Origin of the sequence: Actinokineospora bangkokensis (assembly GCF_001940455.1) — a bacterium.
GTDB classification, from domain to species: Bacteria; Actinomycetota; Actinomycetes; order Mycobacteriales; family Pseudonocardiaceae; genus Actinokineospora; species Actinokineospora bangkokensis.
In genome coordinates this window covers 1-55,452 of the sequence record NZ_MKQR01000032.1, presented here as the reverse complement: position 1 = coordinate 55,452, position 55,452 = coordinate 1, and the positions used below count along the sequence as shown (strand labels likewise).

Sequence of the window (55,452 nt, the reverse complement as noted above, 5' to 3'; positions counted from 1 at the left end):
GAAGATGCCCTCGGCGTCGAGCAGTTCCCGGGTGCGGCGCAGCGCGTCGTAGGAGCCCACCGAGTAGCGGCCGGTGAGCACGTCCGGGTCGTAGAGCTCGGGCACGAAGCCCTCGTCGAGGTTGCGCAGGCCGTAGACCAGCTCGCCGTAGCGCGGCTCGGCGGCGATGATCTGCACGTCCGGCTTGTGCTCGCGCAGGTAGCGGCCCACCCCGACCAGGGTTCCGGTGGTGCCCAGGCCCGCCACGAAGTGCGTCACCGAGGGCAAGTCGCGCAGGATCTCCGGGCCGGTGCCGCGGTAGTGCGCGCCCGCGTTGTCCGGGTTCCCGTACTGGTAGAGCATGATCCAGTCCGGGTGCTCCTTGGCCAGCTCCTTGGCCCGGCGCACCGCCTCGTTGGAGCCGCCCGCCGCGGGCGAGTACACGATCCTGGCCCCGTAGGCCTGCAGGAGCACCTTGCGCTCCTCGGAGGTGTTCTCGGGCATCACGCAGACCAGGCCGTAGCCCTTGAGCTTGGCGGCCATGGCCAGCGAGATGCCGGTGTTGCCCGAGGTGGGTTCGAGGATGGTGCTGCCGGGCCGGAGCACGCCGTCGCGCTCGGCGGCCTCGATCATGGCCAGCGCGGGCCGGTCCTTGATCGACCCGGTCGGGTTGCGGTCCTCCAGCTTGGCCCACAGCCGCACCCCCTCCGACGGGGACAGCCGCGGCAGCCCCACCAGGGGGGTGTCGCCGAGCGCGTCGAGCAGGGAGTCGTAGCGGGCCATGCCGGGGGACCTCCTCGGGTCGTCGGCCTCAGGGGGTCGGCATCAGGTGGTCGGCATCAGGGGCGTCAGCGCGCGCCGCCCGCGACCGCGGGCAGGATCGTCACGTTGTCGCCGTCGGCCACCGCGGCCTCCAGGCCACCGGCGAAGCGCACGTCCTCGTCGTTGACGTAGACGTTGACGAACCGGTGCAGCGCGCCGTCCTTGACCAGGCGCTGCTTGATGCCGCCGTGGTTGGCCTCGAGGTCGTCGATCACCTCGGCCAGGGTGGAACCCGCCGCCGGGACGGACTTCTCGCCGCCGGTGTGCGTGCGCAGGATGGTCGGGATGGAGACCGTGACGGCCATGGTGGTCGAACCTCCGGGGTGGGCGTGCTGCTGGGTCCAGTGGTGAAGACGTGCGGGACCGCCCCGGGTATTCCGGGGCGGGGTCGGATCACTCCACGGGAGCGTCCGGTCCGGTGCCTGCGAGGTGGTAGGACTCCACCACCTCGACCTCCTCCTCGGTGATCTCGCCGTCGACGATCCGGTAGGAGCGCACCTCGCGCACCTCGGGGTCGCGGGTGGAGACCAGCACGTAGTGGGCGAACGGCTCGGAGGCGTAGGAGACGTCGGTGCGCGACGGGTAGGCCTCGGTGGCCGTGTGCGAGTGGTAGACGACCACCGGCACCTCGTCGTTGGCGTCCATCTCCCGGTAGAGCCGGAGCAGGTCCGCGGAGTCGAACTCGTAGAAGGTGGGCGAGCGGGCGGCGTTGACCATCGGGATGAACCGCTCCGGGCGGTCCGAGCCGTCGTCGGGTCCCGCGATGACACCGCACGCCTCGTCGGGGTGGTCGCGCAGGGCGTGGGCCACCATCGCGTCCACGAGGTCTCGGCGGATCGTCAGCACGGCGCCCATCCTACTTGCTGGTCGGCGGCGTCCCAGTCGGTGAGAGCGGCGGGCGGCGCCCCTGCTCAGGGCCGCGACGCCCCGCCCCACGCCCCGGCGACCGCGTCGGCGGCGGCACCGCACAACCGGTCCAGCGCCGCAGGCCCGACCGGCGCCGCCGCCTGCCCCGTCGCCGCGGTGAACACCGTGAACGCGCCCAGCCCGCCCGCGCCCGCGGCGCGCACGGCCCCGTCCCGCGCGGAGATCGCCAACCGCCTGCACTGCGCCTTGTCCAGGGGGGCGTCGGTGACCACCACGGCCACGGCGCCCGCAGGCACGGCCTGCACCCGGTGGTCACCGACGGCGACCCAGGAGCCTTCCGGCACCGGCTCCGCCGCCTCGCACGCCAGGTGGCCCGCCTCCGCCGAGGCGACCTCCCCGCCGGGGTCGGTGGCGGCCGGGACGATGGGCACCACCTGCCCCGGGTCGTCCCCGACGCGGAAGCCCCGGTCGCGCTCGCGCAACCAGCGCATCACCCCGTCCGCGGCGGCCAGCCCCGCGGGGCCGCCCGAGCCGACGCACACCGCGTCCACCCTGGCCACCAGGTTCTCCGGCGCCAGCACCTCGACCTCCCGGGTGCCCGCCGGGCCGCCGCGGGCGTCCGCGCCGCCGACGGAGCCCTCGGGCAGCAGCACCACCACCGCGCCGCCGCTGCGTCCGACCAGGACCGTCACGAGGACAGTGCCTGCACCAGGGACTCCTGCACCCAGGTGAGCCAGTGGTAGACGGACAGGTGCGGGCTGCGCGGGTCGTCGTCGGGCAGCTCGTCCGGCATGTCCTCGCTGACCTCGATCGCGGTGCCCAGGGCCAGCCGCACGTCGTTGAGCGCCGAGAGCCACGCGTCGGCCTGCTCCGGGGTCAGCGCCAGGTCACCGCCGTTGGCCGGGCAGGTCTCCAGCACCACCGCCGCCACCCCCACCTTGGCCTCCAGCAGCCGCGGCTCGTGCAGCGAGCGCAGCATCGCCGCGGAGTCCAGGTCCTCCTTCGACGGGTTGTCGTCGTCGAGGCGGTGGAAGTCGGGCAGCAGCCGGGACAGGATCGGGTCGTCGGGGGAGGTCGTCGGGCCGGTGCGGATCCCGGTCAGCTCGGCGAGCTCGTCCTGCGGGGTGTCCTCGACCCTGGCGCGCAGCATGTCGTCGACCTGGGACACCAGGCCGCGCAGCACCGCGGCCTCCTGCCGGTCGATGTGCGCGGTGACGGTGCCCCCGGACCGCTTCCACGGCTTCACGAGGTGTGCTCCATCGTCGCCCACAGCCCCGCGGCGTGCAGCTTCGCGACGTCGCCCTCGACCTTCTCCTTCGAGCCGCTGGACACGATCGCCTTGCCCTCGTGGTGCACGTCGAGCATCAGCTTCGTGGCCTGGTCGCGGGTGTAGCCGAACAGCTTCTGGAACACGTAGGTCACGTAGGACATCAGGTTGACCGGGTCGTTCCACACGACGGTCTGCCACGGCCGGTCCTCGGCGACCACCTCGGCACCGACCGGGCTGGCCTGGGTCTGCTCCATGTCGACTGGCGCGGTCATGGGGTCAATGGTGGCACGTCCGCATTCCCGGGGTCCGGCGGATCTTCATTCGATCGGAGTACAACGTCACAGATCGCTTCCGCCCGGCCCGCCCCCGCGGCGGCCCGCGCCCGCTTAGGCTGCCGTCCATGGCTGCGACCACGGGGCTGAGCACCGCACTGCTGACCGACCACTACGAGCTGACCATGCTGTCCGCGGCGCTGGCCGACGGCACGGCGCAGCGCCGGTGCGCCTTCGAGGTCTTCGCCCGCAGGCTGCCCGACGGCCGCCGCTACGGCGTGGTCGGCGGCACCCGGCGGGTCGTGGCGGCCATCGCGGACTTCCGCTTCGGACCGGCCGAGGTCGAGCACCTGCGGGCCACCGGGGTGGTGGACGAGGACACCCTGCGCTGGTTGGCCGACTACCGCTTCGGCGGGGACGTCGACGGCTACCCGGAGGGCGAGCTGTACTTCCCCGGGTCGCCGGTGCTGACGGTGACCGGCACCTTCGCCGACGCGGTGGTGCTGGAGACGCTGGTGCTGTCCATCCTCAACCACGACAGCGCGGTGCTCTCGGCGGCGGCGCGGATGGCCAGCGCGGCCAACGGCAGGCCGATCATCGAGATGGGCAGCCGCCGCACGCACGAGGCCGCCGCGGTCGCCTCGGCCCGCGCGGCGCACATCGCCGGGTTCGACACCACGTCCAACCTGGAGGCCGGGCGCAGCTGGGGCATCCCGACCGCGGGCACCTGCGCGCACGCGTTCACCCTGCTGCACGACTCGGAGAAGGAGGCGTTCGAGGCGCAGGTGGCCGCCCTGGGCGTGGGCACCACCCTGCTCGTCGACACCTACGACATCACCCGCGGCATCGAGACGGCGGTGTCGGTGGCCGGGCCCCGGCTCGGCGCCATCCGCATCGACTCCGGCGACGTGGGCGTGCTGGCCCGCCAGGCCCGCGAGCAGCTCGACGCCCTGGGCGCCACCGGGACCAGGATCGTGGTCTCCGGCGACCTCGACGAGTACGCCATCGCCGCGCTGCGCGCCGAACCGGTGGACGCCTACGGCGTGGGCACCTCGGTGGTGACCGGCTCGGGCAGCCCCACCGCGGGCATGGTCTACAAGCTGGTGGAGGTCGACGGGCGCCCGGTGGCCAAGCGCTCGTCGCACAAGGAGTCGCGCGGCGGGCGCAAGCTGGCGCTGCGGCGGCACAAGCCCACCGGGACCGCGCTGGAGGAGGTCGTCTACCTGGCCTCGGGCCCGGCCCCCGAGCTGGGCGAGCACGACCGGCTGCTGCAGGTCCCGCTGCTGCGCGGCGGCGACCCGGTCGACGACCTGCCGACCCTGGGCGACAGCCGCGCCCGCGTCCGGCAGGGGTTGGTCAGCCTGCCGTGGGAAGGTCTCAAGCTGTCGGCGGGCGAGCCCGCCATCCCCACCGTCCACCCAGCGCAGGAGCAGGCATGAGCGGCAAGAGGGCCCTGATCGTCGTCGACGTGCAGAACGACTTCTGCGAGGGCGGCTCGCTCGCGGTCGCGGGCGGGGCGGCCGTCGCGGCGGCGATCTCCCGGCACGCGGCGAGCACCCCGTACGACCACGTGGTCGCCACCCGCGACTACCACGTCGACCCGGGCGCGCACTTCAGCGACACCCCCGACTACGTCGACTCGTGGCCGGTGCACTGCGTGGCGGGCACCCCCGGCAGCTCGTTCCACCCGGAGCTGGACGTGTCCGCGGTGGAGGCGGTGTTCTCCAAGGGCGCCTACGCCGCGGCCTACTCCGGCTTCGAGGGCGAGGGCCCCGGCGGCGCGTCGCTGACCGACTGGCTGCGCGCGGCGGGGGTGTCCGAGGTGGACGTCGTCGGCATCGCCACCGACCACTGCGTCCGCGCTACCGCGCTCGACGCCGCCGCGGCGGGCTTCGGGGTCACCGTCCTGCTGGGGTTGACCGCGGGCGTCGCGCCCGCGACGGTGGAGAAGGCGCTCGCCCAGCTCACCGGCGCGGGCGTCACCCTCACCGGCTCCCCCGCCGTCGGCTGAGCCCGGCGGCCGCGGGTCAGAACCCCGCGGCGGCCAGGTGCGGGTCGACGCGCAGGGTGCGGTCGAGCGCGGCGCAGACGCGGGCGGCGGCGTGGCCGTCGCCGAAGGGGTTCGCCGTGCGCGGCACGACCAGCGCGCCGTGCAGCGCGCGGTCGGCCGCGTCGAGGATGCGCGCCGGGCTGGTGCCCACGAGCCAGGCGCAGCCCGCGTCGACGGCCTCGCGGCGCTCGGTGGTGTCGCGGGCGACGAGGACCGGGACGCCGAAGGTGGGCGCCTCCTCCTGGATGCCGCCCGAGTCGGTGATGACCAGCGCGCTGCGGCGCAGCAGCCACACCAGGTCGGGGTAGGCCAGCGGTTCGGTGACCACCACCCTGGGGTGCCCGCCGAGCACCGCCGAGACCTGCGCGCGCACCGCCGGGTTGGGGTGCGCGGGCAGCACCACCCGCACGTCCGGGTGGCGGTGGGCGAGGGTGCGCACGCTGCGCAGCACCTCCTCCAGCGGGGCGCCCCACGACTCGCGGCGGTGCATCGTGACCAGCACCAACCGCTCCCCGGTGGCGCCCGCCGCGCGCAGCAGCGGGTCGACCGGCGGGCGGTCGGCGGTGGCGATCAGGCGCACCGCGTCCACCACCGTGTTGCCGGTGACCACGACCGACCCGGGCGCGACGTTCTCCGCGCGCAGCGCGTCGGCCGCGGCCGGGGTCGGCGCCAGGTGCAGCGCCGCCAACCGCGCGAGCACCTGCCGGTTGGCCTCCTCCGGGAACGGCGAGGCCAGGTCGCCGGTGCGCAGGCCCGCCTCCAGGTGGGCCACCGGCACCCGCCGCCAGAACGCGGCGAGCGCCCCGCACAGCGCCGTGGTGGTGTCGCCCTGGACGAGCACCGCCGCGGGCCGCACCCGCTCCAGCAGCGCGTCCAGCGCGGGCAGCAGCGCCGAGACCAGCTCGGCCTGCCCGCCGCCCGCGCGGCGCACCGGCAGGGTCAGCTCCGCGGTCAGCCCGAACGGCGCCAGGGCCTGCTCGACGACCGGCCCGTGCTGGCCGCTGTGCACCAGCACCGGGGCCAACCGCCGGTGCCCCTGCAACTCCAGCACCACCGGGGCGCACTTGACCGCCTCCGGCCGCGTGCCGACCAGGACCAGCACCCGCTCACGCATCGCGCACCTCACCTCCGGGGCGTGGCCCCCGGGGGGAGCCGGGGGCCACGCCGTCTCACCCAGCGGCCGATCGGCGCCGCCGCGCGGCGCGCAGCAGCAGGACGCCGGTGATGAGCAGCGCGATCCCGAGCGCGATCCACCACCCCACGTCCGCACCGGTCACGGCGAGCGCGGTGCCGCCGCCGACACCCAGGCCCGCTCCCGGTGCCCTGTACACCCGCGGCCCCTCAGGCCGCGGCGGTGCGCCTGCGCACCGCGTGCAGGCCGACCGGCAGCGCGAGCGCCCCCAGCAGGCCCAGGCCGATCCACAGCCCGGCGCCGGAGGCCAGCGGGACCGGGGCGGCGGCCGGTCCGCAGGTGGCGCTGCCGAGCACCAGGTCACCGGTGCCGAGCAGGGGGAGCAGGCGCACGTGCAGCCCGTTGGTGGTGAGGCTGCCGTCGGGGTTGGCGATCTGCTCGTTGAAGGTCAGCGAGACCAGCGCAAGCGGGCCGGGCGGCACCGCGATCACCGTGTTCGGCGCGGGGTTCACCGGGACGTTGACCCCCGCGATGGCCACCCCCGCCAGCGTGGTGCCGCCGGTGATGCCCGCCTGGGTGGCGTCGCAGACGACGTCGATGGCCTGGATGGTGCCGAGGTTGCCCAGCGTCAGGCCGACGCCCGCCAGGGTGGCCTCGGAGTGCACGACGCCGGTGCTGTCGTCGCGCGTGGACGCGCTGCTGACCAGCCCGGCGTTGAGCACGCCGGGGAAGCCCAGCCCGGCCAGCTGCGCGGTGTTGGGCCCGTCGGTGCTGGTGGCCGCCTGCGGCGGGATGGTCACGGCCGGGACGCCCAGCAGCGTCACGGTGCCCGCCGCGACGTAGGCGGAGCCGTCACCGGGCGCCGCGGAGGCGGGCGCGGCGCCCGCCATCAGCACCGCGGCGGTGAGCGCGCCGATGACGGCTCCCCGGCGCGTTTTCTGCGAGATCATCGGGTCCTCCTGGTGGGAGAGGTGGGGCCGGGGCGCGGTGGGCGCGCTCCTGGCTCCCTCGTGTGGGGGTCAACGAGGTAGGTGCGGCGGCGCAACGACAACTCATCTGTTCGTGTGGGATGTCGGGTGTGGACAGTCCGAACTCACCCGTACGGTCACCACTGCTCGGGCCCTGTCACCCGTTTCAGCGATACACCCGCTCCGGGTGGGACACCGATGATGGGTGGGCACGCCACCACCGCGGTGGCGCCGACCATGGGAGGTGCCGTGGCGCTCGCCGACCCGGCCCCCGTCCGGGGGCCGTCGCCACCGCTGGTCCGGCTGCTCGTGCTGGCCCTGGTGGGCCTGGCCGCGGCGCTGGTGGTGGTGAACCGGCAGTACCGGACCGGGGAGATGGCGCTGGCGTCGGTGTTCGTCAGCTGGACCAGCGACCACGGGGTCTACCTGGCCGCCGACCGGCAGGCGCTCTACTTCGGACTCGGCGGTGACCGGCCGTTCGGCCTGGCGATGAGCCCCGAGTGCACCTCGGCGTTCCTGGTGCTGCCGCTGGTGCTGGTCGCCGCGGTGATGATCGCGCTGCGGCCGCGGATCTCGAGCCGGGTGCTGCTGGCGCTGGGCGTCGCCGCGGTGGCGGTGGTCGTGGTCAACCAGCTGCGCATCCTCACCCTGGTGGGCCTGGTGGGCTGGCTGGGCACCGACCGCGGCTACTACTGGGGCCACACGCTGCTGGGGTCGATGGTCAGCGTGCTCGGCGGCGCCGCCGCCCTGGTCCTGTTCGTCCGGCTGGCCACGCGCAAGCCCCGGGAGGCCGGGTGAACCTGTCGCTGCTGCTGGGGTTCACCCAGGCGCTCGCGCTGACGATGAGCGTGGCGTTCCTGTGCTACGTGGGCCTGATCGTGGTGCCCTACCTGCGGCACAAGCACGCGGGCACGGGCGACCCGGACCGGTTCGAGTGGCACTTCCTGGTCCCCTGCCGGGACGAGGAGGCCGTCATCCGGGACACCGTCGTGTACCTGCGGACCACCTTCCCGGTGGCCCACGTGTGGGTGATCGACGACGACTCCGACGACGCCACCGCCCAGGTGGTGCGCGACCTGCGCGGCCCCCGCCACGGCGGCGACCCGCACCTGCACCTGGTCCAGCGCCGCCGCCCGCAGGCCCGCACCGGCAAGGGCGACGCGCTCAACGCCGCCTACCGCGAGCTCAAGGCCTGGATGGGCCGCTACGCCGACACCGACCGCGCCGTGGTGGTCGTGGTCGACGCGGACGGCCGCCCGGCGGCGAACTGCCTGGAGACCTGCGCGGCCGCCCACCTGTTCGGCGACGCCTCGATCGGCGCGGTGCAGGTCGACGTGCGGATGGGCAACCGGGGCACCCCGCCGCCGGAGGGCGGCTTCCTGCGCAGGCAGCTGTCCTCGGCCCTGGTCCGCATGCAGGACCTGGAGTTCCGCGGCGCGATCGCGGCGATCCAGATGTCGCGCGGGCACACCGGCACCATCTCCATGGGCGGCAACGGCCAGTTCACCCGCCTGTCCGCCCTGGACTCCATCGCCACCGGCCCCGGCCCCTGGCGCGGCGCCCTGCTGGAGGACTTCGAACTCGGCGTGCACCTGCTCACCCGCGGCTGGCGCACCGGCTTCACCGTCGACACCCACGTCGACCAGGAGGCGCTCTACAGCATGCGCCGCTTCCTGGCCCAGCGCACCCGCTGGGGCCAGGGCACCATGCAGTGCGGCCGCTACGTCCGCCGCATCTGGGACTCCGCCCACCTGACCACCCTCGGCGCGGCCGAGATGATGTACTACCTCGCCCAGCCCTGGATGCAGCTGCTGGGCACCCTCATCTACCCGATCCCGTTCCTGCTGCTGTTCTTCCGCACCGCCCAAGCCCCCACCGAGGTCTGGACCTGGTTCACCGGCGGCGCCTGGATCCTCTTCGCCGTCTACGGCTCCTTCGGCCTGCTCCCCTTCGTCATCTGGGGCCCCATCTACCGCGCCCGCTGCGAACCCCAGGTCGGCTTCGCCAAAGCGGTCCTCTACGGCCTCACCTACGCCGTCTACATCTACACCTTCTACATCACCTCCTGGCGCGCGGCGATCCGCCTGCTGCGCGGCCACAACGGCTGGACCAAGACCCGCCGCAACACCGAACGCCAGAACCTCCACGTCGTCGCCCTCGACCACTGACCCCCGGACGACGACCGCCGCTGGGCCCGGTGTGATCGGGTGCCCAGCGGCGGTCGAGCAGGCGGTCGAGGGGTCAGTCCCCGGAGTCGGGCGTGCAGGTGACGGTGGCGAGGGTGATGGTGCCGCTGCCCTGGCCGCCCTGGGGGAAGAACTGGATGCGCAGGGCGCTGACGGTGGCGGAGCCGTCGCCGGGTTCGGGGGTGACGACCGAGTTGGCCGTGACGAGCGCCAGGGGCGGGTCGGTGGGGGTGGCGCCGGGGATCTTGGTGGAGAAGTTCTGGGGGATGGTGGTGGGCAGGTCGAGGCCGGTGACGCCGCCGAGGGTGATGGAGGAGCGGGAACCGTTCGGGGTGGTGGAGCAGGTGGCCGAGTAGGAGGACACGCGGATGGCGGGGCCGCCGTAGGGCTTGAGGGCGTCGAGCTTGAAGGTGCGGCCGGTGGCGGTGGCCCTGGACTCGCCGGTGGCGGGGTCGGTGGCGCAGGTGGTGCTGCCGGAGCCGTAGACGACGGACTGGTTGTCCGAGGCGGCGCCGGGGGTGGTGGCGGAGGTGGGGCCGCCCGCCGCGCAGGGGGCGAGGGGGCCGAGGTCGACCGCGTCGATGCCGAAGAGGGCCATCCCGCCCCCGACCGTGGCGCTGCTGTCGGTGGCCTGCGGAGCCGCCCCCGCGGAGCCGGTGAGCCGCGAGAGGGCCGCGGCGGTGCCTGCCACCGGCGAGGAACCCGCGGCGCCGCCTGCGGGCTGCGGGGACGCTGACGCCGTGGTGGGGACCACCGCCAGGGCGGTCGCGGCCAGCAGGGTCGTCACAGCGCGGCGTGCCATTCCGATCACTCCTCTGTTCGGGTCAACGACCCCAGTGCACCCGGCGCACCGGGGGGCCGCCAGGCGAAGCAACGGGTGCAACCCGGACGGGGGACGTGACCGCGCGGCGGGTTTGTCGGACCCCACCGGTACCGTCTGCGCTGTGCCGGACTCCCTGCCTCCCCTCCGCGAGCTGCTGGCCACGGCGGTCGCCGCCGTGGGTGGCGCGGAGCGGCCTGGGCAGACGACGATGGCCGAGGCCGTGCAGGACGCCATCCGCACCGGGGACCACCTGGCCGTGCAGGCGGGCACCGGCACCGGCAAGTCGCTGGCCTACCTGGTGCCCGCGATCCGGCACGCGGTGGAGAAGGGCACCACGGTGGTCATCTCGACCGCGACCATCGCCCTGCAGCGCCAGCTGGTCGACCGCGACCTGCCCCGGGTGGCCAAGGCGCTGGCCAAGCCGCTCAAGCGGACGCCGAGCTTCGCCATCCTCAAGGGCAGGCGCAACTACCTGTGCCTGCACAAGCTCGACGGCGGCCCGGCCGACGACCCCGACGACCAGGCGCTGTTCGACCCGTTCGCGATCTCCCGGATGGGGCGGGAGGTCACCCGGCTTCGGGAGTGGGCCAGCGACACCGAGGCGGGCGACCGCGACGAGCTGGTGCCGGGGGTGTCCGAGCAGGCGTGGCGGCAGGTGTCGGTGTCGGCGCGCGAGTGCCTGGGGGTGTCCCGCTGCCCGGTGGGCACCGACTGCTTCGCCGAGCGGGCCAGGGCCGAGGCGGGCCGGGCCGACGTGGTGGTCACCAACCACGCGCTGCTGGCCATCGACGCCCTGGGCACCGCCCAGGTGCTGCCCGAGCACGACGTGGTGGTCGTCGACGAGGCGCACGACCTGGTCGACCGGGTGACCTCCGCGGCGACCGGCGAGCTGTCCGCCGCCGCGGTCGCGGTGGCCGCCCGGCGCACCGGCAGGCTCGTCGAGGAGGACCTGGCCGACCGGCTCGCCGAGGCGGGCGACGGGCTGGCCATGCTGCTCGAGGACGTCGCGGTGGGCAGGCTGGACGCGCTGCCCGAACCGCTGAAGGTCACGCTGACCGCGCTGCGCGACGCCGCCCAGCACTGCACCACGGCCATCGGCCCGGAGAAGCGCGGCACCGAGGCCGACGAGGCCAGCCAGCGCAAGCAGGCGCTCGCCGCGCTGGAGGACGTGCACGACACCGCCGTGCGGGTGCTGGAGGCGTTCGAGGCCGACACCGCCCACCAGCGCGACGTGGTGTGGGTGACCGGGGACTTCGGCTCGCAGAACCCGCGCCCGCCGACGCTGCGGGTGGCGCCGCTGAACGTGGCCGGGCTGCTGCGGGAGAAGCTGTTCGGCGAGCACACCACCGTGCTCACCTCCGCCACCCTCACCCTGGGCGGGTCGTTCGACGCGCTCGCCCGGCAGTGGGGGCTGCCGGTGCGCCAGAGCAGCGGCGCGCGCGCCGAGGGCGCCGCGCTGGACAAGGAACCGCCCTCCGACGACGGCGCGGTCCACTGGACCGGGATGGACGTCGGCTCCCCGTTCGACCACGGGAAGTCCGGCATCCTGTACGTGGCCAAGCACCTGCCCCCACCGGGGCGCGACGGCCTGCCCCCGGCCTACCTCGACGAGCTGCGCGAGCTGGTCGAGGCCGCGGGCGGGCGGACCCTGGGGCTGTTCTCCTCGATGCGCGCGGCCAAGCAGGCCGCCGCGCAGCTGCGGGAGGGCGCGGCCTCGGAGATCCTGTGCCAGGGCGAGGACTCGACGTCGCTGCTGGTGAAGAAGTTCGCCGAGAACCCGGCGACCTGCCTGTTCGGCACCCTGTCGCTGTGGCAGGGGGTGGACGTGCCCGGCCCGTCGCTGTCGCTGGTGGTGATGGACCGGATCCCGTTCCCCCGACCGGACGACCCGCTGGCCTCGGCGCGGCAGCGCGCGGTGGAGGCCCGCGGCGGCAACGGGTTCCTCACGGTCGCGGCCACCCACGCCGCGCTGCTGCTGGCGCAGGGCGCGGGCAGGCTGCTGCGGTCGATGGACGACCGCGGCGTGGTGGCGGTGCTGGACCCCCGGTTGGCCACCGCCCGCTACGGCGGGTTCCTGCGGGCGTCGCTGCCGCCGTTCTGGTCGACCACCGACCCCGCCGTGGTGCGGGGCGCGCTGAGCAGGCTCGCCGCGGCGGCGGGCTGAGCGCGGCGCGGGACGAGACGATTCACGGAGGACGCGTGTCCAGCAACCCCGGTGATGCGGGCATCACCGTCGACGACCAGGGCGTGCGCAGGCAGCTCGCCGACGGGAGCGTGGAGTCGGTGGACTGGGCCGAGTTGGCCGAGGTCGCCATCCGCACCACCCCGGAGGGGCCGTGGAAGGAGGACGTGTTCTTCCTGCTCATGCGCGAGGGCGGCGGCGGGTGCGCGGTGCCCGCCGGGCACCCCAGCGCCGACGAGCTGATGTCGCGGTTGCAGTCGCTGCCGGGGTTCGACAACGACGCGTTCGTGGAGAGCATGACGACCGTCGAGGACGGCCTGTTCGTGGTCTGGCAGCGCGGCGAGGCCTCGGACTAGGGCGTCCGCCACCAGAGGGGCGGCGCCAGATCCCGTTCGTCGCCGTGCCGGGTTGCCTCGGGCGGGACAGGCGCCCGTGAGCGGCCGATTCGCCGAACCGGGGACCTAGCGCGTCGCGTTGTGGACCCGGCGCAGGCTGAACCCGAACCACACCATGCCGATGCCGCGCAGCAGCAGGGCGATGCCCAGGAACAGCGCCAGGGTGAGGATGGTCAGGCCGGGCAGCACCAGCGCCAGCACGCCCGCGACGGCGGTCAGCACGCCCAGGGCCAGCCACAGCCCCCACATCGGCAAGCGCTTGCGCGCCCGGATCGCGGCCGCGACCTGCACGACGCCGCCGAGCAGGAACCCGACGCCGACGAAGGTGGCCAGCGCCAGCAGCGTCAGCCCCGGCCAGACCAGGGCGAGCACGCCGACCAGCAGCCACAGCCCGCCCAGCACGTAGGCGGGCCAGCCCTGGTGGTGGCGGCCCGCGGTGGCCAGTTCGGCGGCGCCGTCGAAGATCAGCCCGATCGCCACCAGGACCGCGAGCGCGCCCGCCGCGGTGGCCAGGTTGCCGATGAGCAGCACGCCGAGGACGGCGACGAGGAAGCCCAGCAGGACCGGGACCCACCACCGGGCGGTCAGCCGGTGCAGGGCCTGCGCCCCGGGGGTGATGGTGAACGCCGCGCTCATCGCGATCTCCCTGCCTCGCCCCAAGATGGTCACCCCCAGGATGGTCGCGCTCGGGCGGGCGCGCTCGGCGAAACCCCCCGACCGGGTGGCGCGGGCGAGCACTGGCCGGGGCGCCGGTGAGGGCAGAGGATGGCGGCATGCCCCCGCTCACCGCCCCGACGGGAACCACCGCATGAGCCCCTACTTCGCCGCGTCCCCCGACGCCCTGGTCGACGACGCCCTGGCCGGGTTCGCCCTGGCCCACGCCGACCTGGTGCGGCTGGTGCCCGACCCCGGGTACGTCACCGCCGTCGCCCCCGCGCCCACCCGGGTGGTCGGCCTGGTCTCCGGCGGCGGGTCCGGCCACGAGCCGCTGCACGCCGGGTTCGTCGGCGCCGGGCTGCTCGACGCCGCCTGCCCCGGCCGGGTGTTCGCCTCCCCGCACAACCGCCAGGTCTACGCGGCGTCGAAGGCGGTGGCGGGCCCCGGCGGGGTGCTGCACGTGGTGAAGAACTACACCGGCGACAAGATCAACTTCGCCATCGCGGCCGAGCGCCTGCAGCACGACGGCATCCGCTGCGCCCGGGTCCTGGTCGACGACGACGTGGCCACCGACTCCGCCGACATCGCCGTCGGCCGCCGCGGCACCGGCGCCACCGCGGTGCTGGAGAAGCTGCTCGGCGCCGCCGCCGACACCGGTGCCGACCTCGACGCCCTGGTCGCCCTGGGCGAGCGGGTGGTGGCGGGCAGCCGCAGCATCGCCGTGGCCTCCGCCGCGCACACCTCCCCCGCCACCGGCGCCCCCGCCTTCGACCTCCCGGCGGGCGAGGTCGAGTACGGCGTGGGCATCCACGGCGAGCGCTCCGGCCGCACCCGCCCGCTGGGCGAGGTGGCCGACCTGGTGCGCGACATGACCGGGGAACTCCTCGGCTCGCTCGGCCTGGCGCCGGGCGAGCGGGTGATCGCCCTGGTCAACGGCCTGGGCCGGACGACGCCGATGGAGCTCTACGGGATCCACCGGCACTTCGCCGCGGCGCTGGCGGACCGGGGCGTGGTGCTGGAGCGGGTGCTGGTCGGCTCCGTGGTGACCGCCCTGGACATGCGCGGCTTCTCCCTGTCCGCCACCCGCACCGACGACGGGCTCACCGCGCTCTGGGACGCCCCCGCCACCGCCCCCGCCTGGAAGGCCTGAGCATGACCGACACCACCGCGGCGACCTGGCTGCGCGCCTTCGCCACCGCCGTCCTCGACGCCGAGGACCGGCTCACCGCCTTGGACCAGGCCGCCGGGGACGGCGACTTCGGCGCCAACATCGCGGGCGCGGTCCGCTTCACCCTGGCCGACCTCGACGCGCTGGCCGCGGGCGCCGCCGAGGACGAGGTGATCTCCGCGGCCGCGAGCGCGTTCCTGGACCGGGTCGGCGGCACCAGCGGCCCCCTGTTCGGCCTGCTCTTCCAGGAGTTCGCCGCCGCCACCCGCCAGGCGGGCGGCTTCACCACCGCGGCCCTCGCGGCGGGCGCGTCCGCCGGGTTGGCGGCCATCCAGCGCGTCGGGGAGGCCGAGGTGGGGGACAAGACCCTCGTCGACGCCCTCTCCCCCGCCGCCGACGCCCTGTCCGCCCTGCCGGACGACACCCCCTTGGCCGAGGCGTTCGCCGCCGCCGCGCGGGCGGCCGACGAGGGCGCCCGGTCAACGGCGGACGTCCGGGCCCGCCGGGGCCGGGCCAGCTACGTCGGCGACCACGCGATCGGCGTCGTCGACCCCGGCGCGGTCACCGTCGGCCTGCTGTTCGCCGCGGGCACCTGAGCCAGGGCCGCCTGCGTCAGGGGCGGCGGGCCAGGACCGTGACGGTGCCGGGGGCGACCTCGGTGAAGCCCGCGTCCCGGACGACGGCGAGCCCGTGGGCGCGCCAGGCCTCGTCCGGGGCGGCGGCGGGGTTCACCGCCGCCCAGTCGGCCGCGCTGGGCGTGCGCACCGCGGTGCGGAACCCGCTCGCCGCCCAGGCGTCGAGGCGGGCCTGGTCGCCCTCGGCGTGCAGGAGGGCGGCCAGGAGCATGGTGCCGTGGCCGACCTGGGCGGCGGCCTTGCCCGCCGTCATCGGCACGGTGGGGTTGAGCCACAGCAGCGGGGCGCCCTCGGGCACCGGGCCGGGGGTGGAGGCGGGCAGTTCGCTGCCGGAGATCTGCAACCGGCTGACCTCCTTGGGGGTCTCCACGACCCGGTAGGGGATCAGCGCCCGCGCCTGGGCCCCGTCCACCTCGACGGTCACCCCGGGCAGGTCCTGCACGGCCGCCCAGTGGGCGCCGCGGGCCCGGCGGGACACCTTGCGGATGCGCCCGGACACCCAGTCGCTCAGCTCCGGGTACCACTCCTGCGACGCCTCCGGCGCCAGGCAGACGGCGATCGCGGCCGCGGCGGCGGCCTCCAGCAGGGCCGTGCGGTCGGGCTGCGGGTCGCGCTCGATGCGCAGGACGACCGGCATCGCGCGGACCCGCTCGGGGTCCTCGTCGGAGGTGTCGTGCGCGGCCGCGGCCGGGCGGGTGAGCCAGGAGGCGTACCGCTCGGCCAGCGGGTCCAGGATCGCGGTCACAGCCGCTCCGGGGCCAGGCCGTCGGCCAGGTCGGCGGCCTCCACCTCGGCGCGGGTGACGCCCAGGACGAACAGGACGACGTCGAGGTAGGGGTGCGACAGGGCGGTGTCGGCCACCTCGCGCAGGGCGGGCTTGGCGTTGAAGGCCACGCCCAGGCCCGCGGTGGCGAGCATGTCGATGTCGTTGGCGCCGTCGCCGACGGCGACGCACTGGGCCAGCGGCACCCCGTACTGGTCGGCGAAGCGGCGCAGGGCGGTGGCCTTGCCCGCCCGGTCGACGACCTCGCCGAGCACGCGGCCGGTGAGGGTGCCGTCGACGACCTCCAGCTCGTTCGCGGCGTGGAAGTCCAGGCCCAGCTCGTCCACCAGGCGCTCGATGACGTAGTCGAACCCGCCGGAGACCACCCCGCAGCGGAAGCCCAGCCGCTTGAGGGTGCGGATGGTGGTGCGCGCGCCCGGGGTCAGCGCCAGGTCGGCGGCCACCTCGTCGAGCACCGCGGCGGGCAGGCCCTTGAGCAGCGCGACCCGCTGGTGCAGCGACTCGGTGAAGTCGATCTCGCCGCGCATCGCCGCGTCGGTGATGTCCTTGACCCGGTCCTCGCACCCGGCCTTGGCGGCCAGCATCTCGATGACCTCGCCCTGCACCAGGGTGGAGTCCACGTCGAAGACGATCAGCCGCTTGGCCCGCCTGGCCAGCAGGTCGCGCTCGACGGCGATGTCCAGGCCCACCCGCCCGGACAGGTCGGCCAGCGCGGCGCGCAGCGCGGCGTCGGCGGCGTCGGTGTCCTGGGCGACCGAGACCCGCAGCTCCAGGCCGGTGACCGGGTAGTCGGCCACCCGGCGGATGGTGTCGATGTTGGCGCCCTGGGCCGCCAGCGCCCTGGCCACCTCGGAGAAGGCCCTGGCGGTGACCGGCTTGCCCAGCAGCACCACCACGTGCGTCGGCTCGCCGCTCACCGACGGGTCGACGCCCACCTCCACCACCACGCCCATGCCGACCGAGGCCATCGCCTGCTCGACGTACTCCTGCAGGCCCTCGGCGTCGTGGTCGGCGGCGACCTGCACGCCCAGCACCAGCTGACCGCGGATGACGACCTGCTCGACGTCGAGGACCTCGACGCCGTGGCGCACCAGCACGGCGAACAGCACCGAGGAGACCCCGGGCTTGTCCGGTCCGGTGACGGTGATCAGGACGGGGGTGCTCACGTTCGGGCGCTCCTGGGTGCTCGCCGGGGCCGCGGCGACGGCCCCGGACGCGGGACTGCGGGTGGCCCGGGCACCTGCGGCACCTGGTCCACCCGCAGCTCGCTGTCGGGGACGGTCGGGATCACCCTGCTCAGTTGGGGAGCGTGGGGTCGCCCTTGGAGATCTCGTCGGGGTTCATCTTCTCGGCGAGCACCTCCGACGGGGCGGGCCGGTGCTTGGCCGAGCCGACGCCGATGTACTTGTCGTGGTGCATCTGCTCGACCATGTGCGGGTAGTGCAGGTCGAACGCCGGGCGCTCGGAGCGGATCCGGGGCAGCTCGGTGAAGTTGTGCCGCGGCGGCGGGGAGCTGGTGGCCCACTCCAGGGAGTTGCCGTAGCCCCACGGGTCGTCGGCGTTGACCAGCTCGCCGTAGCGGTAGGAGCGGAAGACGTTCCAGATGAACGGCAGGGTGGAGGCGCCGAGGATGTAGGCGCCGATGGTGGAGATCGTGTTCAGCGTGGTGAACCCGTCGCTGGCCAGGTAGTCGGCGTAGCGGCGCGGCATGCCCTCGTTGCCCAGCCAGTGCTGGACGAGGAAGGTGCCGTGGAAGCCGATGAACGTGGTCCAGAAGTGCAGCTTGCCCAGGCCCTCGTCGAGGAACCGGCCGGTGATCTTCGGGAACCAGAAGTAGATGCCCGCGAAGGTCGCGAACACGATCGTGCCGTAGAGCACGTAGTGGAAGTGCGCGACGACGAAGTAGGTGTCGGACACGTGGAAGTCGATCGCGGGCGCCGCGAGCAGCACGCCGGTCAGACCGCCGAAGAGGAAGGTGACCAGGAAGCCGATGCTGAACAGCATGGGCGACTCGAAGGTCAGCGAGCCCTTCCACATGGTGCCGATCCAGTTGAAGAACTTCACGCCGGTCGGCACGGCGATGAGGAAGGTCATGAAGGAGAAGAACGGCAGCAGCACCGCGCCGGTGGCGTACATGTGGTGGGCCCACACGGTGACCGACAGGGCGGCGATGGCCAGGGTCGCGTAGACCAGGCCGCGGTAGCCGAACAGCGGCTTGCGGCTGAACACCGGGAAGATCTCCGAGACGATGCCGAAGAACGGCAGCGCGACGATGTAGACCTCGGGGTGGCCGAAGAACCAGAACAGGTGCTGCCAGAGGATGACCCCGCCGTTGGCCGGGTCGAACACGTGCGCGCCCAGCTGCCGGTCGGCGATGAGGCCCATCAGCGCCGCGGTGAGGATCGGGAAGGCCAGCAGCACCAGGAGGCTGGTGATGAGGATGTTCCAGGTGAAGATCGGCATCCGGAACATCGTCATGCCGGGGGCGCGCAGGCAGACCACGGTGGTCAGCATGTTGACCGCGCCGAGGATGGTGCCGAGGCCGCCGACCGCCAGGCCCATGATCCACAGGTCCGCGCCGACGCCCGGCGAGTGGATCTTGTCCGACAGCGGGGTGTAGGCGAACCAGCCGAAGTCCGCGGCGCCGCCCGGGGTCAGGAAGCCGGAGATGACGATGATGCCGCCGAACAGGTACAGCCAGTAGGAGAAGGCGTTGAGCCGGGGGAACGCCACGTCCGGCGAGCCGATCTGCAGCGGCAGGATGAAGTTCGCGAAGCCGAACAGGATCGGCGTCGCGTACAGCAGCAGCATGATCGTGCCGTGCATGGTGAACAGCTGGTTGTACTGCTCCTGCGACAGGAACTGCTGGCCCGGCACGGCGAGCTCGCTGCGGATCAGCATCGCCATCGCGCCGCCCACCATGAAGAAGGCGAACGACGTGACCAGGTACATGATGCCGATCTGCTTGTGGTCCGTCGTGCGGAACAGCCGCAGCAGGTACGAACCCTTGGCCGTCTCGCGGGCCGGGTACGGCCGCGTGGCGATCGGCTGCGGGGCTACTGCCGTCACTCCTGCCTCCTGCAACTGATGGGTGGTGGGCGTCCATCCGAGCGCGCGGCCGGCCACGCCGGTGCGGCTCTGGGGGGATCGTAGCCCGCTGCCGACCAGCGGGCTCGTGTGGGCTTGGTGTGCTGTGGACTACTCGATCGCGTCAGTTGCCCAGCTCACACCCCCGGCGCCGGGCATCCCGGACGCCCGGGGCGTTTCTCGTCGTACCTGCTCAATCCGGCAGCACGGCGTACTGCCGCAGGGTCAGGTCGGTGAAGGTGACGGGGCCTCGGGGGCCGGGCACGCGGTCGATGTTGATCCCGGTCTCCGGGACGCCGAGGAGCTTGAAGCCGTCGAGCAGCCGGGTGGGGGCGTTCCAGAACACCCCGGTGCCGGTGTAGGCCGCCATGAACCCCGCCGCGGCCGCGCTGTCGCTGGTCACGATGCCCGCGGCGAGGCCGGAGGTGCGTTCGTTGGCGATCTTCGCGGCCTCGGCCAGGTCGGCGACGGGGGCGATGGTCACGGTGGCCTCGCGGTCGCCGTCGAGTGCCCACTCGTAGCCGATGGGGTGCTCGTGCGGGGGCAGCGAGGCGACCACGTCGACCTCCTTGAGCGCGGCCTCGATGCCGGGCAGCGCGGCGTCGTAGACCTCGCGGTGGACCAGCAGCAGGTTGAGCCGGTTGCACACGCCCAGCCGGTCGAGGCTGCGGCGGATGAGGTCGGCGGCGAAGGCGTGGTCGGCGCCCTTGTCGTAGTAGAGGACACCGCCGCCGTCGGCGTGCGCGAGGGTGCGGACGCCGACCTGGGCGGCGCGGCGGCCCAGCTCCCGGGTGCTCTCGCCGCTGCCGCGCAGGATGACCAGCGGGATCAGCCCGGCCTGCTCGACCAGGGCGCCCGCGGCCTCCCGGTCGGCGGTGGGCACCAGCTGCACGGCGGCCGGGTCCAGGCCCGCCTCGTCCAGCGCGGGGGCGATGACGTGGCGCAGCAGCGCGGTGGCCGAGCGCAGCGCGGCCGAGCCGGTGCGCAGCACCCCCGCGTTGCGCGACTTGACCAGCTGGGAGGCCACGTCGACGGTGACGTTGGGCCGGGCCTCGTAGTTGGCCCCGATGACCCCCACCGGCCTGCGCAGCTCGACCAGCCGGAACCCGCCGTCGAGCACCCGGACCGGGGTCTGCCTGGGCGGGTGGGCCACCCCGGCGAGCAGGCGCAGCTGCTCGGCCATGTCGGCCAGCCGGGCCTCGGTGATGCGCAGCCGGTCGAGCAGGCCGCCGGACATCCCCGCGGCCTCGGCGGCGGCCACGTCCTCGGCGTTGGCGGCGAGCACGGTGGCGCGGGCCGAGGACAGCCGGGCCGCCATCTCCCCGATCGCGGCGTCGATCGCCTCGTCGGAGGCCGCGGCCAGCGCCGGGGCGGCCGCGGCCGCCCGCCGCGCGCACTCCGCCACGACCTCGTGCACGTCGCTCATGTCCCTCGTCCTCTCGCCTCACCCGGCCGTGTGCCGGGTGGAGTGTGCCTCAGCCGCGCAGGCGGCCCTCGAAGGTGACCCCGGTGACACCGCCGTCGCGGTTGCGCACCGGGCGGAAGACCGCGTCGACGGTGGCCGCCCCGACCCGCACGCCCTCGGCCCGGTACTCGTCCGCGCCCGCCAGCACGCCCGCGACGCCCTCGGCGTGCCCCTCGACCGGCAGCGGCCCGCCGACCAGGTCGTCGCCGAGGGCCGCCCGGCCCGCCGCGTTGACCGTGCGGACCACCAGGTCCGGCCCGTCGCACAGCGCCAGCACCACCGTCGCCTGCTCGAAGCACGTCAGCGCCTCAAGCACCCCTCCACCGGAGAAGCCCGTCATGCCACCCGTCCTCCCGTCCCCGACCGCCCGCGTGGTCGGCGCCCCGCCGACGACCCGAGGTTGCCAGGAATCGGGCGCGGACGCTCCCCGCTATCCACAGGGCGGACGCACACCCCGGCCGGGGGTCACCCCGCGGTGGTGACCTGGATCGATCCCGATGACAGCGAGTTGCGGACTGCACGTTGCGCGGCGAACGGGTCGAAGTGGACGGTGCACGAGGACCGCTCGACTAGCGGTCCGGGGTGGACGGTGGCGCGCGGCCGGTTCGGCTCAGTCCCCGGCCACCGGGACCCGGTACAGCGACGCCGCCACCTCAAGCCGCTTCTCGTCGAGGTCGTGGCCGGGGCGCACGGCGTTGGCGAAGGTCTCGCCGTCGAAGATGTGCAGCACCGACGAGACCACCGCCTGCCGGGTCTCCACCGGCTGCGCGGCCACCGCCGGGATGCGCAGCGCGGTCAGGTAGATCTCCTCGCCCAGGGCGTCCACGGTGGGCGCGAGCCTGGCCCGCAGCGGCGCGTCGGTGCGGGCGGCGACCAGCACCTCGAACCACACCAGGTTCAGCGGCGAGCGGCAGGCGGCGCGGATGGCGCGCAGCACCTCGTGCGGGGTCGCGCCGCGCTCGGCCACCGGGCCGACCTGCTCCCAGAAGTTCGCCGCCAGCCGCCTGCCGACCTCCTCGGCGGCGGCCACGACCAGGTCGAGGCGGGTCTCGAAGTGCCGGAAGAGCCCGCCGTGCGACACCCCGGCCCGTCTGCAGATCTCCTGCACCGAGGCGCGGGCGTAGCCGACCTCGGAGATCGCGGCGATGGTCGCGTCGACGAGCTTGCCCACGGTCGCCTCGCGGCGCTCGCGCTGGGTGCGCCGCCGCGGCGGCGTGGCCTCGGCCGGGTCGGTCACTGGGGGTCCCTCTCGATCTGGGTAGCCGGTACTGCCGACTATCCATGATCGTTGTGGGACTTCGCTTGCGCCACAGCGGGTCCGGGGTGACACGAACAGGTGGCGACATCGCGACCGGTCGCACTCACACCGGCCACATCGGAGTGAGCGCCCGCTCAGGCGTCCTTTTCGGACTTCGGCAGCCCGAGCAGCGAGCGCAGCGTGTCGGCGAGCACACCCACCGGGATGCCCGGGTCGATCACGCGCTGGATCCCCAGCCCGATCCCCAGGCTGAGCAGGGCGGTGGCGAGGTCCTGGGCGGGCAGCGGCGCCGGGTGCGCCGAGGTGTCGAAGGTGCGCGCGAGCGCGGCGATGGCGTCGCGGACGGCCCGGTCGCGCACCGCCAGCTCCGCCCGCAGCGCGGGGTCGCGGCGGGCCTGGAGGCCGAACTCGACCTCCAGCACCGTCCACCCCTCGTCACCGATCATCCGCTCCGCCCACTGCGAGAACAGCGCCACGGCGTCGTCGAAGGGCCTGCCCGCGATCGCCTCGCCGACGGCCTTGATGTGCTCGGCGTGGATGTCGTCGAGCACGACCAGGCAAAGCTCGTCCTTGTTGCGGAAGTTCGAGTAGACCGCGCCCTTGGAGAAGCCGGCGGCCTCGGCCACCTTCTCCAGCGACGTGGCGTGGTAGCCGTCGCGCAGGAACAGCTCCTTGGCGGTGGCGACCAGCAGCTCGCGGGTGCGGGCCTGGCTCTCGACCCTGCTCAGTCGGGGCATGCGGGCAGCCTAACGCCCGAATACCAGCGGTACCTGGTCACGGTAGGAGCAACCACGCGCAGCCGAGCGCGAGCGCGCCCAGATCGATGAGCGCGAAGGAGCCGACCCAGAAGAAGCCGGGTGCCCCGGTCAGCCGCGCCAACTGGTCCGCGTCGGAGTCCCCGGCCCGCCCGCGGGCCCGCTTGCGCTGGAGCTCCACGACCGGCCGCAGGCCCCCGACCAGCAGGAACCAGGCGATGAAGTAGGCGAACGCCGCACGGACCTCCGCCGGGGCGAACCACGACACCGCGAACAGCAGCAGCCCCGTCACCACCACCGACAGCACCCCGTAGGCGTTGCGCACCATGACGAGCACCCCGAAAAGCAATATCGCGCAGATCACCAGGACCGCGCTCGTGCGCTCCCCCGCGAGCAGCGCCGCGAACGCCAGCCCGAGCAGCGACGGCGCCACGTACCCGGCGAGCGCGGTGAGCACCATGCCCGGCCCTTCCGGGCGCCCGCGCGACACCGTCACCCCGGAGGTGTCCGAGTGCAGCCGGATGCCCGACAGCCGCCTGCCCGCCAGCAGCGCGACCAGCCCGTGCCCCGCCTCGTGCACGATCGTGATGACGTTGCGGGCCACCACCCACACCGGGCGCACGAGCACCACCAGCAGCGCCACCCCGGCGGTGACCAGCACCATGGTGGCGGGGGGCTCCCAGGCCTCCCCGAAGATCCGCTGCCAGAGGTCGGGGGCGTCGGTCGTCAGCACACCCCCGATAGTGGCACCCCCGCGCGCGGGGGTGCCGCGGCTCGCCCGGTGCGCCGCCACCACCGCCGGTAGCCTGCGGGAATGGCTCAGCTGACGTGGATCCCCCGGGCGCTCGGGGTGGCGACCGCGGTGTACGGGGCGGCCGTGACCGCCCGCCCGACCCTGATGGCCAAGCCCACCGGGCTGGTGAACGCGGCGGGCTCGCCCTCGCGCGGGGTGGCGGTGCTCACCCGCAGCATCGGCGTCCGCGACGTCGCCACCGGCCTGGCCATGGCGCTGGCCCCCGCGGGCGCCCCGCTGCGCGCCGCGATCGCCGTGCGGGTGGTCTCCGACCTCGCCGACGCCGTCGGCTTCGGCACCGGCCTGCCCGGGGCCGACGCCCGGCGCAACTCCGCGCTGGTGGCGGGCGGCTGGGCGGCGCTGTGCGGGTTGTCGGCGCTGGCCGCCGGGAGCTGACCCCGATCGGGTGACCCGGGGGCACCCGAGCGCTTGTCGCACGGTGAGGTCGTCCGCGCAAGGCCTACCTCTCGGCGGGATGGTGTGCTTGACTGCCCGTGGTCGTCCGGTGCACGTGCGTGATCGGCGGCCACGGCGCCCGCAGTGGGCGCCGGAGAGGACAGCTAGGAGATCAGCATGGCGCAGGGCACCGTGAAGTGGTTCAACTCCGAGAAGGGGTTCGGCTTCATCGCCCCCGACGGTGGCGGACCGGACGTGTTCGTCCACTACTCCGAGATCCAGACCAACGGGTTCCGCACCCTGGAGGAGAACCAGAAGGTGACCTTCGAGGTCGGGCAGGGCGCGAAGGGGCCGCAGGCCACCGGGGTCGTCCCCATGTGAGTCTCACCGCCGAGGCTTCCGGGCCCCGTCCCCTGGTGGGGGGCGGGGCCCGTCGGCGTCCGGGGGGTTGTCCACAGGCCGGTGCCCCGTGGGCCCGCGCGGCCCCCCGGTCCGCAACAATGGCCGGGACAGCGACGTTGACCGCACGGCAGGTACTTGGGAGAGCGCAGCGAATGACAGCGCCAGCGCAGCAGATCAACCAGCGCATCGCCGAGGAGCTCGGGGTGCGCGAGCGGCAGGTCGGCGCCGCCGTCGAGCTGCTCGACGGCGGGGCGACGGTGCCGTTCATCGCCCGGTACCGCAAGGAGGTCACCGGCACCCTCGACGACGCCCAGCTGCGCACCCTGGAAGAGCGGCTGCGCTACCTGCGCGAGCTGGAGGAGCGGCGCACCGCGGTGCTGGAGTCCATCCGCGAGCAGGGCAAGCTCGACGACGCGCTGGCCGCGCAGGTCATGGCCGCGGACTCCAAGGCCCGGCTGGAGGACATCTACCTGCCGTTCAAGCCCAAGCGGCGCACCAAGGGCCAGATCGCCCGCGAGGCCGGGCTGGAGCCGCTGGCCGACGGCCTGCTCGCGGACCCGTCGGTGGAGCCCAGGGCGGCCGCGGCGGCGTTCGTCGACGCGGACCGGGGCGTCGCCGACGCGCAGGCCGCCCTCGACGGCGCCCGGGCGATCCTGGTGGAGCGCTTCGCCGAGGACGCCGACCTGATCGGTGAGCTGCGCGAGCGGATGTGGACCAAGGGCGTGCTGGCCAGCAAGGTCCGCGAGGGCAAGGAGGCCGACGGGGCGAAGTTCGCCGACTACTTCGACTTCTCCGAGCCGTTCACCAAGCTCCCCTCGCACCGGGTGCTGGCGATGCTGCGCGGGGAGAAGGAGGACGTGCTCGACCTCGTCCTGGACCCGGACCCCGAGGTCGACCAGACCGCCGTGCCGCCGGTGCGCACCGATTACGAGGCGAGCATCGCCCAGCGCTTCGGCGTGGCCGACCGGGGCAGGCCGGGCGACAAGTGGCTGCTCGACACGGTGCGGTGGGCCTGGCGCACCCGCATCCTGGTGCACCTGGGGGTCGACCTGCGGGCCCGGCTGCGCCAGGGCGCCGAGGACGAGGCCGTGCGGGTGTTCGCGGCGAACCTGCGCGACCTGCTGCTCGCCGCCCCGGCGGGCACCCGCGCCACGATGGGCCTGGACCCGGGCTTCCGCACCGGGGTCAAGGTCGCGGTGGTGGACGCGACCGGCAAGGTCGTGGCCACCGACACCATCTACCCGCACGTGCCCCAGCAGCGCTGGGACGAGGCGCTGGCCACGCTGGGCAGGCTCGCCGCCGAGCACCGGGTGGAGCTGATCGCGATCGGCAACGGCACCGCCTCCCGGGAGACCGACCGGCTGGCCATCGAGCTGATCAAGAAGCTGCCGCAGCTCGGGCTGACCAAGATCGTGGTGTCCGAGGCGGGCGCGTCGGTGTACTCGGCCTCGGCCTACGCCTCGCAGGAGCTGCCCGGCCTCGACGTGTCGCTGCGCGGGGCGGTGTCCATCGCCCGCCGGTTGCAGGACCCGCTGGCCGAGCTGGTCAAGATCGACCCCAAGTCGATCGGCGTCGGGCAGTACCAGCACGACCTGTCCGAGGTGAAGCTGTCGCGGTCGCTGGACGCGGTGGTCGAGGACTGCGTGAACGCCGTCGGCGTGGACGTCAACACCGCCTCCGCGCCGCTGCTGACCCGGGTGTCGGGCATCGGCGCCGGGCTGGCGGAGAACATCGTCGCCCACCGCGACGCGCACGGCCCGTTCCGCAGCCGCACGGGCCTGAAGGACGTGCCCCGGCTGGGGGCGAAGGCGTTCGAGCAGTGCGCGGGCTTCCTGCGGATCCCCACCGGGGACGACCCGCTGGACTCCTCGTCGGTGCACCCGGAGGCCTACCCGGTGGTGCGCCGGATCCTGGCGGGCACCGGCGGTGACCTGCGCGCCCTGATCGGCAACACCGGGGCCCTGCGCGCGCTGCGCCCGCAGGACTTCACCGACGAGCGGTTCGGCCTGCCGACCGTCACCGACATCCTGGCCGAGCTGGAGAAGCCCGGCCGCGACCCGCGCCCGGAGTTCAAGACCGCGACCTTCGCCGAGGGCGTGGAGAAGATCGCCGACCTCAAGCCGGGGATGACCCTGGAGGGCGTGGTCACCAACGTCGCCGCCTTCGGCGCGTTCGTCGACGTCGGCGTGCACCAGGACGGCCTCGTGCACGTCTCGGCCCTGTCCCGCACCTTCGTCAAGGACCCCCGCGACGTGGTCAAGTCCGGCGACGTGGTGAAGGTCAAGGTCCTGGAGGTCGACATCCCGCGCAAGCGGATCTCGCTGACCCTCCGCCTCGACGACGAACTGCCCACCCCGGGCGCGCCCGCCGCCAACCGCCGCGACCAGAACCGCGGCGGCCAGCGGGGTGGTCAGCGCGGCGGCGGCGGCGCGAGCGGTGGTGGCGGGCAGCAGCGCCGCCGCGAGCAGCAGGCCCCGGCCAACGGCGCCCTCGCTGATGCCCTGCGCAAGGCCGGCTACCGCAAGTGATCGCCCTGCGGCAGGTCGCCACCGCGACCTGCCGCAGGACCTCGGCCCACGCGCGGACGTCCCCGGTCCGCAGACGCGAGGCACCGTTGGCGCGAATGCGCCGGCGCGGGCAGCCGCACGATCCAGGCTGACCTGCCCCGCCCAACCGGCTTCCGTCCCACCAAGGCTCGACGGCGGGAACCTGGCGTGAAGTGGCCAGGTCCACCGGGCCGATCGCTGGTGCGCGGCGGCCCCGGCTCGTCGAGGAGCCGCGGACCCGGCAGCCCCGGTCCGACCTGATCCGGGGATCAGGCGGAGGTGCGGACGACGAGTTCGGTGGGGACGACCACGGGGTCGGTGGGGAAGGGGTTGCCCTCCAGGTTGGCCAGCAGCATCCGGGCGGCCGCCTCGCCCACCGAGCGGGCCGGGCGGCGGACGGTGGTCAGCGGCGGGTCGGCGTGGGTGGCCAGGTCGCTGTCGTCGAAGCCGACGACCGCGACGTCCTCGGGAACGCGCCTGCCCGCCGCGCGCAGGGCGTCCAGGGCGCCGAGTGCGGGCAGGTCGGCGTGGGCGAAGACGCTGTCGAAGGTGGCGCCCGCGGCGAGGGCGTCGGCGGTGGTGGTCGCGCCCGACTCGCGGGTGGCGGCGGGCAGCACGCGGTGGGTGACGCGGTGGCCCGCGGCGGTGAAGGCCTCCGCGAAGCCCGCGTCCCGCTCGCGGGCGCAGCGGGTGCCGCCGGTGGCCAGGACCAGCGGCCGGGTGCGGCCCGCGGCGAGCAGGTGGCGCGCGGCGGCGCCCGCGCCCGCCCGGTGGTCGGCGACGACGCAGGCGAACCCCGGGTGCTCGCGGCGGTCGTCGACCACGGCGATCGGCAGGCCCGAGGCGTGCAGTTCGGCCAGGTAGGACGGCTGGTCCGGGGGTTCGACGAGCAGCGAGGCGTCGAAGGACTTGCCGGAGACGCGCCGGGCGAAGCGGGTGAGCGCGTCCGGGCCGCGGTGGGTGGTGCTGACCAGCAGCCCGTAGCCGTGCTCCTCCAGCACGTCCGCGACGCCCTGGAGCACCGCGGCCGTCCACGGGCTGGCGAGGTCGGGCACGAGGATGCCGATGGTCCTGGTGCGCCCGGTCGCCAGGCCCACCGCGCCCGCGCTCGGGGTGTAGCCGGTGGCGGCGATGACCTCGCGCACCCGGATGGCCGTGGCCGCGTCCACCTCGCCGCGGTTGTTGAGCACCCTGGACACGGTCGCCTTGCTGACCCGCGCCCGGCGGGCGACGTCGGCGATGGTCACTCGCATGGACAGCCCCCGGAGGTCGGCGTGGGAAGGTCAGCATAGCGAGAACGGGCACCGAGGCGGCCCACCCGGGCGAAAATCCCACACCGGCCGCCCGGTGGCGCAGGTTGACCCTTGGCGAACCGGGCGTCGCCAGCCGTCAGGTGGCACCGCGCGTCACCGCGCCGCCACGTGTCCGCCGCGACGACAGGGGGTGCCGTGGGTGTGCCACGCGGCGCCTGCGAACCGTCCCGCGTACGGGCAGCGCTGGTTTTCTCATCCGCGGGGCACAGCCCACCGCCGATTCCTGGCAGTTCGGCACGGTTGTGGCGCCCTCGCCGGACACCCTACGCTTCTCGTCGTTTCCGTTGCAGGACAACGGTTTTGAGCACTCCTCACGGTTGGTCCACGGGTTCTGGGAGGCAGAGGGCATGCGCAGGAGATCGAAGATCACAGCGGCGGTGGCGGCGGTCGGGCTGGCCATCGGGGGCGCGGTGGCGCTCGGCGGCGGGAGCGCGTCGGCGGCGACGACCGGCACGGTGCAGGTGGAGCGGGCGTGCTCCGGCCCCCAGTTGCAGGGGAAGCCGGTGCGCGCCACGTTCACCGCCACCTACTCCACGCCGCTGTTCCTCTACCCGCCCGCGTCGCCGGTGCAGGTCGGCGGCTCGTTCTCGTTCCCGGTCACCGGGTTCGCCGGGGCGGCCACGGTGGACGTGGACGGCACCGCGCTGCTGCGGATGACCGACAGCCTGGGCCGCACCACCGAGCGGCCGATGGTCGTCTACGCGCACGACCTGCCGACCGGGGCGCCGGGCGGCTACGCCACCGCCGCCGTGCGCTCGTTCACCCCGTACCTGCCCGACGCCAGCGGCTCGACGAAGATCACCGTCGACCTGGTGGACCTGTCCCTGACCGTCACCCCGGTCAGCGCGCAGGGCACCCCCGTCGGCGCGTTCGACACCACGTGCGCGGGCTCGGACCGCTGGCTGGACCTGCCGATCGTCAACGGCATCGCCGACGGCATCCAGGGCGGCGACGTCACCGGCATCACCGACGTCACCGCGACCAGCGTCAGCCTCACCTGGAGCCGGGCGTACTTCGTCTTCGGCGACATCGCGGACTACGAGGTCCTGGTGGACGGCAAGCCCGCGGGCGTCATCACCACCGGCCTCAGCGGCACCGTCACCGGCCTGCAGCCCAACACCGACTACTGGTTCACCGTGAACGCGCGCACCCCCACCGGCTTCGGCACCGGCGGAGCAGGCCCGATGCACGCCAGGACCGCCCGCAGCGACAAGGTGCAGGCGACCTACGCCGCCACCGGCGGCACCAGGTTCGCCTCCGGCCTCGCGGGTGAGGTCTCCGGCACCCTCGCCACCACGGTGACCACCTCCACCGGCGCGACCGCGGCGAAGCTGGAACTGGCGCCCACCACCGTCGCGGGCAACTACGGCGGGGTGTTCCCCGTCTCCGCGCGGGTCACCCTCACCGAGCAGGCGCCCACCACCGGCACCCTGACCGCGGGGACGCTGACGACCGAGTCCACCGTCAGCGCCCGCTTCGACGGGATCACCGTGTTCGGCTTCCCGGTGAAGGTGCCCGCCACCTGCGGGGCGGACGGCGTGCCGCTGCGCCTGTCGGCCGCGGGCTTCGGCCAGGCGGGCGGCACCGCGACCGGTGGGTACCAGCTGGCCAAGCCCACCGGCTGCGGGGTGAACGGCCCGCTCGTGTCGAGCCTGTTCTCCGGCCGGACCAGCCTGGAGCTCACGCTGGCGAAGCGGTAGTGCCCAGCACCCCGCGCCCACCGGCCGCCCGGTGGGCGCGGGGGTCGGCGCCGCGGGCCAGCAGCGCGGCGACCGGCAGCGTGGCGGCGCCGACGGCCACCGCGTCCGGGCCCAGCGTGCACAGCTCGATCGAGGTGCGCTCGAAGGCGTGGCGCAGCGCGTGCTCGGCGGTCGCGGCGCGGATGCGCGGCAGCAGCCGGGCGCCGAGCAGCAGGCCCGCCCACCCGCCGAGCACGATCCGCTCGGGGTTGAACAGGTTCACCAGGTTGCCGATGCCCGCGCCCAGGTAGCCCACGGTCTCGTCCAGGACGGCGGCCGCGGCGGGGGAGCGCTCGGCGGCGTCGAGCAGGAACGCCAGCCGCGCCGGGTCGTCCCCGCGCGGCACCGGCTTGCCGGAGCGGGCCCTGCGGTAGCGGTCGAGGATGCCCTCCGCGCCGACGTAGGCCTCCAGGCAGCCGCGCGCGCCGCACCGGCACCCCCGGCCGCCGTAGACCAGCGTGGTGTGCCCCCACTCCCCCGCGCTGCTGGTGGCGCCGCGGTAGGTGGCGCCGTCGGTGACGACCATCGCGCCCACGCCCGAGCCCAGCAGCGCGATCACCGCGTGCTCGGCCCCGGCACCCGCGCCGAACCACATCTCGGCCTGACCCAGCGTCTTGGCGCCGTTCTCCAGGTGCAGCGGCCAGCGCAGCCCGCCCGCCCGCAGCAGCTCCGCCAGCGGGACCCCGTCCCAGCCGATCGTCTGCGCGTGCACCCGGCTGCCGTCCTCGACCGTGCCCGGCACGCCCACCCCGACCCCGAGCAGGTCGTCCACACCGGACTCGGCGAGCAGGTCGCGCACCGCGGCCACCACCGAGCGGACGACGTCGGCGGGGTCCGGGCGGGTGGAGGGCATGGGCCGTTCGGCGGTGGCCACCCGGCGCAGGCCCAGGTCGAACAGCTCCACGCGGGCCCCGGTCTCACCGAGGTCGACGCCCACGACGTGCGCGTAGCCGGGGTCCACGCGCAGCAGCGCGCGCGGGCGGCCGCCGTCGGAGTCGACCTGGCCCGCCTCCACCACCAGCCGGTCCTCGACCAGCTCGGCGGTCAGCGTGCTCACCGTCGCGGCGCTCAACCCCGTGCGCGCGCCCAGCTCGGCCCGGCTCAGCGGGCCGTGGAAGAACAGCGTGCCCAGCAGGCCGGAGCGGTTCTGCCTGCGCAGGTCCCGCACCGTCGCGCGTCGTCGGTCCATCGCTCCCCCATCCGGCCGACCACCACCCTACCTTCGTTCGCGACTTGAACTAAGGCTCGATTTCGTTACCGGGGGGTTATTGACGGTGGCGGCGGTGAGCTAGTTCACTCGACACCGTCCCACGTTGTCTAGACCCATTGGTCTGGACCGAAACCCCGTCCCCGACGCCCCGGAGCACCGAGGCCCTGGACCCTGGAGGACCGATGCGGATCCGACGACGCGCCGCGCTGGCCACCGCCGCCTTGCTGGCCCTGACGCTCACCGCCTGCGGCGGCGGGGGGTCGTCCACCGCTGGGGCGGGAGCGGGCGTGCTCACCGTCGGCATGCCGAACGGCCCGCAGACCGAGAACCACAACCCGCTCATCTCCACCTCCGCGAGCGCGTCGCTGGGCTACCGGTACGTCATCTGGGAGCCGCTGGTGATGACGTCGCAGACCGCCCCGGACCGCGAGGGCAAGCCGTGGCTGGCGACCAAGTGGGACTGGTCGGACAACTACAGGAAGCTCGTCCTGACCATCCGCGACGGCGTGACCTGGTCCGACGGCAAGCCCATGACCGCCGCCGACGTCGCCTACACCTTCACGCTGCTCAAGAGCACGAAGGCGTTGAACATCAACGCGATCCCCTGGGGCGACATCACCTCGTCCGGCAGCACCGTGACGGTGACCTTCCCGACCTCTCAGTTCGTCAACCAGATCAAGATCCTCAACCAGGTCGTGCTGCCCCAGCACCAGTGGTCCACCTTCGCCGACCCGGCCACCGACCCGGTCAAGCAGCCGATCGGCACCGGCCCCTACACGCTCAAGTCGTTCACCCCGCAGACGACCACGCTGGTCGCGCGCGAGGGCTACTGGCAGACCGCGCCCGAGGTCAAGGAGCTGCGGTACACCTCCTACAACGACAACAACGCCCAGACCACCGCGCTGGCCAACGGCTCGGTCGAGTGGTCGTTCGTGTTCATCCCGAACTACAAGTCGGTCTACGTCGACAAGGACCCCGAGCACCACAAGCTGTGGTTCCCGCCGACCCTGGCCATCCACGGGCTGTTCCTCAACACCGAGCAGGCGCCGTTCGACAACCCGGCCCTGCGCCGCGCGATGAGCAAGGTCATCAACCGCGAGGACATCTTCCAGCAGGGCGAGGCGGGCTACTTCTACCCCAAGGTCGACAACGTCACCGGCATCCCCACGCCGGCCGGCGAGAGCTTCATCTCCGACAAGTACAAGGGCAAGACCACCGGCCTCGACGTCGAGGGCGCCAAGCGCGAGCTGACCGGCGCGGGCTTCACCCTCAACGGCGACAAGCTGCTCGACCCCACCGGCAAGCCGGTCTCGATCACCCTGTCGAACCCGGCGGGCTGGTCGGACTACATCACCGACCTGGAGATCATCAAGGACAACCTGTCGGGCATCGGCATCACCGCCACGGTCGACAAGGCCAACCAGGACGCGTGGACCACCGCCATCGACACCGGCCAGTTCCAGGCCTCGCTGCACTGGACCAACTCCGGCGCGACCCCCTACGACATCTACCAGTCCGTGATGGACGGCGCGCTGTACAAGCCGGTCGGCACCCCCGGGGTCAACGGCAACTTCGGCCGGTTCAAGAACGACACCGCCACCAAGGCGCTGGAGACCTACGCCAACGCCGACTCCGACACCGCGCGCAAGACCGCCATGGACACCCTGCAGGACGTCATGGTCGAGCAGATGCCGGTGATCCCGGTGATGGCCGCCAACGCGGGCGCGGAGTACAACACCAAGAACTGGGTGGGCTGGCCCTCGGCCGAGGACCCCTACGCCGACGCGCAGCCGACCCTGATCAACGCGCTCGACGTGGTGCTGCACCTCAAGGCCGCGGGCAAGTGACGACCGCGTCCGCGCGACCGGTGGCCGCCGACGGCGACGTCGTGCTGGCGGCCACCGGTCTGACCAAGCACTTCCCGGTGCGCCGGGGGCTGCGCGAGGTGCTCGCGCGGACCCGGCGGGCGGTGCGCGCGGTCGACGGGGTCGACCTGGAGCTGCGCCGGGGCCGGGTGACGGCGATGGTGGGCGAGTCCGGGTCCGGCAAGTCCACCATCGCGCGCCTGCTGGCCCAGCTCTACCCGCACACCTCCGGGCGCATCAGCCTGCACGGCGAGGAGGTGTCGGTGCGCGGCGGGCGGGCCTTCCGCCGCTACTGCGCCAAGGTGCAGATGGTGTTCCAGGACCCGTTCGCCTCGCTGAACCCGGTGCACACCATCCGCTACCACCTCACCCGCGCGCTCACCGTGCACGGGCGGATGGGCCCGGGGGCGCTGGAGGAGCTGCTGACCCGCGTCCAGCTCACCCCGCCGTCGCGGTACCTGGACAAGTTCCCGCACGAGCTGTCCGGCGGGCAGCGGCAGCGGGTGGCGATCGCGCGGGCGCTGGCCGCCGACCCCGAGGCGCTGCTGGCCGACGAGCCGGTGTCGATGCTCGACGTGTCCATCCGCCTCGGCGTGCTCAACCTGCTGCACGACCTGCGCACCCGGTTGGACCTGGCGATCCTCTACATCACCCACGACATCGCCTCGGCCCGCTACTTCGCCGACGAGGTCATGGTGATGTACGCGGGCCAGGTCGTCGAGGGCGGCGGCGGGGAGGCGGTGACCCAGCGGCCCGCGCACCCCTACACCCAGCTGCTGGTGGACTCCGCGCCCGACCCCGACCGGCTCGGCGAGGCCAAGGACGGCGGCCGCGGCGAGCCGCCGTCGCTGATCTCCCCGCCCCCGGGCTGCCGGTTCGCCCCGCGCTGCCCGCACGTGATGGCCCGGTGCACCGCCGAGCAGCCGCCCAAGCTGGCGGTGGACGACGACGGGCACTGGGCGGCCTGCTGGCTGCACGCCGGGGAGGCCTCGTGAGCCACGTCCTCAAGCGCGTCGCGTTCTACCTGTTCACCGCCTGGGCGGCGGTGACGATCAACTTCTTCATCCCGCGGCTGATGCCCGGCGACCCGGTGCAGTCGCTGATCAACCGGGCGCAGGGGCAGATCGACTCCGAGGCCATCGGCGCCCTGCGCGCGCTGTTCGGGCTGGACGAGGACAAGTCGTTCCTGCGGCAGTACCTGGACTACTGGGGCCAGCTGGTGCACGGCGACCTCGGGTTGTCGTTCACCTTCTTCCCCACCCCGGTCTCGTCGGTGCTCGGCGACAGCCTGCCGTGGACGCTGCTGCTGGTCGGCATCACCACCGTCGTCAGCTTCGTGCTCGGCACCCTGCTCGGCGTCCTGGCGGGGTGGCGGCGCGGGTCGTGGTTCGACCTGGTGCTGCCGGTGACGACGTTCCTGTCGTCGATCCCGTACTTCTGGCTCGGCCTGATCGCCATCACCCTCTTCGCCGGGGTGGACGGGCCGTTCCCGTCCTCGGGCGGCTACGACCCCGGCGTGCTGCCCGGCTGGGACCTGGACTTCCTCGGCAGCGCGCTGGAGCACAGCCTGCTGCCCGCGCTCACCATCCTGGTCACCTCGATGAGCGGCTGGGTGCTGAGCATGCGGAACATGATGGTGACGGTGTCCGGCGAGGACTACATCACCGTCGCGCACGCCAAGGGCCTGTCCGAGCGGCGGGTGATGTTCGGCTACGCCGCGCGCAACGCCCTGCTGCCCAACGTCTCCGGCTTCGCGCTGTCGCTGGGCCTGATCGTCGGCGGCACGCTGCTGGTGGAGATCGTCTTCTCCTACCCCGGGGTCGGCTTCCAGCTGTTCCAGGCCGTCGGCGCCAAGGACTACCCGCTGCTGCAGGGCATCTTCCTCGTGATCACCCTGTCCGTGCTCGTCGCCAACCTGGTGGCGGACCTGGCCTACCTGGTGCTCGACCCCAGGACCCGGAAGGAGGGCTGATGGCGCTCCCGACCACGGACGCGGTGCCCGTCGAGCCGCCCGCCCCCGGCCGCGGCACCCGCCGCCGCGCGCTGCGGTTCCTCACCGGCTGGAAGGCCGTCACCGGCACCGCCGTGCTGCTGTTCTACTGCGCGCTGGCGCTGGCGGGGCCGTGGCTGGCGCCCTACGACGCCTCCAAGCGCTCCAGCGACATCCTGGAAGGGCCCTCGGCCCGGCACTGGTTCGGCACCACCCACCTGGGGCAGGACATCTTCAGCCAGGTGCTCGTCGGCGCCCGCGGCGTGGTGGTGGTCGGCCTGGTGGCGGGTGTGGTGGCCACCGTCCTCGCGGTGCTGGTCGGGGTCACCTCCGGGTACCTGTCCGGCGCGGGCGGGGAGGGCCTGTCGGCGCTGTCCAACGTGTTCCTGGTGATCCCGGCGCTGCCGCTGATCATCATCATCACCTCGATCCTGCCGGAGACCACCGACCTGACGATCGCGCTGGTCATCGGGCTGACCTCGTGGGCGTGGGGGGCGCGGGTGCTGCGGGCGCAGACGCTGTCGCTGCGCAAGCGCGACTACGTCGAGGCCGCGCGCGCCACCGGGGAGAAGACCTGGCGGGTCATCGGCTTCGAGGTGCTGCCCAACCTCACCGCGGTGATCGCCGCCAGCTTCGTCGGCACGGTGATCTTCGCCGTGCTCTCCGAGATCACCCTGGCGTTCATCGGCGTCTCCAGCGTCTCGGAGTGGAACTGGGGCACCATCCTGTTCTGGGCGCAGAGCCAGCAGGCCCTGGCCCAGGGCGCGTGGTGGTGGTTCGTCCCCGCCGGGCTGGCGATCGCCCTGCTGGGCACCGCGCTGTCGCTGGTCAACTTCGGCATCGACGAGTTCGTCAACCCCCGGCTGCGCGGCGGGGGCGGTGGCGTGCTGCGCGCCGAGGACGGCACCAGGGCCCGGATGCGCCTGGGCTTCACCCCCGTGCTGCCCGACCCGCGCCGGGCCGCCCCGACCGCCCACGAGCCCACCCCGGTGCTGCTGGAGGACAAGTCATGAGGCACCCGCGATGAGCGACCCCGTCCTGGAGATCAAGAACCTCGACGTCGACTACGGCGTCGGCCCCGGCTCGGTGCGCGCGGTGCGCGACGTGAGCCTGACCCTGCACCGCGGCGAGGTGCTGGGGCTGGCCGGGGAGAGCGGCAGCGGCAAGTCCACGCTGGCCTACGGCATGCTCCGGCTGATCGCCCCGCCCGGGGTGGTCCGCGGCGGGCAGGTGCTCTACCACGCCCCCGGCGCCGCGCCGGTCGACCTGCTGACCTTGAGCAACGCGCGGCTGCGGGCGGTGCGCTGGAAGGAGATCGCGGTCGTGTTCCAGGGGGCGATGAACTCGCTCAACCCGGTGCACACCGTGGCCCAGCAGCTCACCGACGTCATCGCCGCGCACGAGCCCACCTCCACCAGGGCCTCGCGGCTCGACCGGGCCCGCGAGCTGCTGGACCTGGTGGGCATCAACGCCGAGCGGCTCGACAGCCACCCGCACCAGCTCTCCGGCGGCATGCGCCAGCGCGTGATGATCGCGATGGCGCTGGCGCTGGAACCGCGCGTGGTGGTGATGGACGAGCCCACCACGGCGCTGGACGTGGTGATGCAGCGGCAGATCCTGGCCACCCTGGTGCGGCTGCGCGAGCGCGTCGGGTTCTCCGTGCTGTTCATCACCCACGACCTGTCCCTGCTGGTGGAGTTCTCCGACCGGATCGCGGTGATGTACGGCGGGCGCATCGTGGAGTCGGCGCCCGCGGGGCAGCTCTACCGCGACTCCCTGCACCCCTACAGCGCGGGCCTGCTCGACTCGTTCCCCGCGCTGCGCGGCCCCCGGCGGGAGCTGTCGGGCATCCCCGGCTCCCCGCCCGACCTGGCCGCGATGCCCACCGGCTGCGCCTTCCACCCGCGCTGCCCGCGCGCGTTCGAGCCGTGCGCGGACCGGGTGCCGGTGCTGGCCGCACCCGGTGGCGCGGGCGGGCGCGACGTCGCCTGCTGGCTGCACAGCTGACCGTTCCCGACACCAGGCACCCGGCGCGGGGCACCCGGCAACCCCGGGGACCCGCGCCGGGGCCGCGAAGGAGACGACCCTTGGACACGACGACGGCGCCCACCGCGGGCACCGAGGCCGAGCACGCGCTGATCGCCACCCTGCCCCCGACCTTCCGCTGGGGCGTGGCCACCTCGGCCTACCAGATCGAGGGGGCGGTGGCCGAGGGCGGCCGGGGCCGGTCGATCTGGGACACCTACTGCCGGGTGCCGGGCATGGTGGACGGCGGCGACCACGGCGACGTCGCCTGCGAGCACTACCACCGGATGCCCGAGGACGTGGCGCTCATGCGGGAGCTGGCGGTGGACACCTACCGGTTCTCCGTGGCGTGGCCGCGGGTGCAGCCCGGGGGCACCGGCCCGGCCAACCCGGAGGGGCTGGGCTTCTACGACCGGCTGGTCGACGAGCTGCTGGGCAGCGGGATCACCCCGTGGGTCACCCTCTACCACTGGGACCTGCCGCAGGAGCTGGAGGACGCGGGCGGCTGGCCGGTGCGCGACACCGCCCACCGCTTCGCCGACTACGCCATGCTCGTGTTCGACAAGCTGCACGATCGGGTGCGGGCGTGGACGACGCTGAACGAGCCGTGGTGCACCGCCATGCTCGGCTACCACGAGGGCCGCCAGGCCCCCGGCCGCAGGCACTTCGGCGACGCGATGCGCGCGGTGCACCACCTGCTGCTCGGGCACGGCCTGGCCGCGCAGCGCATGCGCGCCGCCGACCCCGGCATCGAGCTGGGCATCACGCTCAACATGTCGACGATCACCCCGGCCACCGACAGCCCCGAGGACGTCGACGCCGCCCGCCGCGGCGACGGGCTCGGCGTGCGCCTCTACCTCGACCCGCTGGTCAAGGGCAGCTACCCGCAGGACGTGGTGGCCGACCTGGCCGCGCGCGGGGCCGCCCTGCCCGTCCAGGACGGCGACCTGGAGGTGATCTCCACCCCGCTGGACCTGCTGGGGGTCAACTACTACTTCAGCCAGCAGGTGTCCGGTGTGGACGAATCCGGGTCCGCCGTGGACGCCGCGGGCCTGCCGGTGGGCCGCGAGGTGCCGACCGGGCGGCCGGTGACGGCGATGGGCTGGGAGATCACCCCCGGCGGCATGACCGAACTGCTCACCCGGCTGCACCGCGACTACGGGCTGCCGATGTACATCACCGAGAACGGCGCGGCCTTCGACGACGTCGCCGACGACGACGGCTTCGTCGACGACGCCGACCGCACCGCCTACTTCGCCGCGCACCTGGCCGCGGTGGCCGCGGCCCGGCAGGCGGGCGCGGACCTGCGCGGGTACTTCGCCTGGTCGCTGATGGACAACTTCGAGTGGTCCTACGGCTACGCCAAGCGGTTCGGCATCGTCCGGGTCGACTACGAGACCCAGCGGCGCACGCCGAAGCGGTCGGCGCTGTGGTACCGCGACACCATCCGCCGCGTGCGCGACGGGCACGCCTGAGGCCCGGGACCCGGCCGCCCCGCCCGGGGCGACCCGGCACGACGACGGACCGCCCCACTGGCGGGCAGGGGCCTAGGGCGTGTCCTCAAAGCCAGAGTGTGAGGGTGGCGAGGTCGATCATGGCCTGGAAGGACAGGGCGGTCTTGTCGTAGCGGGTGGCGATGGCCCGGAACTGCTTGAGTCGGTTGAAGCAGCGCTCGACGACGTTGCGTCGCCGGTAGGCGACCGGGTCGAAGACTGGTGGGCGGCCGCCTGCTCGGCCTCGTCGTTGTCGTCCGGCCTGTTGGTCGCGGCGTTCGGGGATGGTGGTGGGGATGCGCCGGGCCCGCAGCCAGGCGCGGATGGCGCGGGAGGAGTAGCCCTTGTCCGCGAGCACCCTGCGCGGGCGGGCGCCCGAGCGTCCCCGGCCGGGGCGTCGGAACCGAATCCCGTCCATGACCTGGGTGAACATGGTGCAGTCGTTGACGTTGCCGCTGGTCAACACCACCGACAACGGACGCCCGTGCCCGTCACACGCCAGATGGATCTTGGTCGAGGGCCCGCCCCGAGAGCGGCCGATGGCATGATCACCTGGTTCGCCCTGCCCGCCGCGGGATCGCCCCGCCCCCCGCGCCGGGGTCGACGGCGTGACGGGCCCCGGCCGCGTGCTGGTGCGCCCGCACGATCGAGGAGTCGACCGAGACCTCCCGGTCCAGCTCGTCGACCGCCTCGGCGACGACCCGCACCCTGGCGACCAGCGCGGCCAAGGTCCCGTTGCGCGACCACCGCCAGAACCGGTTGTAGACGGTCTTCCACGGCCCATACCGCTCCGGCAGATCACGCCACGAGATCCCCGTCTTGGCCTTGAACAACATCCCGTTCACCACCCTGCGGTCATCCACCCTCGGACGACCCCTCACACCCGAAGGCGGCAACAACGGCTCCACGACCTGCCATTGCTCATCGGTCAACTCATGCCTGCGCACCACGGGACAAGATCAAAGCAGATCAACCACACCCACTTTGAGGACAGGCCCTAGCCCTCGATCGACCGCAGGTGGGCGGCCAGGTCCCGGTGCCCGTTGTGCTCGGCCCAGCCGGACGGGGGCGCGTGGAAGCGCGGGTCCCGGGCGGTCGGGTCGGCGCCGAGCGCGAGGAGCGCGTCGACGGCGTCGCGGTGGCCGTGGAACGCGGCTTCGTGCAGGGGGTTGCCCACCTCCAGCGGGAACCCGGCCGCGGCGAGCGCGCGGAGGGCGGGGACCTTGCCGAGCGCGGCGGCGCGGGCGGTGGCCCCGGGGAAGCGGGCGACGGCCTCGGCGCTGGTCGCGGGCTCGCCGCGCATGAGGGTGGCCAGTGCCCGCTCGGCATCGTCGAGCTCGGCGCGGGCCCCGGCGGCGACCAGCAGGTCGACGGCCTCGGTGCCGCCCGCGAGCAGGGCCAGCTCCAGCGCCGGGCGGCCGCCGTGCACCGGGTGGCCGGGCTCGTCGCCGTCGGCGGGGACGCCGTGCGCCAGGAGCAGGGCGACGCGCGCCGGGCGGTCGTCGGCGGCGGCGCTGAGCAGCTGGTCGTGCAGCATCCGGGCGGGGGTGTGCAGGGCGTCGCCGAGCCGGGCCGGTCACGGGCTCGTCGCGCAGGGCCTGCCGAGACCGTGCGCGAACAGCAGTTCCAGGTGCGAGTCGTCCGCGGTGAACATCCGGTTGTACAGCGCCTGCCCGTCGTTGGGATCCGCGCCTGCCCGCAGCAGCAGCTCGGCCAGCTCGGTCGCCGCCCGGTGCGGGGGGCAGTTCGCCGCGTCCTCTCCCCCGCCGAAGGCACCCGTGAGTGCGGTGAACGGCGGGGTGAGGCCTTCCCAGAGATAGCCGGCGTTCGGGTCGGCGCCCGCCCCGACCAGCAGCCGGGCGCACTCCACCGGGTCGCCGTCACCGACGCGGCTGAACGCCAGGTGCAGCAGCGGTTCCCACCCGAACGGCCCGCCCGGCTCGTCGGCGCGCTGCCCCCGGGACAGCAGGTCCGCGACGACGTCCGCCGAGCCCAGCGCCGCGGCGGTGTGCAGGGACGCGCCCGCGATGTCGGGGTGCGCGGCGAGGAGGGCGCGCGCGTGGTCGCGGCGGGCCGGGCTGTCCCCGCCGTAGGTGAGACAGGCGTGGGCCAGGAACTCGTCCGCGGGGGTGGCGAACTCGGTGACGCGGTGCGGGGAGGTGGTCACCGCAGGTCCGGGTTGGGGTCCGCGGAGCTGGTGACGCGCAGCGCGGTGTTCATGCCCGCGACGTCGAGCAGGCGGGCCACGGCCGGGGAGATGTCGACCAGGCGCAGCCACCCGCCCGCGCGGTCGAGCCGGTGCTGGGCGGCGATGAGCGCGTTGAGCCCCGCGCAGCCGAAGAACTCCGCGTCGGACAGGTCCACCAGCAGCCCGGGGCGCGGGCCGCGCTGGTCGGCGACCGCGCCGAGCAGGAACCGCTCCAGGACCCCGGCGGCCAGCAGGTCGACCTCGCCGCCGACGGCCACGGCGACGACGCCCGGGGCGGGCGGGTCGTCCAGTCGCAGGTCCACTCTCGTCTCCACCGTCGGGGCGTTCGACGGTACCGCCTGCCGCGGGGTGGGCGGCCCGCCCGAAAGGGTGAAGATCAGTCCTGGCGCAGCATCCGCACCAGCTCCACCACCGGCAGCCCGCACAGCGCCGCCAGCGACTCCAGCGCGGACAGGTCGAGGTCGCGGCTGCCGCCCGCCTGCCTGCCCACCTCGGCCGCGGCCCAGCGGCGGGCCGGGGCCAGCGGCTGCCGGTCGTCGAGGGCCAGCCGGGTCAGGTCGACCTTGAGCGAGGCCGGGTGGTCGTCGCGGCTGACCTGGTCGTGCACGCGCTCCAGCAGGTCGTGCGGCGAGGTCTCCAGGGCCATGCACAGCTCCACGAACCGCACGACCGTGCACGAGCGCGTCCCGGTCTCGTAGGAGGCCAGCGCCTGCGCCGACAGCTCCACCGGCAACCGGCGGACCAGCTGCGCCCTGGTCCACCGGCGGCGCATCCGCATCTGCTGCAACTCCCGGCCGAGCGCCCGCTGGTACGCCACCCCGTCCATCACCACACCCCCGCTACCCCTCCCGCGCCGCCTGGCGGCGACCCTGCTGACCTGCGGTCTTCCCCGCGGTTTGTCACGCTACGCACATCCGCCCCGGCGATACCCTCACCGGGCCAACAACCGCCCGAACGAGTGAAGGACGTCCGTCCTCGTGACACGGTGAGTAGAACTCATCAGTCCGGTGTGTACTGACCGGTAGGTCTGGACGCCACGGCCCGCGCGCCCGATACTGCCGTGGCACCAGTCGGACGGATCCCGCGTCGAGACCCCGCCGCCCCCTCCTCGGCGGGGCGGGACCGCGCAGGTGCGCCGTCCGGGGACCGCGGTGCCGCGCGGGCCCCGGACGGCAAACCACCACCCGTGCCACGGGCGCGGGAATCCTCAACGGACGCGTCCCCGCTCACCGGCCACCGCGCCGCGCGACGGCCGTCCAGCCGATCACTGCGACAGGACGATCAGGAGCGCGGCGAACGCCGGAACGAGCACCACCACCAGCAGCAGCGCCTGCACCCCCGGGGTCGTCGCCGGGGACCCGCCCGCCACGGCGCGGCGCACGTGCCGGTACCGCGCGACCCCCAAGCCCAGCACCACGACCGGCACCAGCAGCGAGCACAGGCCCGCGACCAGGGCGAACGGGCCGCGCGCGGAGTGGGTGAGCAGGGTGCCCAGCACCGCCGCGGCGAACGCCGTGCGCGACCAGGCCAGCCGCGTGCGCTCGGCCTGCAACCCCCGGTCCGGGCCGGTCACCGGGCCGAGGCGAGGACGAGGACCAGCACACCGACGGCCACCGCGGTGATGCCGAGGGTGAGCGCGGGCAGCTGCGTGGTCTGCGGCAGCGGCTCGCGCAGGCGCATCGCGCGCTCCACCCGGCGCCAGCGGGCCAGGCTGAGCGCGGCCAGCACCACCCCGAGGGCGATGAGCAGCAGCGCGACGGCCAGCCGCAGCCCGGCCGGGACGCCCGGCAGGTACTGCGAGACCGCCACCCCGCCCGCCAGCAGCGCCAGCGAGGTGCGGATCCAGGACAGGAAGGTGCGCTCGTTGGCGAGGGAGAAGCGGTAGTCCGGTTCCTCGCCCTCGGTGACCCGCACCCGCTCCGCCCACCTGCCCATTCCCACATCCTAGCCAGGCGGTGCCCGCGAACTGGGAAAATGGCAAGTGCACGGGTGGTGTCGATCTCCAGCCGCCGCCCGGGGGGCGGGCCGCCCCCGATGGACCACAGCGGACACCCGCCGTCACGAAACGGACATCGGGACCCCGTCCGCCACTGCTCGTTCGGCTGCTGTCGCCCGCCCCCGCCACCGCGTAGCGTCCTCCGGCAAGCGGCTCACCGCCGCTGTCGGGAAATAACCGGTAGACCCACCACCGAACCCTCTCCCTGCCTTGGAGGCCGTTCGTGCGTCGTTCTCCCCTGCGTTCCCTGTTCACCCTCGCCGGTGCCGCGGCCACCGCCGTGGCGCTGGCCGCCCCCGCCCAGGCGGCCCTGCCGCCGCTGCTCACCGCGGGCTCCGGCACCGGCGCGGTCGCCGCCACCCAGCAGGCCCTGCAGTCGCGCCTCGGCGGCTCCTACTCCGGGTCCTGGTTGGACAGCACCACCGGTGCGCTGACCGTCGGCGTCACCGACGCGTCCCGGCTGGCCGAGGTGCGCGCCGCGGGCGCCACCCCGAAGCTGGTCGCGCGCAGCGCCGCCGAGCTGGCGGGCTTGCAGTCCACCCTGGACCGCAAGGCCGCCACCGCGCCCGGGGCGGTGCCCGCGGGCGTCACCGGCTGGTACGTCGACGTCACCACCAACGAGCTGGTCGTCTCCGTCGTGCGCGGTGACGCCGCCGCCCTGGCCTGGGCGAAGTCCGCGGGCACCGGCGGCACCCGGGTGGAGTCGGTCACCGACGCGCCGCGGCCGCTGTGGGACATCATCGGCGGCCAGGCGATCAACTTCAGCGCGGGCCGCTGCTCGGTCGGGTTCAACGCCCGCAGCTCCTCGGGCACCCGGTACGTGATCACCGCCGGGCACTGCACCGAGCTGGGCGGGTCGGTGCGCGGCACCGGCGGCACCATCGGCAGCGTCAGCGGCTCGTCGTTCCCCACCAACGACTACGGCCGGATCACCGTCTCCAGCACCTCGGCGGTGTCCACCCCGCTGGTCGACCGCTACTCCTCCGGCTCGGACGTGACCGTCGCGGGCAGCAGCGTGACCGCCATCGGCGGCGGCGTCTGCCGCTCCGGCTCCACGACCGGCTGGCGCTGCGGCACCGTGCAGGCCTACAACCAGACGGTCAACTACGGCGGCGGCGACATCGTCTACGGGCTGACCCGCACCAACGCCTGCGCCGAGCCGGGTGACTCCGGCGGCTCGTTCGTGTCGAACCCCGGCACCGGCACCCGCGTGCAGGCCCAGGGCCTGACCTCGGGCGGCTCGGGCAACTGCTCCAGCGGCGGCACGACGTACTTCCAGCCGATCAACGAGGCGCTCTCCGCCTACGGCCTGACCCTGGTCACCGGCTGATCGGCTCCCCCTCCCGCGCCCGCCCGGCCGTCCCACCGGGCGGGCGCGGGCACGTCACGGCCCGCTGACCTCGACGAGGTCGACGACCTCGGCCAGGACGTCGGCGTCCAGGCTGCCCGCCAGCGGCGCCGCGACCGCCGCCGCCGACCACGCCACCGCCGCCCGCAGGCGCTCGGCCCACGGCAGGCCGTGGGTGTGCGCGAGGGCGGCCACCGCCGCGTCGCCCGCGCCGGTGGGGTTGCCCGGCACCCGGTGCGGCGGGCGGGCGGTGAAGGCGCCCTCGGGGGTGTGCGCGCGCACGCCGTCCACCCCGAGCGAGACCACCACGGCCCCGGCCCCCACCTCCGCGAGCGCGGCCGGGTCGTCGGAGCCGACCGCCTCGCGCAGCTCGTCGAGGTTGGGCTTGACCACGTCGGCGCCCGCGGCGGCCGCGGCCAGCAGCGCGGGCCCGCTGGTGTCGACCACGGCGGGCACCCCGACCCGCCGGGCGCGCTCGACCAGCTGGGCGTAGCCGTCGACCGGCGCGCCGGGCGGCAGGCTGCCGGAGCAGACGAGCACCGACGCCTCGTCGAGGTGGCGGTCCACCACGGCCAGCAGGCGCCCCCAGTCCACCTCGGACAGCGGCCCGCCCGGCTCGGTGAACAGCGTGGCGCCCGCGTCGTCGTCGAGCACGGCGATCGTCATCCGCGTCGGGGCGGCGACCGGCAGCAGCTCGTGCGGCACCCCGGCCTCGGCCAGGTCGGCCCGCAGCGAGTCGCCCAGGATGCCCCCGACCGGGCCCAGCGCCAGCGTGGGCACCCCGCGCTCGTGCAGCACCCGGCTGACGTTGAGGCCCTTGCCGCCCGCCCGCTCGTGCACCGTGCGCACCCGGTGGGTCTGGCCGGGCCGCAGCTCGGCCACCCGGTAGCTCACGTCCAAGGCCGGGTTCCCGGTGACGGTCAGGATCACGCCCGCTCCCTTCTCGCTCGGCGGTCCGCCCCCCGCGGGCGGGCCGCGCGCCCCGGCCCCGCGGGGTCCGCCGCGGGTGTCCGGGAAACCAGGTGCGCCACCTCAGGCGCCGGGGGTCGCGCGGCCCGGCGCGCCGGGCGGCCCGGTCGCGGGCAGCGCGGCGGCGGGCACGGCGTCGAGCAGGTCGAGCAGCCTGGCCGCCTCCTCGGCGACGGCGTCGCGCGCGGGCCCCAGGTAGCGGCGGGGGTCGACCAGCTCGGGGTCGGCGGCCAGCGCGGCCCGCGCCGCGGCGGTGAACGCGGCGTTGAGGTGCGTGGAGATGTTGACCTTGACGAGGCCCGCGCGCACCGCCCTGGTGAGGTCGGCGTCGGCGATGCCCGAGGCGCCGTGCAGCACCAGCGGCACCGGCACGGCCGCGCGCAGCGCGGCGACCAGCTCGAAGTCGAGTGCGGCGTCGCGGGTGCGCATGGCGTGCGAGCTGCCCACCGCCACGGCCAGGGCGTCCACCCCGGTCGCCGCGGCGAACGCGGCGGCCTCGGCCGGGTCGGTGCGGGCGCCGGGGGCGTGCACGCCGTCCTTGCCGCCGACCTCGCCCAGCTCCGCCTCCACCGCGACCCCCGCGGCGCGGCAGCGGGCCGCGACCTCGCGGGTGCGCGCCACGTTCTCGGCGTAGGGCAGGGCCGAGGCGTCGAACATCACCGACCCGATCCCCGACCCCAGCGCCTCGTCCACCAGCCCGGGGGACACCACGTGGTCCAGGTGCACGGCCACCGGCGCGCTCGACCCGGCGGCCACGGCCAGGGTCGCGGCGAGCAGCGGGGCCAGCGACCCGTGGTAGCGCACGCAGTTCTCGCTGATCTGGAGCACCACCGCGCGCCCGGCGTGCTCGGCGGCCGCGGCCAGGGCGTGCGCGTGCTCCAGCTGGACGACGTTGAACGCCCCCACGCCGCGGCCGTCCCGGACGGCGGCGGCGAGCAGGTCGGCGGTGGGGGTCAGGGGCACGGCGGCAGCACGACCGAGCGGGTCAGGTGGCGGGGGTGGTCGGGGTCGAGCCCGCGCCGCTCGGCGACGGCCACCGCGAGCCGCTGCGCCACCACCAGGTGCGCCATCGGGTCGAGGTCGCTGTCCACCCAGCCCGCCCCGGTGCGCTCCACGTCGGCGGCGAGCCCGGCGGGGGCCGCGCCGAACATCCAGGTGAGCCTGCCGGGCTGGGCCACGCTGATCGGCCCGTGCCGGTACTCCATCGCCGGGTACGCCTCGGTCCACGCCGACGCCGCCTCGCGCAGCTTCAGCGCCGCCTCGTGCGCCAGGCCCACCGTCCACCCGCGACCGAGGAAGGTGACCTGCTCGGCGCCCACCCACCCGCTGACGTCGACCCCCAGCGCCGCCTCGGCGTCGGCGACCGCGCCGGTGAGGTCGGCGCCGAGCGAGGCGCGCAGGTAGGCCAGCGCCGTGGTGGCGAACCTGGTCTGGACCACCGACCGCTCGTCGGCGTAGTCCAGCAGGACGGTGTCGCCGCCGAGGTCGGGGTTCGCGGTGAGGACGGTCGCCGGGACCCCGCGCAGCAGGTCCAGCACCTCGGTCGTGGTGCCCGAGCGGGTGATCGCCACGACCCGGTCGTAGTCGCGGTGGGCCGGGAACTCCGAGGCGGCGAAGGCGTCGGTGCGCCCGTGCCCGGCCGCCTCGCGCAGCGCCGCGTAGGCCATCGCCATGAACCACGACGTGCCGCAGCCGACCACCGCCACCGCCTGCCCCGGCTCGGCCAGCGGCCGGGCCGCCTCGGCGGCCCGGCGCCAGCACCCGGGTTGACCGGCGATCTCGTCGAGGACGTGGGACACCGGTCGAGACCCCCTGCTCAGCGCTGGATGTCAGGCGGCCACATCATGCATCCGCGCGCAGAGCGGCGGCAAGGCGGGCCTGCTCCTCGATCCGCGCGGTGTCGGCCGGGTCGGCGGTCAGCCAGCTGCCGCCGACGCAGCCCACGGTGGCCAGGGCGAGGTAGTCCGGGGCGGTGGCCGCGGAGATGCCGCCGGTCGGGCAGAACCGCAGCTGCGGCAGCGGCCCGGCGATGGACTTCAGGTACGGCACGCCGCCCGCGGCCTCGGCGGGGAAGAACTTCAGCTCGGTGTACCCGCGCTCGGCCAAGCGCATCGCCTCGGAGACCGTGGCGGCGCCGGGCAGCAGCGGCAGCCCGGTGTCCTCGGCGGCGCCGAGCACGAGGTCGGTGCTGCCGGGGGTCACCAGGAACCTCGCCCCCGCCTCCAGGGCGGCCTTGGCGTGCTCGGGGGCGGTGACGGTGCCCGCGCCGACGACGGTGCCGGGCACCTCGGCGGCGATCGCGCGGATGGCGTCCAGCGCCGCCGGGGTGCGCAGGGTGACCTCGACGATGCCGACGCCCCCGCGCAGCAGCGCCTGGGCGAGCGGCACGGCGTGCGCGACGTCCTCCACCACCACGACGGGGACCACCGGGGACAGGTCGAGCAGGCTCACGGGACCTCCAGGTTCCGGTTCGGGTGTCAGGCGGTTCAGGTGTTCAGGCGGAGAACTCGAAGTCCTCGGCCGAGGGCGCCGACGCGGGGCCGAAGACGCTCGCCCCGTGGTCGGCGGGCCCGACCGAGCGGCGCAGCGCGGCGAACAGCTCGCGCCCGGTGCCGGTCCAGGACAGGTCGTCGGCGGGGGCGTCGGTCGGCGTGCGGGCGGCCAGCACGTCGGCGTCCACCAGCAGGTCCAGCCTGCCGGTGGTGGCGTCGACGCGGATCAGGTCGCCGCTGTGCACCAGGGCGATGGGACCGCCCGCGGCGGCCTCGGGGGTGCAGTGGATGGCGGCCGGGATCTTGCCCGAGGCCCCGGACATGCGCCCGTCGGTGACCAGGGCGACCTGGTGCCCCCGGCTCATGATCGCGCTCATCGCGGGGGTCAGGGCGTGCAGCTCGGGCATGCCGTTGGCGCGCGGGCCCTGCTGGCGCAGCACGATCACCACATCGCGGTCGAGCTCGCCAGCCTGGAACGCCGCGTCGACGGCCTCCTGGCTGGTGAACACCGCCGCGGGCGCCTGCACGACCCGGTGCTCCGGGGCGACCGCCGAGACCTTGATGACCGCGCGCCCGAGGTTGCCCGCGAGCATCCGCAGCCCGCCGTCGGCGGCGAACGGCTCGGCCACCGGGCGCAGCACGTCGAGGTCGCCGGAGGCGCGCACGCCGTCGCGCCAGACCAGCTCGGTGCCGCCGTCGAGGACCGGCTCCTGCCGGTAGCGGTCGAGGCCGGGCCCGGCCACGGTGGACACGTCGCCGTGCAGCAGGCCCGCGTCGAGCAGCTCGCCGACGAGGAACTGCACGCCGCCCGCGGCGGCGAAGTGGTTGATGTCGGCGGTGCCGTTGGGGTAGACGCGGGCCATCAGCGGCACGACCGCGGACAGGTCGGCGAAGTCGTCCCAGGTGAGCTGGATGCCCGCCGCGGCGGCGATCGCGACCAGGTGCAGCGTGTGGTTGGTCGACCCGCCGGTGGCCAGCAGCGCGATCACGCCGTTGACCACGGACTTCTCGTCGACCACCGCGCTGATCGGGGTGTACTCCGGGCCCAGCGCGGTGATCTCCACGGCCCGGCGGGCGGCGGCCTCGGTGAGCGCCTTGCGCAGCGGGGTGCCCGGCGGGACGAAGCTCGCCCCCGGCAGGTGCAGGCCCATGACCTCGACGACGAGCTGGTTGGAGTTCGCGGTGCCGTAGAAGGTGCAGGTGCCGGGCGAGTGGTAGGACGCCGACTCCGCGGCCAGCAGGTCCTCCCGGCTGGCCTGGCCCTCGGCGAAGGCCTGGCGCACCTTGGCCTTGAGCGCGTTGGGCAGCCCGGAGGCCATCGGGCCCGCGGGCACCAGGATGGCGGGCAGGTGGCCGAAGGCCAGCGCGCCGATGAGCAGCCCGGGGACGATCTTGTCGCAGACGCCGAGCAGGAGCGTGGCGTCGAACATGTCGTGCGCGAGGGCGATGCCGGTGGCCATGGCGATGACCTCGCGGCTGAACAGCGACAGCTCCATGCCCGCGCGGCCCTGGGTGATGCCGTCGCACATGGCGGGCACGCCGCCCGCGAACTGGGCGACACCGCCGTGCGCGCGCACCGCGGCCTTGATCCACGCCGGGTAGTCCTGGAACGGCTGGTGGGCGCTGAGCATGTCGTTGTAGGCGGACACGATGGCCACGCCGGGCACGCTGACGGCCTTGACCGCGTCGCGGTCCGGCCCGGCGCAGGCGGCGAAGCCATGCGCGAGGTTGCTGCACCCGAGCCCGGCCCGGGTGGGGCGGTCGGCGGCGGCGCGCGCGGCCGCCTCGACCCGCCGCAGGTAGGCCTGCCGGGCACTGGCGCTGCGGGCCGCGATCCGCTCGGTGACCTCGGCGACGACGGGGTTCATCGGCTGGTGGGGCATGGCATCTCCGGTCCTCGCGCTCGTCGGGGCGCGTCCGACGCTACCGAGCGCGGGGGGCTGCGGTCAAAATCGATTCAGTGACCGGCGTCCCATCATCCAGTGACGATCAAGTGATCGATACAGTGCGCCCGGTGCCAAATGTGACGCGCGCCATAGGCGATCTCCAGCACGTCCGGGGGCGGTGATCAGCGGCGACGCGACCCCGAGCGCGAGGACGCCGCCGCCGCGCCCGCGCCGAACAGCAGGGCGAGCGTGGTCAGCCCCCAGCGGCGCTTCTTCTCCGTCGACTCCTGCGCGCGCTGCTTGGGCGTGGGCGCCTGCTCCTCTTCCTCCTGGGCGCGCTGGCGCACCTGGGCGGGCATCCCGGGCGCGGCAGGAGCCCCCGATGGCTCCGGCGGTGGCGGCACCACGGCGGGCGGGGCAAGTGCCGCAGGTGGGGTGGGGCCCTCCGGCGGCGGGGCGCCCGGGGCGGGTTCCGGGCTGACCGACGAGGGCGGCGTGGTCGTGGCCGGGACCGTGGTCGCACCGGGCGGGCCCGGGGGCCGCGGCGTGGTGGTCGGTGGTGTGGTGATCGGTGGTGTGACGGTCGGCGGCGTGGCGGTCGGTGGCGGCGGGGCCGGGACCGCCACGCACTCCGAGGCGTCCTGGAAGGTCGTGCTGGGGGCGACCGCGACCTCCTGCGGCGTCCCGCCCAGCGGTGCCCGGTAGAGGCGCGCGCGGCCCGCGGTGCGGTTGGACATGGCGTAGAGGGCGCCGTCGCTGCCGAAGGTCACCGCGCCGTAGGACGCGCTCGGGGGCAGCTGCGGGCTCGGCGGCCAGCTCAGCGCGCCGGTGGCGGGGTTGATCCGGACCAGCCTGCCCGGACCCGCGGCCAGCAGGGGGGTCGCGACGCCGTAGAGCTGGCCGTCGGCGGCCCGCAGCGCCAGGTCGTCGACCCCGAGACCGCTGAGCAGCGGGGTGATCGGGCGGCGGGCCTCCACCACGGCGTCGGAGAGCCGGATGGTGAGCAGCGCCGTGGCGGTGACGGCGTAGAACCGGCCACCCGCCACCCCGCCGCCGCGGATGACCAGCCCACCGAGCAGCGCACCGCCCAGCGGGGCGCTGGCCAGCACGTTGCCGCGCAGGTCCAGGGTGAACAGCCTGCTGGGCAGGTACACCCCGTCGCGCCCGCCGGCGGCCAGCGCGTAGAGCCTGCCGTCGGCGTGGCCCAGGGCGTCGACCCGCTGGTCGAGCGTGCGCAGGGTCGTCTCGCCGCCGGTGCGCAGGTCCACCCGGGTCAGGGTGGACAGGCCCAGGCCGTCGCGGTGCACCCGGTAGAACGCGCAGGACGCCGCCGCGGGCCGCACCTGCGCCGGGGTGGCGCCGCGCGGGTCGGTGGTGATCAGCGCCGTGCCCGCCAGCACCGCCGCGGCGGCGGCACCGGACAGCACGACCGCGGCGCGCCTCACCGCAGGCGGGCCAGGACGGACTCGAACGCGGTCGGGTCGACCTTGGCCCCGCCCGCGTACGGGTTCTGCAGCTGATAGGTGGCGAACAGCAGCAGCGACAGGATGCCCGCGAGCACCGAGACGATGACGATGTGGGTCAGCGGCTGCGGGCCGCCGAAGAGCAGGGCCAGCGCCACCGTCATCACGCTGCCCAGCACCAGGGCGAACCACACCACGTCGGTGACGCCGTCGCCGCCCGCGGCGTTGAGCCGCTCGGTGCGCGCCTCGTAGACGTCCCACAGCTCGTCGAGCGCCTTGCCCTTCTGGTCGACCTGAAAGTCCTCGCCCGCCTGCGCGCCCTGCACCACCGCGCGCATCCGGTCCAGCAGGGCCCAGCCGTCCCCGGTGACCTCGCCGTCGCCGGTGGACATCTGCGGCCACTCCTCGTCGGCGACGAGCTGGGCGTAGCGGGCGGCGAGGTCGCGCAGCTCGGTGCGGGCGGGCTCGGGCAGCGCGTCGACCGCCCAGGTGGCCGCGACGAGGCCGTCGGCCTCCCGGTAGGAGCCGTCCTCGGCGGCGGTGGTGCCGTCGAACAGCGAGATGAGGACGAAGGCGAGCAGCACCGCGTGCAGGCCGCCGACGATGGTGAACACCTGGCCCGCGGCCTCGTTGTTGTCCACGACGCCCTGGGTCTCGCCGACCCGGCGGATGAGGTAGGCCACCGCGGCGGTCACCACCGCCGCGCCCACGACCCAGAGCAGGCCCTGCAAGTAGGTGTCCACCGGTGTCCCCTCCCCGCCGGCGACGGCGGCGCTCGACGTGCCCGCGGGGGTGCTGCGCCGCGCCCGATGCGCTGCCGCGCAACCGAAGGATCTTCACGTGCGCGCTCCCCCAGCGCTACACCTTGGCGCACGCCGGGCGGCGCGGCGAGGGCGGGGTGCCGGGACTACTCGATCGGGGTACGCCCGACGCCCGACCGCGCCGCGACCCCCCGCTGCGCCGTCCGGGGGACAGCGCGTTGCGCCGAGGTGACCAAGCGTGCCGGATCGCTCTACTGTGGACCGAATCGGCGTTGGGCGGCTGGGCTGAACGGCGATTACCCTTCGACGGGCGTTCCTAGCGAAGGGGTGGAGATGGCCGAGCTGCTGCTGGGTCCGCTGCTGCGGCACGTCGACGACACGTCGGCGACGATCTGGGTGGAGACCGACTCGGCGTGCTCGGTGGCCATCGGTGGGGTGACGGTGCCCACCTTCCAGGTGAACGACCATCACTACGCGTTGGTGGTCCTCACCGACCTCGAACCCGCCTCCACCGTCGAGTACCAGGTCCGGCTCGACGGCGAGACCCGCTGGCCGCTGCCGGACAGCGAGTTCCCGCCGTCGCGGGTCCGCACGCTGCCGGTCGGCGGCGACAAGGACTTCCTCATGCTGTTCGGGTCCTGCCGCAAGCCGGAGAGCGAGGACCCGAAGGAGCACAAGCAGTGGGGCACCGACGCCCTCGCCGCCTACTCCTGGCGGATGCGCGAGCAGGACGAGAAGGACTGGCCGGACTCGCTGTTCCTCGTCGGTGACCAGGTCTACGCCGACGAGACCAGCAAGGCCACCCAGGAGTGGATCTCCCGGCGGCGCTCGCTCCAGGAGCCGCCCGGGGTCGAGGTGCGCGACTTCGAGGAGTACGTGCACCTCTACCACGAGTCGTGGTCGACCCCGGAGATCCGCTGGCTGCTGTCCACCGTGCCGACCTCGATGGTCTTCGACGACCACGACGTGCGCGACGACTGGAACACCTCGCAGACCTGGCGCGACGGCATCGAGGCGACGAGCTGGTGGGCCGAGCGCGAGCTGGGGGCGCTGGCGACCTACTGGATCTACCAGCACATCGGCAACCTCTCCCCCACCGAGCTGGCCGAGGACAAGACCTACGCGCAGGTGCTGGCCGAGGGCCGCTCCGGCGACGCGGGCGGCGTGCTGCGCGAGTTCGCCGAGCTGGCCGCGCGGGAGGTCAACGGCCGCAAGGGCACCCGGTGGAGCTACCGGCGCGACTTCGGCAACGTGCGGCTGCTGGTGGTCGACACCCGCTCCGGGCGCATCCTGCGCGACGGCCACCGCTCGATGGTGGGCGACGGGGAGTTCGAGTGGATCGAGGCCAACGCCGACGGCCACTACGACCACCTGCTCATCGGCTCCTCGCTGCCCTGGCTGATGCCGCACGTGATCAGCCACGTGCAGTCGATGAACGAGGTCGCCGCCCGGCGCACCGACTGGCGCGGCAGGCTCGCCGAGAAGCTGCGCCAGGCCGCCGACCTGGAGCACTGGCCCTCCTTCCGGCAGTCCTCGGACCGGCTGACCAGGCTCATCCGGCGCATCGCCGAGGGCGAGGCGGCCACCGTGTGCGTGCTCTCCGGCGACGTGCACCACGTCTACGCCGCCGAGGCCACCTTCGACCGGCCGGTCGGCGCCCGGGTCTGGCAGCTGACCTGCTCGCCGCTGCACAACAGCGTCGAGCGGTTCATGCGCCCGCTGTTCCGGCTGGCCTGGTGGAAGCCGCTGGCCGCGGTGCTGCGCCGGTGGATGCTGCGCTCGCCGCAGGTCGAGCCGCTGCCGGTGTCCTGGGAGAAGACGGCCGGGCCCTTCTTCGGCAACGCCGTGGCCACCCTGCGGGTGCGCGGGCGGCGCGCCGACATGGTCATCGAGCGCGCCGACGACGTGGGCGGCGACCCGCGGCTGCGCCCGCTGCCGCCCATCAGCCTGACCGGGTGAGGGTGCTCATACACTCAGGGGCGTGGAATACCAGCTCACCGCCGACGTCACCCCCGCGAGCGGCTCCCCGGCCCTCGACCCGCTCCAGCAGCACGGCGTGGCCGCCCTGCTCGACGAGCAGCTCGACCTGCTCGCGGGCATCGAGGGGCCCGACGGGCTGGAGGTCGAGCCGCTGGACCACCGGGTCGCGGTGCACCCCGGCGGGGCGGTCATCACCTGGCTGCTCGACGCCCCCGCGCTGGCCTTCGCCGAGGAGGCCGCCCGGCACGTGCTGACCGAGCTGCTCGGGCAGAACGAGCTGCTCGGCGGCTGGGAGGTCGGCCGGTGCGAGGTCATCGCGACCGACGACGACCTGGAGGCCGCGCTCAGCGACGCCGAGGTGGTCGACGACCTCGACGAGGACGACGAGGTGCTCTCCGAGGCCGACCAGGCCGCGCTGCGCGAGGACCTGCTCGCCTCGGCCGACCGGCTGCGCGCGGTGGGCCCGGAGGCCTTCGGCCACGACCCGGCCGACCCGGCCCCGGCGGTGTCGCTGGAGGCGGCCCGGCTGGTTGCGGGCGCGCTGGTGCAGGGCATGGAGAACCTCACCGACGACCTGTTCGGCGACGTGCAGGACCTGGAGGAGGCCGAGGAGCCGGTGGCCGAGCTGGACGCGGTCAACGTCCTCGACCAGCTGCCCGCCCGCTACGCCGACCACTACGGGCCGCTGTTCGCCAAGCAGTTCCTGGTGACCACCGCGATCCTGGGCTACCGGCTGTCGCAGCCGGGCTGGACCGGCCCGCTGTGCACCGCCGAGGCGCTGGCGCTGCACCTGCTCAAGAACCAGGCGCTGCTCCAGCTGGAGATCGCCGGGCTGCTCGACGAGCTGCCGGTCAAGCAGGTCATGGCGGCCTTCGACGAGCACGTGCTCGGCGGCTTGGAGCACGAGCGGCTCTACGACGACATCGACGGCGGCGGGGCGGGCGGCGGCGAGGACGACATCGACCTGCTCGGCACCCCCGGCCTGGACTTCGACGAGTGGTTCCTGCCGCGCAACGCGGGCGACGTGCTGCACCCGTACCTGGGCGTGGAGGACGACGGGGAGTGACCGGCGGGGTCCGCCCCGCAACCCGTCCCAGGGGGCGGACGCCGTTGACCAGGACGTCCGCCGACTGGTCGACTCTCCCCCGTGTTCCCGACAGTGACCGGCGGGCGATGTCGCGGCTGACCGCCGCACCCCCCCCCCCCCCCGCCACCTGAACCCGGGGAACGACCATGGCCGCACCACTGGACCTGCGCGCGGGCACCGCGCCCGCGCCCGCCCGCCTCACCGTCACCGTCCACCTGACCGCGGAGGCGGCGCGCGTGCCGCTGCTCGCCGCGCAGTTCGCCCACGCCCTGCAGCAGCTGGGGCACCACGACGACGTGCACGCCGACGTCACCGTCGACTCCGCGCCCGCCCTGGGCGTGGTGGTCCCGCTGCCGCGGCGCGCCGACCGCCCGCTGCGGGTGCTGCGCGGCGCGCGCCGGGTGAGCTGGCGCGGCGCGGAGGTCGAGCTGACCAGGCTGGAGTTCGACCTGCTGCTGTTCCTGGCCGAGCACCCCGACCGGGTGCACCGCAGGCACACCCTGATGCGCGAGGTCTGGGGCACCGACTACGTCAGCGAGCGCACCGTCGACGTCCACGTCCGCCGGGTGCGCAGCAAGGTCGACCCGGACGCGCCGCTGATCCGCACGGTGCGCGGCGTCGGCTACCAGTTCGACGCGACCGACCTCATCTCCATCGAGCCCTGACCGGCGCGGCGGTGGACCCGCGCCCCCCCCCCCCCGGGGCCCCCCCCGCCGCCGCCCCCCCCCCGACCT

General features: G+C 74.4%; 57 protein-coding genes (1 of these 57 only partly in view). 22 read left to right on the top strand and 35 right to left on the bottom strand.

Annotation, left to right across the window (positions count from 1 at the left end):
- The 6 genes from BJP25_RS31190 to clpS all read right to left on the bottom strand — a co-directional run.
- A protein-coding gene (locus BJP25_RS31190) for a PLP-dependent cysteine synthase family protein (RefSeq protein WP_075978658.1) crosses the window boundary here: on the bottom strand, positions 1-762 show its 5' portion. It extends 189 nt beyond the left edge of the window; 762 of the gene's 951 nt are visible here — the first part of the coding sequence; it begins with the start codon at positions 760-762; its stop codon lies off the left edge, out of view.
- Between the two features lie 65 nt (positions 763-827).
- Positions 828-1,106, bottom strand: coding sequence for a MoaD/ThiS family protein (locus BJP25_RS31185; protein ID WP_075978657.1), 279 nt, complete (start codon positions 1,104-1,106; stop codon positions 828-830).
- A gap of 88 nt (positions 1,107-1,194) precedes the next feature.
- The gene (locus tag BJP25_RS31180) at positions 1,195-1,656 is read right to left on the bottom strand and encodes a Mov34/MPN/PAD-1 family protein (protein ID WP_075978656.1); all 462 of its coding nucleotides are present in this window, start codon (positions 1,654-1,656) and stop codon (positions 1,195-1,197) included.
- A gap of 56 nt (positions 1,657-1,712) precedes the next feature.
- The gene (locus tag BJP25_RS31175; protein WP_158075736.1) at positions 1,713-2,360 is read right to left on the bottom strand and encodes a P1 family peptidase; all 648 of its coding nucleotides are present in this window, start codon (positions 2,358-2,360) and stop codon (positions 1,713-1,715) included.
- On the bottom strand, positions 2,357-2,914 hold the full coding sequence (locus BJP25_RS31170) for a DUF2017 domain-containing protein (RefSeq protein WP_084794813.1): 558 nt from the start codon (positions 2,912-2,914) through the stop codon (positions 2,357-2,359). Before BJP25_RS31170 ends, BJP25_RS31175 begins: the two co-directional genes overlap by 4 nt.
- Positions 2,911-3,210, bottom strand: coding sequence for an ATP-dependent Clp protease adapter ClpS (gene clpS / locus BJP25_RS31165; RefSeq protein WP_075978654.1), 300 nt, complete (start codon positions 3,208-3,210; stop codon positions 2,911-2,913). The genes BJP25_RS31170 and clpS overlap by 4 nt, the downstream gene beginning before the upstream one ends.
- Before the next feature lie 128 nt (positions 3,211-3,338).
- On the opposite strand from clpS, the gene BJP25_RS31160 reads away from it, so the two are divergent.
- Positions 3,339-4,649, top strand: coding sequence for a nicotinate phosphoribosyltransferase (locus BJP25_RS31160; protein WP_075978653.1), 1,311 nt, complete (start codon positions 3,339-3,341; stop codon positions 4,647-4,649).
- A complete protein-coding gene (locus tag BJP25_RS31155) occupies positions 4,646-5,221 on the top strand; it encodes an isochorismatase family protein (protein WP_075978652.1) in 576 nt (191 codons plus the stop codon). The genes BJP25_RS31160 and BJP25_RS31155 overlap by 4 nt, the downstream gene beginning before the upstream one ends.
- A gap of 16 nt (positions 5,222-5,237) precedes the next feature.
- On the opposite strand, the gene wecB is transcribed toward BJP25_RS31155, so the two are convergent.
- From wecB to BJP25_RS31140, 3 genes are read right to left on the bottom strand one after another with little or no spacing between them, the layout of a single operon-like run.
- A complete protein-coding gene (gene wecB / locus BJP25_RS31150; protein WP_075978651.1) occupies positions 5,238-6,374 on the bottom strand; it encodes a non-hydrolyzing UDP-N-acetylglucosamine 2-epimerase in 1,137 nt (378 codons plus the stop codon).
- Positions 6,375-6,429: 55 nt separating this feature from the next.
- Positions 6,430-6,591 carry a peptidase gene (locus BJP25_RS31145; RefSeq protein ID WP_075978650.1) on the bottom strand — a complete coding sequence of 54 codons (162 nt, stop codon included), beginning with the start codon at positions 6,589-6,591 and terminating at the stop codon, positions 6,430-6,432.
- A gap of 10 nt (positions 6,592-6,601) precedes the next feature.
- Positions 6,602-7,342, bottom strand: coding sequence for a choice-of-anchor P family protein (locus BJP25_RS31140; protein WP_075978649.1), 741 nt, complete (start codon positions 7,340-7,342; stop codon positions 6,602-6,604).
- Positions 7,343-7,558: 216 nt separating this feature from the next.
- On the opposite strand from BJP25_RS31140, the gene xrtP reads away from it, so the two are divergent.
- On the top strand, positions 7,559-8,158 hold the full coding sequence (gene xrtP, locus BJP25_RS31135) for an exosortase P (protein WP_233158366.1): 600 nt from the start codon (positions 7,559-7,561) through the stop codon (positions 8,156-8,158).
- Positions 8,159-8,202: 44 nt separating this feature from the next.
- A complete protein-coding gene (locus BJP25_RS31130; protein ID WP_075978783.1) occupies positions 8,203-9,528 on the top strand; it encodes a glycosyltransferase in 1,326 nt (441 codons plus the stop codon).
- 73 nt (positions 9,529-9,601) lie between these two features.
- Here the strand turns inward: BJP25_RS31130 and BJP25_RS31125 are convergent, their stop codons facing one another.
- Positions 9,602-10,348 carry a hypothetical protein gene (locus BJP25_RS31125; RefSeq protein ID WP_143219409.1) on the bottom strand — a complete coding sequence of 249 codons (747 nt, stop codon included), beginning with the start codon at positions 10,346-10,348 and terminating at the stop codon, positions 9,602-9,604.
- A gap of 142 nt (positions 10,349-10,490) precedes the next feature.
- Here BJP25_RS31125 and BJP25_RS31120 point away from each other — a divergent pair, with 142 nt between their 5' ends.
- A complete protein-coding gene (locus BJP25_RS31120) occupies positions 10,491-12,533 on the top strand; it encodes an ATP-dependent DNA helicase (RefSeq protein ID WP_075978647.1) in 2,043 nt (680 codons plus the stop codon).
- Between the two features lie 35 nt (positions 12,534-12,568).
- Positions 12,569-12,907: a hypothetical protein gene (locus BJP25_RS31115; RefSeq protein ID WP_143219408.1), complete on the top strand. Its 339-nt coding sequence runs from the start codon at positions 12,569-12,571 to the stop codon at positions 12,905-12,907.
- Positions 12,908-13,012: 105 nt separating this feature from the next.
- On the opposite strand, the gene BJP25_RS31110 is transcribed toward BJP25_RS31115, so the two are convergent.
- Positions 13,013-13,582: an HdeD family acid-resistance protein gene (locus BJP25_RS31110; protein ID WP_075978646.1), complete on the bottom strand. Its 570-nt coding sequence runs from the start codon at positions 13,580-13,582 to the stop codon at positions 13,013-13,015.
- 172 nt (positions 13,583-13,754) lie between these two features.
- On the opposite strand from BJP25_RS31110, the gene BJP25_RS31105 reads away from it, so the two are divergent.
- Both BJP25_RS31105 and dhaL read left to right on the top strand, forming a co-directional pair.
- Entirely contained in the window at positions 13,755-14,753 is a 999-nt protein-coding gene (locus BJP25_RS31105) for a dihydroxyacetone kinase subunit DhaK (protein WP_075978645.1), read from the top strand.
- 2 nt (positions 14,754-14,755) lie between these two features.
- Positions 14,756-15,367, top strand: a complete 612-nt coding sequence (dhaL, locus tag BJP25_RS31100; RefSeq protein ID WP_075978644.1) for a dihydroxyacetone kinase subunit DhaL — start codon at positions 14,756-14,758, stop codon at positions 15,365-15,367.
- Positions 15,368-15,383: 16 nt separating this feature from the next.
- On the opposite strand, the gene BJP25_RS31095 is transcribed toward dhaL, so the two are convergent.
- From BJP25_RS31095 to BJP25_RS31060, 8 genes are all read right to left on the bottom strand, one after another.
- A complete protein-coding gene (locus tag BJP25_RS31095) occupies positions 15,384-16,151 on the bottom strand; it encodes an aminoacyl-tRNA hydrolase (RefSeq protein ID WP_075978643.1) in 768 nt (255 codons plus the stop codon).
- Positions 16,148-17,356, bottom strand: a complete 1,209-nt coding sequence (serB, locus tag BJP25_RS31090) for a phosphoserine phosphatase SerB (protein ID WP_075978642.1) — start codon at positions 17,354-17,356, stop codon at positions 16,148-16,150. The genes BJP25_RS31095 and serB overlap by 4 nt, the downstream gene beginning before the upstream one ends.
- A 130-nt stretch (positions 17,357-17,486) precedes the next feature.
- On the bottom strand, positions 17,487-19,259 hold the full coding sequence (ctaD, locus tag BJP25_RS31085; protein ID WP_075978641.1) for an aa3-type cytochrome oxidase subunit I: 1,773 nt from the start codon (positions 19,257-19,259) through the stop codon (positions 17,487-17,489).
- A gap of 211 nt (positions 19,260-19,470) precedes the next feature.
- The gene (locus BJP25_RS31080) at positions 19,471-20,703 is read right to left on the bottom strand and encodes an aldehyde dehydrogenase family protein (protein ID WP_075978640.1); all 1,233 of its coding nucleotides are present in this window, start codon (positions 20,701-20,703) and stop codon (positions 19,471-19,473) included.
- Positions 20,704-20,752: 49 nt separating this feature from the next.
- On the bottom strand, positions 20,753-21,082 hold the full coding sequence (locus BJP25_RS31075) for a hypothetical protein (protein ID WP_075978639.1): 330 nt from the start codon (positions 21,080-21,082) through the stop codon (positions 20,753-20,755).
- Between the two features lie 270 nt (positions 21,083-21,352).
- Positions 21,353-21,979: a TetR/AcrR family transcriptional regulator gene (locus BJP25_RS31070; protein ID WP_075978638.1), complete on the bottom strand. Its 627-nt coding sequence runs from the start codon at positions 21,977-21,979 to the stop codon at positions 21,353-21,355.
- A gap of 155 nt (positions 21,980-22,134) precedes the next feature.
- A complete protein-coding gene (locus BJP25_RS31065) occupies positions 22,135-22,737 on the bottom strand; it encodes a TetR/AcrR family transcriptional regulator (protein WP_075978637.1) in 603 nt (200 codons plus the stop codon).
- 37 nt (positions 22,738-22,774) lie between these two features.
- Positions 22,775-23,419 carry a M50 family metallopeptidase gene (locus BJP25_RS31060; protein ID WP_084794849.1) on the bottom strand — a complete coding sequence of 215 codons (645 nt, stop codon included), beginning with the start codon at positions 23,417-23,419 and terminating at the stop codon, positions 22,775-22,777.
- 150 nt (positions 23,420-23,569) lie between these two features.
- Between BJP25_RS31060 and BJP25_RS31055 the strand changes: the two genes are divergently transcribed.
- The 3 genes from BJP25_RS31055 (at position 23,570) to BJP25_RS31045 (ending at position 26,874) form a co-directional block, all read left to right on the top strand.
- Positions 23,570-23,944 carry a hypothetical protein gene (locus BJP25_RS31055; protein WP_075978635.1) on the top strand — a complete coding sequence of 125 codons (375 nt, stop codon included), beginning with the start codon at positions 23,570-23,572 and terminating at the stop codon, positions 23,942-23,944.
- Positions 23,945-24,121: 177 nt separating this feature from the next.
- Complete coding sequence (locus tag BJP25_RS31050; protein ID WP_075978634.1) at positions 24,122-24,325, top strand: cold-shock protein; 204 nt, start codon at positions 24,122-24,124, stop codon at positions 24,323-24,325.
- Between the two features lie 173 nt (positions 24,326-24,498).
- Positions 24,499-26,874: a Tex family protein gene (locus BJP25_RS31045; RefSeq protein WP_075978633.1), complete on the top strand. Its 2,376-nt coding sequence runs from the start codon at positions 24,499-24,501 to the stop codon at positions 26,872-26,874.
- Between the two features lie 287 nt (positions 26,875-27,161).
- Here BJP25_RS31045 and BJP25_RS31040 read toward each other — a convergent pair whose 3' ends face one another.
- Positions 27,162-28,145 carry a LacI family DNA-binding transcriptional regulator gene (locus tag BJP25_RS31040; RefSeq protein WP_075978632.1) on the bottom strand — a complete coding sequence of 328 codons (984 nt, stop codon included), beginning with the start codon at positions 28,143-28,145 and terminating at the stop codon, positions 27,162-27,164.
- A 407-nt stretch (positions 28,146-28,552) separates the two neighbouring features.
- Between BJP25_RS31040 and BJP25_RS36410 the strand changes: the two genes are divergently transcribed.
- Positions 28,553-29,905, top strand: a complete 1,353-nt coding sequence (locus BJP25_RS36410; protein WP_143219407.1) for a fibronectin type III domain-containing protein — start codon at positions 28,553-28,555, stop codon at positions 29,903-29,905.
- Here the strand turns inward: BJP25_RS36410 and BJP25_RS31030 are convergent.
- Entirely contained in the window at positions 29,886-31,133 is a 1,248-nt protein-coding gene (locus BJP25_RS31030) for an ROK family transcriptional regulator (protein WP_075978630.1), read from the bottom strand. The two genes, BJP25_RS36410 and BJP25_RS31030, sit on opposite strands and share 20 nt — an antisense overlap.
- A 203-nt stretch (positions 31,134-31,336) precedes the next feature.
- Here BJP25_RS31030 and BJP25_RS31025 point away from each other — a divergent pair, with 203 nt between their 5' ends.
- The 6 genes from BJP25_RS31025 (at position 31,337) to BJP25_RS31000 (ending at position 38,509) form a co-directional block, all read left to right on the top strand.
- On the top strand, positions 31,337-33,001 hold the full coding sequence (locus tag BJP25_RS31025) for an ABC transporter substrate-binding protein (RefSeq protein WP_075978629.1): 1,665 nt from the start codon (positions 31,337-31,339) through the stop codon (positions 32,999-33,001).
- Entirely contained in the window at positions 32,998-34,014 is a 1,017-nt protein-coding gene (locus BJP25_RS31020; protein WP_075978628.1) for an ABC transporter ATP-binding protein, read from the top strand. Before BJP25_RS31025 ends, BJP25_RS31020 begins: the two co-directional genes overlap by 4 nt.
- Entirely contained in the window at positions 34,011-34,991 is a 981-nt protein-coding gene (locus BJP25_RS31015) for an ABC transporter permease (RefSeq protein ID WP_075978627.1), read from the top strand. Before BJP25_RS31020 ends, BJP25_RS31015 begins: the two co-directional genes overlap by 4 nt.
- A complete protein-coding gene (locus BJP25_RS31010; RefSeq protein ID WP_075978626.1) occupies positions 34,991-36,022 on the top strand; it encodes an ABC transporter permease in 1,032 nt (343 codons plus the stop codon). Before BJP25_RS31015 ends, BJP25_RS31010 begins: the two co-directional genes overlap by 1 nt.
- 10 nt (positions 36,023-36,032) lie before the next feature.
- Positions 36,033-37,016 carry an ABC transporter ATP-binding protein gene (locus BJP25_RS31005; RefSeq protein WP_075978625.1) on the top strand — a complete coding sequence of 328 codons (984 nt, stop codon included), beginning with the start codon at positions 36,033-36,035 and terminating at the stop codon, positions 37,014-37,016.
- A gap of 80 nt (positions 37,017-37,096) precedes the next feature.
- Positions 37,097-38,509 (top strand): GH1 family beta-glucosidase, encoded by a 1,413-nt coding sequence (locus BJP25_RS31000; RefSeq protein ID WP_075978624.1) that lies wholly within the window; start codon positions 37,097-37,099, stop codon positions 38,507-38,509.
- A gap of 85 nt (positions 38,510-38,594) precedes the next feature.
- Here BJP25_RS31000 and BJP25_RS32930 read toward each other — a convergent pair.
- From BJP25_RS32930 to BJP25_RS30960, 7 genes are all read right to left on the bottom strand, one after another.
- Positions 38,595-39,474, bottom strand: a protein-coding gene (locus BJP25_RS32930; protein ID WP_143218829.1) for an IS5 family transposase whose coding sequence is annotated in 2 segments (ribosomal slippage) — positions 38,595-39,108 and positions 39,107-39,474 — 882 coding nt in all. Because the reading frame shifts where the segments join, the coding sequence is not laid out codon by codon here.
- Positions 39,475-39,524: 50 nt separating this feature from the next.
- Positions 39,525-40,064, bottom strand: coding sequence for an ankyrin repeat domain-containing protein (locus tag BJP25_RS30985; protein ID WP_075978623.1), 540 nt, complete (start codon positions 40,062-40,064; stop codon positions 39,525-39,527).
- 39 nt (positions 40,065-40,103) lie between these two features.
- Entirely contained in the window at positions 40,104-40,694 is a 591-nt protein-coding gene (locus tag BJP25_RS30980; RefSeq protein ID WP_075978622.1) for an ankyrin repeat domain-containing protein, read from the bottom strand.
- Positions 40,691-41,038 (bottom strand): STAS domain-containing protein, encoded by a 348-nt coding sequence (locus BJP25_RS34460; protein ID WP_075978621.1) that lies wholly within the window; start codon positions 41,036-41,038, stop codon positions 40,691-40,693. The genes BJP25_RS30980 and BJP25_RS34460 overlap by 4 nt, the downstream gene beginning before the upstream one ends.
- 74 nt (positions 41,039-41,112) lie before the next feature.
- Positions 41,113-41,562: a helix-turn-helix domain-containing protein gene (locus BJP25_RS30970; RefSeq protein ID WP_084794808.1), complete on the bottom strand. Its 450-nt coding sequence runs from the start codon at positions 41,560-41,562 to the stop codon at positions 41,113-41,115.
- A 438-nt stretch (positions 41,563-42,000) separates the two neighbouring features.
- The gene (locus BJP25_RS30965) at positions 42,001-42,309 is read right to left on the bottom strand and encodes a DUF202 domain-containing protein (protein WP_075978619.1); all 309 of its coding nucleotides are present in this window, start codon (positions 42,307-42,309) and stop codon (positions 42,001-42,003) included.
- Positions 42,306-42,671, bottom strand: a complete 366-nt coding sequence (locus BJP25_RS30960; protein WP_075978618.1) for a YidH family protein — start codon at positions 42,669-42,671, stop codon at positions 42,306-42,308. Before BJP25_RS30960 ends, BJP25_RS30965 begins: the two co-directional genes overlap by 4 nt.
- A 284-nt stretch (positions 42,672-42,955) precedes the next feature.
- Here BJP25_RS30960 and BJP25_RS30955 point away from each other — a divergent pair, with 284 nt between their 5' ends.
- Entirely contained in the window at positions 42,956-44,062 is a 1,107-nt protein-coding gene (locus BJP25_RS30955; RefSeq protein WP_075978617.1) for a S1 family peptidase, read from the top strand.
- 54 nt (positions 44,063-44,116) lie between these two features.
- Here BJP25_RS30955 and BJP25_RS30950 read toward each other — a convergent pair whose 3' ends face one another.
- The 7 genes from BJP25_RS30950 to BJP25_RS30920 form a co-directional block, all read right to left on the bottom strand.
- On the bottom strand, positions 44,117-45,010 hold the full coding sequence (locus tag BJP25_RS30950; RefSeq protein ID WP_075978616.1) for a 1-phosphofructokinase family hexose kinase: 894 nt from the start codon (positions 45,008-45,010) through the stop codon (positions 44,117-44,119).
- Positions 45,011-45,112: 102 nt separating this feature from the next.
- Complete coding sequence (locus BJP25_RS30945; protein ID WP_075978615.1) at positions 45,113-46,012, bottom strand: class II fructose-bisphosphate aldolase; 900 nt, start codon at positions 46,010-46,012, stop codon at positions 45,113-45,115.
- Positions 46,003-46,848 carry an SIS domain-containing protein gene (locus BJP25_RS30940; RefSeq protein WP_075978614.1) on the bottom strand — a complete coding sequence of 282 codons (846 nt, stop codon included), beginning with the start codon at positions 46,846-46,848 and terminating at the stop codon, positions 46,003-46,005. Before BJP25_RS30940 ends, BJP25_RS30945 begins: the two co-directional genes overlap by 10 nt.
- Before the next feature lie 43 nt (positions 46,849-46,891).
- Positions 46,892-47,500, bottom strand: a complete 609-nt coding sequence (eda, locus tag BJP25_RS30935; protein ID WP_075978613.1) for a bifunctional 4-hydroxy-2-oxoglutarate aldolase/2-dehydro-3-deoxy-phosphogluconate aldolase — start codon at positions 47,498-47,500, stop codon at positions 46,892-46,894.
- Between the two features lie 43 nt (positions 47,501-47,543).
- Entirely contained in the window at positions 47,544-49,424 is a 1,881-nt protein-coding gene (gene edd, locus BJP25_RS30930) for a phosphogluconate dehydratase (protein WP_075978612.1), read from the bottom strand.
- A gap of 185 nt (positions 49,425-49,609) precedes the next feature.
- Entirely contained in the window at positions 49,610-50,872 is a 1,263-nt protein-coding gene (locus tag BJP25_RS30925; RefSeq protein WP_143219405.1) for a hypothetical protein, read from the bottom strand.
- Entirely contained in the window at positions 50,869-51,633 is a 765-nt protein-coding gene (locus BJP25_RS30920; RefSeq protein WP_075978610.1) for a bestrophin-like domain, read from the bottom strand. The genes BJP25_RS30925 and BJP25_RS30920 overlap by 4 nt, the downstream gene beginning before the upstream one ends.
- Before the next feature lie 351 nt (positions 51,634-51,984).
- On the opposite strand from BJP25_RS30920, the gene BJP25_RS30915 reads away from it, so the two are divergent.
- The 3 genes from BJP25_RS30915 (at position 51,985) to BJP25_RS30905 (ending at position 55,383) form a co-directional block, all read left to right on the top strand.
- Positions 51,985-53,610: an alkaline phosphatase D family protein gene (locus BJP25_RS30915; RefSeq protein ID WP_075978609.1), complete on the top strand. Its 1,626-nt coding sequence runs from the start codon at positions 51,985-51,987 to the stop codon at positions 53,608-53,610.
- Between the two features lie 22 nt (positions 53,611-53,632).
- Positions 53,633-54,697 carry a hypothetical protein gene (locus tag BJP25_RS30910; protein ID WP_075978608.1) on the top strand — a complete coding sequence of 355 codons (1,065 nt, stop codon included), beginning with the start codon at positions 53,633-53,635 and terminating at the stop codon, positions 54,695-54,697.
- Between the two features lie 167 nt (positions 54,698-54,864).
- Positions 54,865-55,383, top strand: a complete 519-nt coding sequence (locus BJP25_RS30905) for a winged helix-turn-helix domain-containing protein (protein WP_075978607.1) — start codon at positions 54,865-54,867, stop codon at positions 55,381-55,383.
- Positions 55,384-55,452: the final 69 nt, after the last annotated feature.

What these genes read in the sequence shown, in the direction of transcription:
- BJP25_RS31185 (WP_075978657.1), bottom strand. Translation starts at nt 1,106, where the DNA reads ATGGCCGTCACGGTCTCCATCCCGACCATCCTGCGCACGCACACCGGC.
- BJP25_RS31180 (WP_075978656.1), bottom strand. Translation starts at nt 1,656, where the DNA reads ATGGGCGCCGTGCTGACGATCCGCCGAGACCTCGTGGACGCGATGGTG.
- clpS (WP_075978654.1), bottom strand. Translation starts at nt 3,210, where the DNA reads ATGACCGCGCCAGTCGACATGGAGCAGACCCAGGCCAGCCCGGTCGGT.
- BJP25_RS31160 (WP_075978653.1), top strand. Translation starts at nt 3,339, where the DNA reads ATGGCTGCGACCACGGGGCTGAGCACCGCACTGCTGACCGACCACTAC.
- BJP25_RS31155 (WP_075978652.1), top strand. Translation starts at nt 4,646, where the DNA reads ATGAGCGGCAAGAGGGCCCTGATCGTCGTCGACGTGCAGAACGACTTC.
- wecB (WP_075978651.1), bottom strand. Translation starts at nt 6,374, where the DNA reads ATGCGTGAGCGGGTGCTGGTCCTGGTCGGCACGCGGCCGGAGGCGGTC.
- BJP25_RS31140 (WP_075978649.1), bottom strand. Translation starts at nt 7,342, where the DNA reads ATGATCTCGCAGAAAACGCGCCGGGGAGCCGTCATCGGCGCGCTCACC.
- xrtP (WP_233158366.1), top strand. Translation starts at nt 7,559, where the DNA reads ATGATGGGTGGGCACGCCACCACCGCGGTGGCGCCGACCATGGGAGGT.
- BJP25_RS31130 (WP_075978783.1), top strand. Translation starts at nt 8,203, where the DNA reads ATGAGCGTGGCGTTCCTGTGCTACGTGGGCCTGATCGTGGTGCCCTAC.
- BJP25_RS31125 (WP_143219409.1), bottom strand. Translation starts at nt 10,348, where the DNA reads ATGGCACGCCGCGCTGTGACGACCCTGCTGGCCGCGACCGCCCTGGCG.
- BJP25_RS31110 (WP_075978646.1), bottom strand. Translation starts at nt 13,582, where the DNA reads ATGAGCGCGGCGTTCACCATCACCCCCGGGGCGCAGGCCCTGCACCGG.
- BJP25_RS31105 (WP_075978645.1), top strand. Translation starts at nt 13,755, where the DNA reads ATGAGCCCCTACTTCGCCGCGTCCCCCGACGCCCTGGTCGACGACGCC.
- dhaL (WP_075978644.1), top strand. Translation starts at nt 14,756, where the DNA reads ATGACCGACACCACCGCGGCGACCTGGCTGCGCGCCTTCGCCACCGCC.
- BJP25_RS31080 (WP_075978640.1), bottom strand. Translation starts at nt 20,703, where the DNA reads ATGAGCGACGTGCACGAGGTCGTGGCGGAGTGCGCGCGGCGGGCGGCC.
- BJP25_RS31075 (WP_075978639.1), bottom strand. Translation starts at nt 21,082, where the DNA reads ATGACGGGCTTCTCCGGTGGAGGGGTGCTTGAGGCGCTGACGTGCTTC.
- BJP25_RS31065 (WP_075978637.1), bottom strand. Translation starts at nt 22,737, where the DNA reads ATGCCCCGACTGAGCAGGGTCGAGAGCCAGGCCCGCACCCGCGAGCTG.
- BJP25_RS31060 (WP_084794849.1), bottom strand. Translation starts at nt 23,419, where the DNA reads ATGGTGCTGGTCACCGCCGGGGTGGCGCTGCTGGTGGTGCTCGTGCGC.
- BJP25_RS31055 (WP_075978635.1), top strand. Translation starts at nt 23,570, where the DNA reads ATGGCTCAGCTGACGTGGATCCCCCGGGCGCTCGGGGTGGCGACCGCG.
- BJP25_RS31050 (WP_075978634.1), top strand. Translation starts at nt 24,122, where the DNA reads ATGGCGCAGGGCACCGTGAAGTGGTTCAACTCCGAGAAGGGGTTCGGC.
- BJP25_RS31045 (WP_075978633.1), top strand. Translation starts at nt 24,499, where the DNA reads ATGACAGCGCCAGCGCAGCAGATCAACCAGCGCATCGCCGAGGAGCTC.
- BJP25_RS31040 (WP_075978632.1), bottom strand. Translation starts at nt 28,145, where the DNA reads ATGCGAGTGACCATCGCCGACGTCGCCCGCCGGGCGCGGGTCAGCAAG.
- BJP25_RS36410 (WP_143219407.1), top strand. Translation starts at nt 28,553, where the DNA reads ATGCGCAGGAGATCGAAGATCACAGCGGCGGTGGCGGCGGTCGGGCTG.
- BJP25_RS31030 (WP_075978630.1), bottom strand. Translation starts at nt 31,133, where the DNA reads ATGGACCGACGACGCGCGACGGTGCGGGACCTGCGCAGGCAGAACCGC.
- BJP25_RS31025 (WP_075978629.1), top strand. Translation starts at nt 31,337, where the DNA reads ATGCGGATCCGACGACGCGCCGCGCTGGCCACCGCCGCCTTGCTGGCC.
- BJP25_RS31010 (WP_075978626.1), top strand. Translation starts at nt 34,991, where the DNA reads ATGGCGCTCCCGACCACGGACGCGGTGCCCGTCGAGCCGCCCGCCCCC.
- BJP25_RS31005 (WP_075978625.1), top strand. Translation starts at nt 36,033, where the DNA reads ATGAGCGACCCCGTCCTGGAGATCAAGAACCTCGACGTCGACTACGGC.
- BJP25_RS30985 (WP_075978623.1), bottom strand. Translation starts at nt 40,064, where the DNA reads ATGCTGCACGACCAGCTGCTCAGCGCCGCCGCCGACGACCGCCCGGCG.
- BJP25_RS30970 (WP_084794808.1), bottom strand. Translation starts at nt 41,562, where the DNA reads ATGGACGGGGTGGCGTACCAGCGGGCGCTCGGCCGGGAGTTGCAGCAG.
- BJP25_RS30960 (WP_075978618.1), bottom strand. Translation starts at nt 42,671, where the DNA reads ATGGGCAGGTGGGCGGAGCGGGTGCGGGTCACCGAGGGCGAGGAACCG.
- edd (WP_075978612.1), bottom strand. Translation starts at nt 49,424, where the DNA reads ATGCCCCACCAGCCGATGAACCCCGTCGTCGCCGAGGTCACCGAGCGG.
- BJP25_RS30915 (WP_075978609.1), top strand. Translation starts at nt 51,985, where the DNA reads ATGGCCGAGCTGCTGCTGGGTCCGCTGCTGCGGCACGTCGACGACACG.
- BJP25_RS30905 (WP_075978607.1), top strand. Translation starts at nt 54,865, where the DNA reads ATGGCCGCACCACTGGACCTGCGCGCGGGCACCGCGCCCGCGCCCGCC.